The sequence below is a fragment of the Cohnella sp. 56 genome, assembly GCF_037963805.1.
GTDB lineage: Bacteria > Bacillota > Bacilli > Paenibacillales > Paenibacillaceae > Cohnella.
On sequence record NZ_JAZDQE010000001.1, the window covers coordinates 519,043 to 576,713 of the forward strand.

Below are 57,671 nucleotides of genomic sequence, written 5' to 3' on the forward strand. Positions count from 1 at the left end.
ATCTCCTTCGCGCAGACGGAGCTTGCGGCCGACGGCATCGGCAATCTGATCTCGCTGCTGAACGGCAAGGCGACGCTCCCGGCGGGCGCCAAGATCGTACAGGCGACCTACGTATCCTCCGAGCCTGCGGTATTGCCGAACACAGACCGCTTCGTGCCGAAGGGCGACTTCCTGAAGGAAGGGCATACGAACGTCGCATTGAAGCAGGTCAAGCTGTACCTGGATGGCACGACGTTCACGATCGACGTCCATATCGATCTCAGCGTGACAGTCAGTCATCTGCCGCCGGCTGTCGACGTCGTCGATTACCTGAAGCAGCTCACCGGACACGGCATGCTGTCCGCGATGCACCACGACCAGTCGTACGCGAATCCGGCGACGAACGACGTGCTGCATCAGCGCGTGGCCAATGAGTTCGGCGTCTACCCGGCGCTGTACAGCGCGGACTTCCTGACGGGCGGCACGGTGCCGTACCGGCAGAACATGATCGACGAAGTCAAGCGCCAGTGGGAGAGCGGCAGCCTCGTGCAGATCATGTTCCACGTCTCGCCGCCGCAGTACACGGTCGCCCAGGAAGCCGAAGGCGGTTGGGGAGGAGACACGGCGCCGGAGACGCTGCCGAGCCCGAACCGCATCTTCAGCTACCTTTACAACGATCAATGGAAGGAACTGCTGACGGACGGCTCCGAGCTGAACCGCAACTGGAAGCTGCGCATGGACGAGTACGCGAAGTATCTCCAGCAGCTTGAGGGTGCGGGCGTGACCGTCATGCTGCGGCCGTTCCACGAGATGAACCAGCATGTGTTCTGGTGGGGCGGACGTCCGGGACCGGAGGGCAGCGCGGCGCTGTACCGGATGTTCCACGATTATATGGAAAAGGAAAAAGGACTCACCAACATCATCTGGGTGTGGAACATCCAGGATCTGCCGGACGACTACGGGTATGCGGACGGCGACGCCAAGTTCGACCGCTACGAAGGACTGGACGGCGGTCTGGCGGAGTATGACGCGAACGACTGGAACAGCTTCAACCCCGGCAAGGACTACTACGACATTTTGTCGGTCGACTTCTACGATCCGCTCGGCTATCAGCAGCGGCACTACGAGCAGGCGAGGCGCATCGCGGCGGCCGACGGCAAGCCGATGATCATCGGCGAGACGTTTGTCTTCCCGTCGCAGGACGAGCAGGCGGCGCAGCCGGATTGGACGCTGGCGATGCCGTGGGGCATCCGCACGTGGAACTACAACACGAAGGAAGCGATGGCGACCTTCTATCAGCACAGCATCGGCATCGAAGGCATGCCGCGCTTCACGACCCGGGACAACAGCAAGCCGGTGCAGGAAGCGGCAGCGCCGGCGTGGCCGGCGGGCGCCGCGCTGACGGCGAGCGATACGACGCAGACGGGCGTGCGGCTGAGCTGGCCGGGTGCGACGAGCGAATCGCCGCTCGCGGGCTATGCCGTGTACAACGGCCAGACGCTGCTCGGCGAGACGAGCGTCGGCGCTGCAGTGTACGACGTGTCGGGTCTCGCGGCAGGCACGGCCTACACGTTCACGGTCAAGGCCAAGAATGAGGCGGGCAAGTGGAGCGAAGGTCTCAGCGTCAATGTGACGACGCTGTCCGACACGACGACCCCGCCGGTCGATCCGGGACCGGGCACGGTGACACCGCCTGCGGGTAATGAAGGCACGACGGTCACGGGCGGCACGATCGCCGTGACGGCGAAGCCGGATGCGCAGGGCAATGTGGCGATAACCTTGAACGCGGGCGACGTGAAGAAGGCAGTCGATGGCGCGAAGGGCGGCAGGCTGCAGATCGCGATCGATACGGGAGCGGCATCCATCGCAGGCACGGCAACGGTCAAGCTGCCGCTGCCGGACATCCTGAACGCGGCGAATGGCATTGGCGAGATCGCGGTATCCGCGAACGGCGCGACGATTGTCGTGCGGACGGACGCGGGGCTGCTCGGCGCGAACGCGCAGCAGTTGACGCTGACGATCGCCAAGGCCGACTCGTCGGCGCTGCCGGCGGACGCGAAGGGCGTCATCGGCGGACGTCCAGCGTACGAGCTGGGCCTGACGGTCGACGGCGTGAAGCCGATGTCGTTCGGCACAGGCGGCGCGGTCAGCGTGACGCTGGACTACAAGCCGCAGGCTGGCGAGCAAGCGCACAAGCTCGTCGTGTACAACATCGCGGACGACGGCACGCTGCACCCGGTCAAGCGGACGAAGGCCGATGCTTCGGCGGGCAAGATCACGTTTGCGCCGCAGCACTTCAGCCGCTATGCGGTCGGCTACGCGGACGTCTCCTTCGCCGATCTGTCGAAGGCGGCATGGGCGCAGGAAGCGATCGAAGCGCTGGCGGCGCGGCAGATCGCCAAGGGTACGGGCGCAGACAAGTTCGAGCCGGCACGTGCGGTGACGCGGGCAGAGTTCTTGCAACTGCTGCTCGAAGCGCTCGACCTGAAGGATGCGTCGGCGACGGCATCGTTCGATGATGTCGCAGCGGACGCGTGGTACTACGGCGCGGTCGCGACAGGTGCGAAGCTCGGCATCGTGAAGGGGCGTGCGGACGGCACCTTCGGCGCGAGCGACACGATCACGCGCGAAGATATGGCGGTCATGCTGTCCCGAGCATTCGCGCAGGTCGGCACGAAGCAGGGCGCGGGCAGCGCGACCGGCAAGGCATTCGCGGATCAGTCGGCCATCGCGGGCTATGCCCTTAATGCGGTGAACGAGCTGTCGCAGGCCGGCCTGATCAACGGCTTCACGGACGGCACGTTCGCGCCGAAGGGTCAGGCGACCCGGGCGCAGGCGGCGCAGGTCATCTACAAGCTGCTTCAGCAGTAACGGGCAAGCAGGCTTGCTCCCGTATCTCAAGCGGGCCCTTCGCCGGCATGATCGGACTTCCTCGCAAGCTCGATTACCGTCGGAGGGCCCTTCTTCTTGCAACACGTACTGCATCTGCATACCAAGGAGAGGATTCATTTGAATCATCGGAAAAAGAGCGCCTGGCGCGTCCTGTCCATGCTGCTCGTCCTGTCGCTCACGGCCGGGCTGTGGGCGTCGTTCGGACCGGGTGGCGGCAAGGCCCGCGCGGCGGACGGCAATCTGCTCGCGAATGCGGACTTCGAGACGGGCGCGCTGGCGCCGTGGGAAGTGTCGGACGCGACGAAGCTGTCGGTCACGAACGCGGTCTACCATGCGGGCAGCTATTCGCTGCAAATTAAAGGAGACGGCAGCTTCCCGTACGCCAGGCAACTGCCGATCGCAGTCGATGCGAACACGGATTATGTGCTGTCGTTCTATGTGAAGGCCGACGCGGCATCGACGTCGATCGAATACCGGACGGCGACGGCGGATGCCGGCAATACGGCGATCAAGGTCGCGACGGCCGACAACGTCAAGACGGACTGGACGAAGTACGAGCTGGCCTTCAACAGCGGCAGCGCGACGCAGATCCGCGTCGTCGTCAAGGCGACGAAGCTTGCCTGGTTCGACGACTTCCGGCTCGCCAAGGCGGGCTCAGGCACCGTCGAGATTCCGGCCGGCGCGAACGTGATCGCGCCGACGGATGCGCATATCAAGTACTTCGGCAGATGGGACAAGAGCAATGCCGAACAATATACGACCTCCTGGGGCGGCACATACTTCAAGGTCAACTTCACCGGCACGACGGCCAAGCTGGTCGTGCAGGGCGCGGTTAACCTGTACGCGCGGGTGGACGGGCAGGAGACGTATTATCCCGGCGCTTCGGGCATCGTCGATCTGACGCCGACGCCGCTCGCGGACGGCGAGCATACGCTCATGGTCGCGACGCCGTACACGAGCGATGCGCTGAACTTCCGCGGCCTCATCCTGGGCAGCGGCGCGACGGCCAAGGACCCGCAGGTCGGCGCCAAGACGATCGAGTTCGCGGGCGGCTCCATCCTCGCGGGCTACCTGCTGCCGAAGCAGGCGCTGTCCGACTTCGCGTGGCTCGCGCCGGAGATGCTCGGCTACGAGCATACGCAGATCGCCTTTACCGGCATCAATCTGGTGGATCAATGGTCGGGCGGCAGCTACGTTGCGAGCAAGGTCGGCCTCAGCAAGCAGTTTTTCAAGCTGAAAAACGCGGACTCGGCCGTGACGACGGACTGGGACTTCTCGTCTCAACCCGACGCGGTCGTCATCAATGTCGGCACGAACGACAGCAGCTTCAAGGTGCCGGGCGACACGTACCAGGCGGCGTACGAGAAGTTCCTCGCCGATATTCGCGCCAAGTACCCAAGCGCCGTGCTGTACGCGCAGCGGCTGTTCAACGGCGCCTACGCGCAGGAGACGCTGAACGCCGTCAACGCGCGTATCGCGGCAGGCGACGCCAACGTGCAATATATCGACACGACCGGCTGGCTCACGTCGTCGGACTTCATCGACGGCACCCATCCGAACGAGGCGGCGCATCAGAAGCTGGCGCTCAGGTTCGCGGCCATCCTCGGCCACGACGCGGGCATCAAGGCGGATAACGTCTCGGTGTCGGGCGGCACGGGTACGGCCGGCGCAGCCAAGGCAGGCGATACGCTGACGGGCGCCTTCGACTTCAAGAGCGACTACGGCACCGCGGCCGGGACTTCCCGCTACCGCTGGCTGCTGGCGGACAGCGAGAGCGGCACCTACGCACCGCTCGACGGCGCGACGGGCCTGCAGCTCGTTGTCACCCGCGCGCAGTCGAACAGCTACGTCAAGTTCGAGGTGACGCCGGTCGATGCGACGGGCAAGTTCGGCGACGCCGTCCTGAGCGCGCCGATCCATGTCGAAGCGGCAGCGGCAGCGCCTTCCGTATTCGCCAACTTCATCACCGCGAGCGGCGACAAGCTGATGGACGGGACGAAGGTATTCCGCTTCGGCTCGCTGAACTATCCGGGCGGCATGCGCGATTCGGAGTTCTCGCAGGAGGACGCGCTGCGCACGATCTCGGCGATGGGCGGACAGGTCACGCGCACCTACGTGCCGCCGGTCAAGCGTTACGACAATGCGAACGCCAGCTACGCGCTCGTGCTCGGTCCGGACGCCGGCGGCGTCATGCAGTTCAACGAGGCAGGCTTCCGCAAGCTCGACAATCTGCTGGCGCTCGCCAACCAGTACGGCGTGCGGCTCATCATCCCGTTCGTCGACCAGTGGCAGTGGGAGGGCGGCATCGAGAGCTACGTCAACTTCCGTTACCCCGGCACCATCTCGAACGATGCGGCCAACGATGAGGACGCATGGAAGTTTTACACCGACCCGCTGGTCATCTCGGACTTCAAGCAGGTCATTCACTACATGATGAATCGCGTCAACACGATTACCGGCGTTAAATACAAGGAAGACAAGGCGATCATGGCCTGGGAGACGGGCAACGAGCTGGGCGGCTACAACCAGGACAAGTTCCCGCAGTCTTGGACGACCGAGATCGCGAAGTACATCAAGGAGCAGGAGCAGCCGCAGCAGCTCGTGATGGACGGGCGGTTCGCGATCGATCCGGCTTCCCTGACGGACAGCAACATCGATATCGTCAACAATCACTTCTACACCGGCAACTTCATCGACAAGGTCAATGCAGACGCGGCACTGGCTGCGGGCAAGAAGCCTTATATACTGGGCGAATTCGGTCTGTACACGACGGCCGCGCCGGTCGACGCGCTGTACAAGGCGGCGCTGCAAAACGGCACGGACGGCATCATGCTCTGGTCGCTGCGTCCGCACAAGGACGACGGCGGGTTCTACTGGCACGACGAGAATCCGGGCAACTGGGCGTCGTACCACTGGCCGGGGTTCTCCTCGGGCGATTATTACGGAGAGACGGGCATTATTCGTACAGTGTTCAAGTACGCGCATTATATGAAAGAAAACGATGCCGCCATGTCGTCGGCCGTACCGGCGATTCCGAAGCCGGACAATGCGCCGAAGCTGTTCCCGATCTCGTCGGTCGCGGACATCCGCTGGCAGGGCTCGGTCGGCGCGGCGGGCTATGAGGTGCAGCGCAGCGCGGACGGCGGAGCGAACTGGGAGACCGTCGCGGCCAGCTTCTCCGACGGCGGGCGCGCAGGCACGCCGTCGTTCCACGACGAGAAGGCGATCAGCGGCACGGCGTATCAGTACCGCGTCCGCGGCGTCAACGAGTCCGGGGCGTCGAGCTGGTCCAACATTCAGACGACGACGGCCGCGCATGTGGTCACCGACGAATTGAGTTTGCTTTACAACGATAATGAGCGGCGGCAGGTGTACGCATACGACCATTCGTCGAACTTGCTGACCAGCTCGCCGGACGGCAATGAGCTTGGGCTCGGCTACAAGGCTTACGTATCGACGGCGGCCAGCGGCTACCTGACCTACGCTTCGCCGGTGCCGCTGTCCCAGATCAGCCTGACGCAGAACGGCAGCGGGCAGATTCGCTGGTTCGTATCCGCGACCAACGGACACTTCACGGAGATAACGCCGACCGGCACGGGCGCCGTCAAGACGGCGACGAATCTGCCGGCAGGCACGCGCTACGTGAAGTTCAGCATCCCGGGCAACAACAGCGTGCAGATCGACAAGGTGCAACTGACGTACGAATACGACGGCACGGGTTATCAGGCGATTCCGGCGCTCGTGCGCAACGGCTTCATTGTGGACCGCGAGTTCGAGGCGAAGGCCGATTCAAAGAGCGCCAATCTGCAGCTGCAGGACGGCAGACTCGTCCGCGCGGACGGCGCGGAGGCATCGCTCGTCTACCGCGTCGACGGCGACGTGAATTCGTACCGCTTCACGACCTATGCGAACACCGACGACGCGCTGACGTTTTACGTATCCGCAGACGGCGATACGTTTGCGAAGGTGAATCCGGCGGTGTCCCGCACGCCTGATGCGGGCGGCTGGACGAAGGTCATCTACTCCGACTTCGCGGTGCCGGCCTCCACGCGGTACGTGAAGGCGGTCTATCCCGCCTCGGCTGGCGGCGCTTCGCCTGCGATCGCCCAGGCCGAGCTCGGCTTCGGCGCGAATATGATCCCGCTGACGGACAAGCCGCCGGCGAGCGTCATGGAGGACGGCGAGTACGACTACGGCGTCGACGCCAACATCGCGGCGCGTTATGTGCGCAATCCGAACGGCGACGACATCTCGATCAAGCTCGATGCGGCGAACAAGAGCCGCGGCGGCTTCGGCGTCAGGCTGGATTACAAGTTTACCGGCCAATACTACGCAGGATTGACCCGTGCGCTCGAAGGCGCGAACCTGTCGCAGTTCGACGTGCTGCACGCCTGGGTCAAGCCGGACGGCAGCGGCAACAAGCTCGCCTTCCAGCTCAAGACGGGCGACGGCCGCTTCTGGGAAGCGCCGGTCGTGCTGACCGATACGACGGCCCGCACGATCGAGATCAAGCTGTCCGACTTCGTGCAGCCGCAGTGGAATATCGAGGCGGTGGGCGCAGGTCCGATCAATCTGGCGAAGGTCGATGAGTTTGCGGTCGTCGTGAGCAGCGGCGGCGGCTCCGCGCCGACCGAGGGCACGGTGTACCTCGACGACGTCAAGCTGGCCAATGCGTCCAAGCTGGACAACTTCGAGGGCTACGGCGGCTACAATGCGCTGCTGCAAAAGGCGTTCGGGCGCAATGCGGGCGGCGGCTCGTTCGACGTGTCGCTTGATGCGACGCACAAGTCCGAAGGCGGCTACGGCATGCGGATCGACTACAACTACGCAGGCCCCGGCTATGCGGGCGGCAGTCTGAATCCGGAGTTCCTGAATCTGAAGGGCTATGACGGCTTCACGTTCTGGTTCCAGCCGGACGGCTCGAACAACTCGCTGGCCATCCAGTTCACGGATGCGGCGGGCAAGTACTGGGAGACGAGCGTCAACTTCAAGGGCTCGGAGCCGAGACTGATGTACGTGCCGTTCGATTCGTTCCGCTATCCGAGCTGGTACGGCTCCGATCCGGCGGCGCGTCCGGACCCGAGCGTCAACATTACGGCGTTCTCGCTGTACGTCGGCAGCACGCCGCAGTCGACGGCGACCTCCGGGACGCTGTACATCGACGACATTAACGGCGCGAAGTTCAAGGCCGCGATGGAAGCGGGCAGCGTCACGATTGACAATACCGAGACGAGCGTGAAAAGTCTGCCGCTGACGCTGCGCGGCACGGCGCAGGGCGCGGCCTATGTCGAGCTGAAGGCCGGCAAGCAGACGTTCTACGCGCCGGTCGGCGCTGACGGCAAGTGGACGTACACGACGTCCAAGATCGCCAACGGCACGAAGGAAGTGACCGCGGCGCTGGCGCTGTTCGACGGCACGGCCGTGAAGTCGGCCAAGCGCACGTTCGAGGTCGACGTGGCGAACAATCCGTTCGACGACGGCGATCCGAAGCCGCAGACGAACTATATGCCGAACGGCGGCTTCGAGGACGTCGTGGACGCATCGGCATGGCCGATCCTGCCGAAGGGCTGGACGCACAAGGACGCGTCCGGCGCCGAAGTGGGAGACGGCACGGTCAAGCTGGAGACGACGGACGTCCGTACGGGCACGTACCGTCTCGTTCACTGGAGCGCCGCCGCGTTCGAGGTGACCTCTGCGCAGGAAGTGACGGGCCTGAAGGACGGTATCTACGAGCTGCGCGCCTGGACCAAGTCCAAGGGCGGCCAGCAGGTCGCGGAGATGACGGCGACGACGGCGGCCGGCACGCAGCGCGTCAATCTGCCGACGGGCACGAGCACCTGGTCGTACGTTAAGTTGTCCGATCTGGAAGTGCGCGACGGCAAGCTGACGGCGGGCTTCCACTCCAAGGATCTCGGCGGCGACTGGATCGCCGTCGACGATGTGGAGCTGGTCATGACGCAGGATCTGTCGCAGCCGGAGGAAGTTGCGGTGACGGGCATCGCGCTGGACCGTACGGCGCTTGGCCTGAAGGCGGGCGAGACGGCGCAGCTCACGGCGACGGTCGCGCCTGCGGATGCCGCGGATAAGACGGTAAGCTGGCATTCGAGCGACGAAGGCGTGGCGACGGTGTCTGCGGATGGTCTGGTGACCGCAGTCGCGGCGGGCACGGCAACCGTCACGGTGACGACGTCGGACGGCGGATTTACGGCCGCAGCCATGGTGACGGTGACGGCTGTGCCGGGCGGCGGCGAAGAGGCCGCAGCGCCGGCATGGCCGGCGGGCGCGGCGCTGACGGCGAGCGATGTTAAGCAGACGGGCTTGCGGCTGAGCTGGCCGGCTGCGACGAGCGAATCGCCGCTCGCGGGTTATGCCGTGTACAGCGGTGTGACGCTGCTCGGCGAGACGAGCGTCGGTGCTACAGTGTACGACGTGTCGGGTCTCGCGGCGGGCACGGCCTACACGTTCACGGTCAAGGCGAAAAATGAGGCGGGCAAGTGGAGCGAAGGTCTCAGCGTCAATGTGACGACGCTGTCCGACACGACGACCCCGCCGGTCGATCCGGGTCCGGGCAGCAATCCGGGCACGGTGACGCCGCCTGCGGGCAATGAAGGCACGACGGTCACGGGCGGCACGATTGCCGTGACGGCGAAGCCGGATGCGCAGGGCAATGTGGCGGTAGCCTTGAGCGCGGTTGATGTGAAGAAGGCAGTCGACGGCGCCAAGGGCGGCAGGCTGCAGATCGCGATCGATACGGGCGCGGCTGCTGCCATTGTTGGCACGGCGACGATCAAACTGCCGCTGCAAGATATCATGAGCGCGGCCGCAGCGGGCGGCGTTGGCGAGATCGCGGTATCCGCGAACGGCGCGACGATTGTCGTGCGGACGGACGCGGGGCTGCTCGGCGCGAACGCGCAGCAGTTGACGCTGACGATCGCGAAGCTGGATGCCTCGGCGCTGTCGGCGGACGCGAAGGGCGTCATCGGCGGGCGTCCGGCGTACGAGCTGAGCCTGACGGTCGACGGCGCGAAGCCGGTGTCGTTCGGCACGGGCGGCGCGGTTAGTGTGACGCTGGATTACAAGCCGCAGGCTGGCGAGCAAGCGCACAAGCTCGTCGTGTACAACATCGCGGACGACGGCACGCTGCAGCCGGTCAAGCGGACGAAGGCCGATGCTTCGGCGGGCAAGATCACGTTCGCGCCGCAGCACTTTAGCCGCTATGCAGTCGGCTACGCGGATGTCTCCTTCGCCGATCTGTCGAAGGCGGCATGGGCGCAGGAAGCGATCGAGGCGCTGGCGGCGCGGCAGATTGCCAAGGGCACGGGCGCAGACAAGTTCGAGCCGGCACGCGCGGTGACGCGGGCAGAGTTCTTGCAACTGCTGCTTGAAGCGCTCGATCTGAAGGACGCGTCGGCGAAGGCGTCATTCAATGACGTGAAGGCGGACGCGTGGTACTACGGCGCGGTCGCGACAGGTGCGAAGCTCGGCATCGTGAAGGGCCGCGCGGACGGCACCTTCGGCGCGAGCGACACGATCACGCGTGAAGATATGGCAGTCATGCTGTCCCGCGCATTTGCGCTGGTCGGCACGAAGCAGGGCGCGGGCAGCGCGACCGGCAAGGCATTCGCCGATCAGGGGGACATCGCGGGCTATGCCCTTGATGCGGTGAACGAGCTGTCGCAGGCTGGTTTGATCAACGGCTTCACGGACGGCAAGTTCGCGCCGAAGGGTCAAGCGACCCGGGCGCAAGCGGCGCAGGTCATTTACAAGCTGCTGCAGCAGTAAATAAAGCAAGCCGCCGCCGGTTCGAATGAATCGGCGGTCGGCGGCAAGCGCCAAAGGGGCGAAGCGGGGCCAAATCCCGCTTCGCCCCTTTTATCCCATCCTGGTGCGAAATAGCGATGTGCGGCATCCTTATTTGCTGGAAAATCGCCCCATGGCTCGGAATAGCGATGTGCGACATCCTTATTTGCTGGAAATTCGGCCCACGGTGCGGAATAGCGATGTGCGACATCCTTATTTGCTGGAAATTCGGCCCACGGTACGAAATAGCGATGTGCGACACCCTTATTTACTCGAAAACCGGTCCACGGTACGAAACAGCGATGTGCGACAACCATATTTACTCGAAAACCAGTCCACGGTGCGAAATAGCGATGTGCGACACCCTTATTTACTCGAAAACCGGTCCACGGTACGAAATAGCGATACGCGGCATCTTTATTTGCTGAAGGGAGAGCACAATAATCGCAATTAATTTTCAATAAAAAATTGAATTATATTGAATTGTCATACACTCTTCCCATACTATTAAGTCAGGTACTGATGAGAGTGGGGAGACGTATGAAAAAGGTAACGCTCCAGACGATCGCCGACAGGCTCGGTGTCTCGGCGGCGCTCGTGTCCAAGGCGTTGGCAGGCGATCCCGCCGTGAGCGACGTGACCAAGGAAGTCATATGGAAGACGGCCGAGGAGATGGGCTACCGGATCAAGTCTTCGAAAAAGGCGGGCGCCGCCCAGGAAGCGGGAAGTGTGCTCGTGCTGCTGCCGAGCGCGTACTTGGAGGATCTGGAGTATTGGGGCAGGGTCGTCCAGGGCATTCACAACGAGCTGACGGCGGTCAATTGCAGCATGATTCTGACCGGCGTCGATGTCTCGCTGCCCGCGGAGGAAGGGCTGCCTCAGTCCGCCCGCGACCAGAAGGTCGAAGGTGCGATTCTGCTCGGTCATATGCCGGCCTCGTATGTTCAACTGCTGAAAAACCGGGGCACACCTCTCGTCCTGATCGACAGCCATGTGAACGATCTGAGCGTCGATCACGTGCTCGCCAACAATTACGCGGGGGCCTACGAGGCAGGAGCCCTTTTGCTCCGCGCCGGACACCGCCGCCTCGCATTCGTCGGCGACCCGGAGTCGGCGCTGAGCTTCTCGGAGCGCAGAAGGGGCTTCGCGCAGGCGGCCGAAGACTACAACAGAGCGCGCGACGAAGGCGAGGCCGCGGCCAATGTCGCCTATATCGGCGGCATCGGCGTCAGCGGCAAAGGCGACTACGCCTCCGAATCCTACGCCGCCTCCGTCACGGCCTGCCTGCGGGCGGACGAGCCGGTCACGGCTTTCTTCTGCGCCAACGACATCATCGCGATCGACCTGCTGGGCGTGCTGGGCTCGCTTGATGTCCGGTGCCCGGCGGATGTGTCGGTGTGCGGCTTCGACGATCTGCCTTGGGGCGAGCATATCACCCCCCGCCTGACGACCGTGAAGGTGCCGCAGCTCGAGCTCGGCAAGAAAGCCGTGCAGCTGTTGCGGCGCCGAATCGACAGTCCTGGCGCGATCGCCGAGATGGTGCTGCTGCCGACACAGCTGATCGAGCGGCAGTCCGTACGCGAATATGAATGAGGCAAGCCGCAGTCAGCCGCTGTAAGCAGGGAGAGCGACGTTGCAGGCGCGGCCAGGGCAACGAACCGAACTGCAAGCGAGAAAAACGCGGCTACAGAAGGTTGGCAGGGCGCAGAGTGTGCTGCAAACGAGAAACGCGCGGTTACAGGAGAGGCGCGTCGTTGTAAGCGAGAAAAACGCGGCTACAGAAGGACGACGGGGCGCAGAGTGTGCTGTAAGCGAGAAAAGCGCGGTTACAGGAGAGGCGCGTCGCTGCAAGCGAGAAAAACGCGGCTACAGAGGGACGACGGGGCGCAGAGTGTGCTGTAAGCGAGAAAAGCGAGGTTACAGGAGAGGCGCGTCGCTGTAAGCGAGAAAAGCGAGGTTACAGGAGAGGCGCGTCGTTGTAAGCGAGAAAAACGCGGCTACAGAGGGACGGCGGGGCGCAGAGTGTGCTGTAAGCGAGAAACGCGCGGTTACAGGAGAGGCGCGTCGTTGCAAGCGAGAAAAGCGCGGCTACAGAGGGACGACGGGGCGCAGAGTGTGCTGCAAGCGATAAAACGCGGTTACTGGAGAGGCGCGTCGCTGCAAGCGAGAAAAACGCGGCTACAGAGGGACGGCGGGGCGCAGAGTGTGCTGTAAGCGAGAAAAGCGCGGTTACAGGAGAGGCGCGTCGCTGTAAGCGAGAAAAACGCGGCTGCAGAGGGACGACGGGGCGCAGAGTGTGCTGCAAGCGAGAAAAGCGCGGTTACAGGAGAGGCGCGTCGCTGTAAGCGAGAAAAGCGCGGCTACAGAGGGACGGCGGGGCGCAGAGTGTGCTGCAAGCGAGAAAAACGCGGCTGCAGAGGAACGGCGAGGCGCAGAGCGTGGTGCGCTGCGAGCGGAACGAAAAAAACGTCAGGGAACAATGTTCCTCTGACGTTTTTTTTCGTTCAAAAATTCATTCACGCAATTGCCGTTCTTTTTTAATTTTATTTGAAATATTTATAATAAAATATTGAAAAAAATAAAATAAAAAAGTATAATTTATTTGAAGATGAAAGCACTTTCAATGGAGGGGTTGCTTATCCGAACAAACAGAGAAGCGACGGCGGCGACCGGGCGACACGCGGCACCCGTACGGGCGGAACGCGGACAGCTGCTGCGGGAGATCAAGAAAAACCGGTTCGTGTATTTGCTGCTGCTGCCGGGCATTACGTTTTACGTCATTTTCAACTACATTCCGATGTACGGCGTCACGCTCGCGTTCAAGTCCTTCATGTTCAACAAGGGTATTCTGGGCAGTCCGTGGAGCGGGCTGGACAACTTCCGCTACGTCTTCGTAGAAGCCGACTTCTGGCGGGCGGTGCGAAATACGCTCATCATCAGCTTCGGCAAGATCATCATCGGGTTCCCGGCTCCGATCCTGCTGGCGCTGCTGATCAACGAAGTGTGGGACGGCAAGTTCAAACGCATCCTGCAGACGATCTTCACCTTCCCGAACTTCCTGTCCTGGATTATCGTGTCCGGCTTCATCGTCAATCTGGCTTCGGATACGGGCATGATCAACAATCTGCTCGGCGTGCTCGGCTTCGAGCGGCATGCCTTCCTCGGCGAAGCGGGCCTGTTCAGGCCGCTGCTCATCCTGTCGGATATATGGAAAAGCGCGGGCTGGTCGTGCATCATCTACCTGGCCGCGATCACCGGCATCGACGCTTCGCTGTACGAGGCGGGAGAGATCGACGGGGCCGGACGGCTGCAGCGCATGTGGCATATCACGCTGCCGGGCATTCGCTCGACCGCGGTGCTGCTCCTGCTCCTCAGCGTCGGCAACGTCATGAACGCCGGATTCGACCAGGTGTTCAACCTGTACAACGCCATGGTCTACAACGTAGGCGACATCATCGATACTTACCTGTACCGCATCACGTTCCAGGCGCCGCCCGAATTCGGGGTCAGCGTCGCCGTCGGACTTTTCAAGTCCGTCATTAATTTCCTGCTGCTGGTGGCGGCCGACCGCATGGCCAAGGCGCTGGGCTCGAGGGGGATATTCTGATGGCCGGTTCCCGTACCGCCGCGGCTCAGCCGCAACCGCAACCGCGCGGCGCACGCCCGCGCAGAAGGCTGGCGCCGTTCGATTGGATCGTGCTGCTCATTCTGTGCATCTGGGCGCTCGTCATTATTTATCCGTTTTACAACTCCGTGCTCGTCTCGCTCGTGACGCAGAGCGAATATACGCGCTCGCCGTTCATGCTGTTTCCCAAGCACTTCACGAGCGTCAACTACCGCTTCGTCTTTGAGACCGACGCGATCTGGAAAGGGTTCCGCGTGACGCTGATCACCGCCTCTCTCGGTCTCATCTACAGCATGTTCCTGACGGTCACGCTCGCCTATCCGCTGTCCAAGAAGAGCTTCCCCGGCAAGGCGCTGTTCCTCAATATGGTCATCCTGACCATGTTTTTCGGCGGCGGGCTCATTCCCTACTATCTGCTCGTCAAAAACCTCGGCCTCGTGAACAGTCTGTCGTCGCTCATCCTGACGGCCGGCGTCAATACATTCTATCTGCTCATCGTCCGCAACTACTTCCAGAGCCTGCCCGAGGAGCTGGAGGAGTCGGCGAAGATCGACGGTGCCAGCGAACCCGTCATTTTGTGGCGGATCATCCTGCCGCTGTCGCTGCCGGTCATCGTGACGGTCGGACTGTTCTACGCGGTGGACAAATGGAACGACTGGTTCACGGCGGTACTGTTCATCAGGGACCCGAACCACTTCCCGGTCCAGACGGTGCTGCGCAACATCATCGCCAATACGCAGGTGAAAAACGCCGCGTCCGGCGTGCCGCCCGCCATGCAGAAGGAAGCGTTCGACGACGGGGTCAAGATGGCGAGCATTCTGATCACGATGCTGCCGATCATGTGCGCGTATCCGTTCATTCAGAAGTACTTCATGAAGGGTATCATGCTGGGCGCTTTAAAAGGTTGAACCGGATGTCTCCCATAGATGGACGGCTCAAAAATCAAATCGAGGGGTGTAAAAATGAAAAAAAGCAAAGCAATGGCGATGACCCTGCTGGGGACTGCGCTGCTCGCCTCGGCGCTGTCGGGCTGCAGTAAAAACAGCAACGCCGACAACAAACCGGCGGAGAGCAAGTCGGCGGAGGCGAGTGTACAGGCTTCCCAATCCGCACAGGCTGCCGGAGATACCGGCGCCAAGTCGTACGACAAGAAGCTGACGCTCAACCTCGGCATTTTCGACGCGACGGACTTCAATGACGACCTGTCCAAGTACATCGAGCAGCAGTTCAACGTGGACCTGAAGCTGACGCAGATCGTATGGGACTCGTGGTCGGAGCAGGTCAACCTGCTGACGGCTTCGGGCGACATGCCGGACGTGCTCGTGTTCGACCTGAAGCCGGAGACGTTCGGCCAGTACAAGAAGCTCGTGCAGCAGGGCGTTCTCCGCGACATCCCGGTGCTGGACGACAGCCGCCCGAATCTGGCGAAGCTGCGCGATTCGATGCCGGTCGTCGACCAGTGGAAGATCGACGGCAAGCTGTACGCCTGGCCCAAGGCGCGCGGCGACAATCCGTACAACATGAACAGCACGATGTTCGTGGCGTACCGCCAGGACTGGGCCAAGAAGCTGGGCATGGACAAGGACCAGTACACGGCGCAGGACGTGTACGAGCTGGCCAAGGCGATGAAGGAGCAGGACCCGGGCGGCAACGGCGCGGGCAAGACGATCGGCTACGGCGACGTAGGCTGGGGCTTCGGCTACCTGGCGGGCGCATTCTCCAATACGCCGGATTATATGAAGCAGGACGGCAAGTACGTGTGGACGCAGACCGACCCGGCCAAGGCGGAGGGCGTCGCGTTCATGCAGAAGATGTACCAGGACGGCGTCTACTGGAAAGACTTCTTCACGGCCAAGGACAACGATTCGCGCAGCCAGTTCGTATCCGGGCTGATGGGCGTGTACGCGGACAATCTCGGCGTAGCGGCTTACAATCAGCTTAAAAAGGACTTCGCGACGGCCAATCCGAACGTCAATCCCGACGAGGCGATCAAGCTGATGAAGGTCGTCGGCAGCGACGGCAAAATGTTCAGCGAGCAGTGGGACAATTATTGGTCGGCCTCGATCTTCAGCGCCAATGTGAGCGACGAGAAGATGGACCGCCTGCTCGACATCATGGACTGGTCGGCGAGCGAAGAGGGCAGCAAATACTTTTTCTACGGCATGAAGGGCAAGGACTGGGACGAAGCGGGCGGGCAGATCGAGCTGAAGTGGGGCAAGGACGACAACGGCAAGCTCGCGCCGCCGAAGTATAACGGTGCGTTCCTGCGCACGCTGGCGCTGCTGAACGGCGACTTCCAGGCCGTCAATCCGGACGTCTCCGAGACGACCAGGAACGAAGTGCTGGATATGCTCAAAAATCAAACGGAAGAAAACACGAACCTGCGCAAGCTGGACTACTCCTACCAATACTTCAGCGCGCCGAACAAAGACAAGTACGGCAGCTTCGCGGACGACAAGCAGACCGCCATCAAGCAGATCGTCGTCTCCAAGAAGGACGCCGTGCAGGAATGGACGGCCTGGACCAAGTCGATGCAGCCGAAGGTCGACAAGGTGCTGGAAGAGATGAACAACGGTATCAAATAATACGCGACGGCCCGCCTCCTCCTGGAGCGCGGGCTTTTTTCACCTGCGGGGCTCCATCCAATGGATAAATCATCCTTGTGGGGGACAATCTAGAAGTTGCGGTTTCAGGTCGCAGGATGACAATCGGGGACGGCATGATCCGCTGCGAGCTACCGGATGAGGAGATCGATACGGAGCTGTACTTGCGCCGGCAACTGAGCGATATACGCAGATCGGCGAGCGGTCAGTGACGAACCTAGAGAAGGCGAGAGGACGGCAGCATGAAAAAAAACGAGCGGTTCGGGCTGATGCCGGCCGTCATGATCCAGATATTGTCCGTAGGGCTGGTCAATCACGTGCTTATCGTGCCGCTGCTGCTGCATGTTGCCAAGCGGGACAGCTGGATGTGCCCGGTCATCGCCTTGGCGTTCGGCATCCTCTGGGTCAGCTTTCCGATCCTGGGGACGATCAAGCGATTGAACGAGCCGCTGATGTCCATGCTGGAGCGAACGATTGGCAAGGCCGGCGCATGGATATTCAAGGTGCCGCTGTGCCTTGTCCTGTTCTGCGTCGCCCTCAATACGCTTATCGACACCACCTCGTGGTCCAAGACGACTTATTTGCCGGAGACGCCGACCTTGGTCATCACATCGTTTACTGCGCTTATCGTGCTGTTTGCGGCGGCGAGCGGCTTGCGGACGATCGCGTATGCCTCGGCCGTGCTGCTTCCCTTTGTCGTCATACTGGGAGATTTCGTGCTGACAGCCAATTTGCCGCACAAGGAATATGTCTATCTGAAGCCGTTTCTCGAGCATGGCTGGGCGCCCGTATGGCAGGGCAGCCTCCTGTCGGCATGCGTGCTCACGGAGATGTACGGACTCGTCCTTTACCAGCATTATTTGAAGCGCAAATTCAAGTGGATTCATTTGGCGATTCTGGTGGTCATCCTGTCGCTGCTGACGATCGGACCGCTCACGGGGGCGATCACGCAATTCGGACCGGACGAAGCCGAGCGGATGAGATACCCCGCTTTTTCGCAGTGGAGACTTGTGCAGGTGGGCAAATATATCGAGCATCTCGATTTTTTCGCCATCTATCAATGGATATCGGGCTCCATGATCCGCATGGCCCTCGGGGTGTTTTTAATAACCGATATTTTGTCCTTGCGTACGGGGTGGAGAAAAAAAGGCGCATTCGCCGTGCAGATGCTGCTGATCGTGTCGCTGGCCGAGATTGCCTGCAACCATATGGTGCAGTACAGGAAATTGTTGAACTACTTCTTCCCGCTGACGGGGGCGATCGTCGTGACGATCGGCGTCGTCGTGTGGCTGATCGCGATGGTCGGTTCACGTACGCAGGGCCGCAGGGCCGTCGCTGAAGGAGGGGACGCGGGATGACGCAGCAGGGGCAGAGTCAGACGGGATCTGCGGGAGGCTCGTCTATATCCGCGCATGACGGCAACGGGCCGGCCGGCGGTCGCAAGTGGACGCCCGAACAGCTTGAGGAGCAGCTCCGGGGCTGCCAGGATGTCGTGATCGTGAAGTCGGATCTGATCCTGGCGGGCGGCGAGCGCCGTGAGGTCGCGATGTTCTACTGCCCGAACATGGTCGATACCACGCTGCTGCATCAGTCGTTGCTGCCGGGGATGCGGGAGGATGGAGACAGACTGGTGTCGGCGGCAGACTTGAACATGCTGCTCATTCAGGATGAATCCGGTGCGGGGGAGCAGCTGTTCGAGGAGCTGTTCAGCGGCGCCGTCATCTTGGCCGTTCGGGAGAGCGGGCAGATCTATGTCAGCCATATCGGCAACATGACCGAGCGTCAGCCGGACGAATCGGTCATGGAGGTATCGATCAAGGGACCCCGCGACGGATTCGTGGAGAGCCTCGATCTGAATGTCAGTCTGATCCGCCGCAGACACCGGAGGCCGGATTTGCAATGCGAGATCTTGTCGGCGGGTTCCCAGTCCCCGACGCGGATCGCGTTCATGTATGTGGAGAGCCTCGCGGACAGCGACATGGTCGCCCAAGTCCGCCGCAGACTGCACGAGATTCAGAAAAACGTCGTGTCGGTCGACAGCAGCACGCAGATCGAGTCGCTAATCTCGGACAAGCGATTTACGCTTTTTCCGCTGGTCAACTACACCGGCAGGCCCGATTATGTCGCGTCGGCGCTTATGTCGGGACGATTTTGCCTCATCGTGAACGGCAACCCGAGCGTCATCATCGGGCCCTCGGACATCGCCTTTCTGATCAAGTCTCCGGAAGACTTGCACATGCCCTGGTTTTACGTCTCGCTGGAACGGCTGCTGCGGTTCGCCGGCCTGTTCCTGAGCATCTTTCTGCCGGGCTTCTGGATCGCGCTGTGCGCCTTCAACACCGACCAGATTCCGTTCAGCCTGCTGGCGACGGTCTCGACCTCGCGCAACGGACTGCCGCTGTCCACGACGATGGAGATGTATCTGATGCTGCTGATGTTCGAGCTGTTCCGCGAGGCCGGCGTTCGTCTGCCGCGGGCGGTCGGTCAGACGGTATCGGTCGTCGGCGGACTGATCGTCGGCAATGCGGCCATCGACGCCGGCCTGACTTCCCCGACGATGCTCGTCGCTGCGGCCGTCACGGCGGTGTCGACGTTCGCGCTGGTTAACCAGACGCTGACCGGCACGGTTACGGTGCTTCGCTTTGTTGTGCTTGTGTTCGCTTCCTTTCTCGGAATGCTCGGATTTTTCCTGTCCCTGGTCGCCATCGTGGTCCACGTCTGCTCGCTCGAGACGTTCGGCCGCTCGTACATGGCTCCGCTGGCCACGATGAGATTCAGAGAGATGCCGCAGGCTTTCTTGCAGCTGCCCTGGGTGATGCGCCGAAGAAAGGGGAAAGCGTACCGGAAATGAGGACGATACGAAAAGCGGTGCTGCTCCTGTCCATGCTGGCAGCCGGATGCACGACGCTGACGGGCTGCTGGGACGAGGTGGACCTGTCCGATCAAGGCTACGTGTCGGCGCTGGGCATCGACCTGGTGGAGGGGCAGTACGTCATCTACGCGCAGCTGATTCAATTCAGCGCGGTCGCCAAGACGCGGGAGCCGGGCACAAGCACAGATAGCATCTGGGTCGGCCAAGGGAAGGGCAGAACGCTGATTTACGCGCTCGGCAATCTGCAGCAGACTTCGCAGTTCAGCATCAATCTGGAGCATATGAAAGTACTGATCATCCATAAGCGGGCGCTCGGCCGGATCGAAGACATCCTGGACGCCAACAACCGGCAGCGGGCCTCGCGGTACACGTCCCTCGTGTTCGCGACGGGGGAGCCGCTGCTGGCCCTGTTCAACACCGGCACCTTTTTCGGCCGCTCGCCGCTGCTCAGCATTATGTACAATCCCGGCATCCAGTATGAGCAGAGCAGCTTGGTCCGGCCCATGACGATGCAGCAGTTCGTCCAGAAGATCTTCGAGCCCGCCTCGACCGCGCTGCTTCCTTCCCTCAAGATCGACAGCGCCAGCTGGCACGTATCCAAGTCGCCGATGGATGTGCAGACATACGAGGGCGTCGTTCCCTATTACAACAAAAAGCCGGGCTCGTTCATGAGCGTGCAGGAGCTGGACGGCTATCGGTGGATCGATCCGAAGTTCAACCAGTATTATGTGTACGCCGGCGACGAGGAGAGCGGAGGCGACGGGAAGGGGAATGGGCTGGCGACGGTCAACATCAAGGACAGCAAGCCGCGGGTCCGGCTGCTGCGGGGCGGAGCTAGACCCAAGTTCCGTCTGGAGGTCAAGCTGCGGGGACATCTGGTCGAGCTGGCGGGTCAGATGACCGAGACAGAGATCCAACGCGATATCGAGAGGAAGATCAAGGCGAATATCGAGCAGACTTACCGGATCGGGTGCGAGAAAAAGGTGGACATCATGGAGCTCGAGGAGCATTTGTACCGGGACCACAACCGGCTGTGGAAGCGGATCCGCGCGAACGGGGGGCTGTCTCTCGAGCCCGATCAGCTGGAGGTGAAGGTCGAATTCAATCTTGCGCATTCCGGCAAGTTCGACTTGTCCTGACCGCGCGGGGGCGCGAAGGGCGAGGGGATGAGGAGCCGGCAGGGATTCGTTGCTGGAGTGGCGAGGGCGGCGGATCGCGCTGCAAGCGAGAAAAACGCGGTTACAGGAGCGGGCGCTCGCTGTAAGCGAGGAAAGCAACGTTACAGAGGTGGCGGGTGCGGCGAATCGTGCTGCAAGCGAGAAAAGCGCGGTTACTGGAGCGGGCGCCCGCTGTAAGCGAGGAAAGCAACGTTGCAGGGGGAGCGGGTGCGGCGAATCGTGCTGCAAGCGAGAAAAACGCGGTTACAGAAGCGGGCAGCCAAACTGTAAGCGCAACGAAACAACCGTCAGGCCGAGTTGCCCTGACGGTTGTTTTTAAGGCACGATCCCAAGGAAGGATCAGTTGTTCGCCTTCAGCGCCACGGCGATGTCGGCCGCGACCTTGGCGTTGTGATACACGAGCTGGATGTTCGTGTCCAGGCTGCTGCCGCCGGTCAACTCCTTGATCCGGCCGAGCAGGAACGGCGTCACGCGCTTGCCGGTGATGTGCTGGTCCTGGGCTTCGCCGAGTGCCTGGCGGATGACGGCTTCCATCTTGTCGGCGGGCTGGGCGTATTCGGCCGGCACCGGGTTGGCGATGATCGAGCCGCCCTTGAGGCCCAGCTCCCACTTCGTGCGCAGCATGGCCGCGACCTGCTCCGGCGTATCGAGCCGGAAGTCGACGCCGAAGCCGCTCTCGCGGGCATAGAAGGAGGGGAACTCGTCCGTCTTGTAGCCGACGACGGGCACGCCCTGCGTCTCCAGGTATTCGAGCGTACGGCCGATGTCGAGGATGGACTTGGCGCCCGCGCAGACGACGGCGACATTGGTCTGGGCGAGCTCCGTCAGGTCGGCGGAGACGTCCATGCTGTTCTCGCCGTCGCGGTGGACGCCGCCGATGCCGCCGGTGGCGAACACTTCGATGCCGGCCATGGCGGCGCCGATCATCGTGGCCGACACGGTCGTCGCGCCGATCTTGCCGGAGGCGAGGATGTGCGCGAAGTCGCGGCGGCTGACCTTCTCCACCTGCGGCGAATTGGCGAACGCTTCGAGCCCTTCGGCGTCCAGGCCGATCATGATGCGGCCGTTCATGAGGCCGATCGTCGCCGGAACGGCGCCGTTGTCGCGGATGATGTCTTCGACCTTGCGGGCCATCTCGATGTTCTGCGGATACGGCATGCCGTGGGAGATGATCGTCGTCTCCAGCGCGACGATCGGCTTGCCTTCGTTGAGGGCGTCCTGGACTTCCTTGGTGAATTGCAGATAGCGGTTGATGGGGATCGCTTCCTTCCGTCAGTTGGATTTGTGTAAGTGTGGATTATTCTTCCCGGCTGGCTTCGGCCAGCCGCTCTTCGTTCAGATAGCCGGAGGAGGAGTCGGCTGTCTCCAATGCGATGCGGGCGGCGGCCAGTCCGGACCGGCAGGCATCGTCGTAGCTCTCGCCGCGCAGCACGCCGTAGGCGACGCCCGCCAGGAACGCATCTCCTGCACCCGTGACGTCGACGACCCGGACCGGCAGCGCAGGCAGATGGCGGCCGCCTCCCGGTCCGGCGCAATAAGCGCCATGCTTGCCGAGCGTGATCAGCACATGGCCCGCGCCGCGCGCCAGGATGAGGCGCGCGAGCTCGGCCCACTCCGCCTCGCCCTCGGCCGGCGGCGGTTCTTCGCCGAAGCCGGCCAGTTGACGGGCCTCGGCGAGATTGGGGAAGATCGCGGCGATGCCGTCCAGCCGCTCCGGCAGCTTCTTGGTCTTCTCCGGGGAGATTGGATCGACGAACAGCGCGATCGCTTCCTCGCCGCAGCGGCGCGCCAGCCAGGCCAGGCTGTCCGCAGGCAGGTTCGCGTCGGCGACGACGAGCTTGGAGGCCGCGATATGCGGCCACTTTTCCTGGAGCATGGCGGGCGTGATCCGCTCGTAGATGTCCATATCCGCATAAGCGACGAACATCTCGCCGTCCTCGTTCAGGAGCGCGGTGTAGCTGCCCGTCTTCTCGCCGTTCAGGAAGACGGAGGGGCCGATGTCCACGCCCTGGCTCGCCGTTCGCTCCAGCAGCCAGTGCCCGGCCTTGTCGTCGCCGACGGCCGTCAACAGCGATACATGCGCGGACAGCGCCGCCAGATTGGCCGCAATATTGCGTGCGACGCCGCCGCAGCTCTCGGTGACCGACACCGGATTGGAGGCGCCGAGCCGCAGCGGCTGCTTGCCCCGGGCTTTGCTGTCCAGGTTGGCGCCGCCGATGCAGATCACCGAGCCCTCCTCGGCCAGCACATAGGCGCGTCCGCGGATGCTGCCCTTGCGGGTCAGCGCGGCGACATAACCCGCCACGGCGCTGCGCGAGATGCCGATCGCGTCCGCGAGCTCCTGCTGGGAGACGAAGGGGTTGCGCCGGATGAACGACAGAATCTGTTGCTCGCGGTCCATAGGCAGCTCCTTTCAATGATTCATAAACTTATGTCTGTATTATAAACATATGTCCAAATGGCGTCAACTCCGGTTGGGCTGCCGCCGATCGCAACGATTCATACCCCGGAAACGTATAAGAAGTACCATACACGGGGAGGAATCGGCATGAAAAGCGTCAAGCCGGGCAGAGGCCCGTCAGCTATGGGAGCGGCAGGAAGCGTCGTATCGGTCGTATTCGGCATCATCTGGACGATCTTGGCCTTTAACCTGACCAAGAATGCGCCGTTTCCGCTGATCAGCATCGTCTTCCCGCTGTTCGGCGTCGTCTTCGTCGTCATGGGCATCGTACAGGCAGTGATGCATTACAAGAACGCCACCGGGCGCAACCGGATGTCGCTCTTCGATATTGTGGATTCGGACGAAGAGCCGGACCCTTACGGACGCCGCGGACGGGATCTGAGACAGGGAGGCGGCTCCCGCGAACCCGCGGGGATACGCACGGATGCGAGCGAGCACGCGCAGCAGCCGCAAGGCTATTGTCCTTACTGCGGCACGGCGCTCCGCTCCGCCGACTACGCCTATTGCCCCAAGTGCGGCAAGGAACTGGAGATGAAGCCATGATCGAGTCGACTGCCCGTGACATGACCGGGACGGCTGCCGATGAAGAAGCCTTGGCCGGTTCTGCCAAGCCTGCGGATGCGCGCTTGAGGCGACGTCTCTCCCGCATTGCTTATGTTGTCCTATTCGCTGTCATCGCCATCGATCAGCTGTCCAAGATCGCGGTGCGCCGGCTGCTGCCGATCGGCGACAGCGAGGCCTTCTGGCCGGGCGTGCTGCAATTCACGCACATCGAGAACACGGGCGCCGCCGGCGGCTCGTTCGAAGGGCTGGGCCGGATATTCATCCCGATCGCGATCGCGGTCGTCGTCTGGATGATCTACGCGCTGCGGCGGGGCAAGCTCGACAACGCCTGGCTGGCAGCCGGGGCCGGCTTCTTCGCCGGCGGCGCCGTCGGCAATGCGATCGACCGCCTGCTGTTCGCGCAGGTGACGGACTTCCTCGACTGGTCGGGCAGCCGGGGCATCATGAACCTGGCCGATCTCGCGATCAATATCGGCGTGCTGTTGGGCGTGGCCGGGCTGCTGATGGCCGGCCGCCGCAAGCCTTGACGCCGGGCGGAATTAACGCTATTGTAGACTCATAAAGTCTGTAATTGAGGCCGGTGATCGCACGATGAGATATTCCAAGGCAACCGATTATGCGCTCCATACGATGATGTTTCTCGCGGCGGCGACACCCCGCACCACGATCGGGGTGCAGCAGCTGGCGGAGCGGCAGCATGTCTCGCCGACCTATCTGTCCAAAATATTGACCAAGCTGGTCAAGGCGGGCATGATCGAATCGACGACCGGGGTCAACGGCGGCTACCGGCTCAAGCGGGATTGGGAGAACATCTCGTTCCTCGATATTATTCATGCGATCGAAGGCTCCGCCTCCTTGTTCGACTGCAGTCTGGACCACGGACCGGAATGTCTGATTCAAAGGGTGGTCACGGCCGCGGAAGAGAAAATGGAGACGTATCTGCGGGAGCAGAAACTGGCGGATCTGGCGAAGGAGTTGAATTTGATGCATTAAGCGTTTTTTTGGCTTTATTATAGATAACTAGTATCCTTAAAGTCTTTTAAAGCCGTGCAGGCGGCCAAACTAATTCAGGCGACGAAAAGGAGAGCTGTGCGATGACCAATCCATTATTTGAGACCGCATTGTGGGAAAAGGCGTGGGAGGAGGACCGGGAAACCGGCGTCAACAAGATGAAGCGGGCCGGCATTGACCCGGCGCGTTCGTTCGATGCGAAGGCCGAGACGTTTAATGCGGAGGTGTTCAGCGAGCAGGGCAGACGGAGAGCCAGGCGGATTATGGACTGGCTGGAGGATCAGGGCGTCAAGTTCGCCGGATCGTCCATACTGGACATCGGGGCGGCCTCCGGCGGCTTCTCCGTACCGTTCGCCGAGCGGGGGGCGGCGGTCACGGCAATCGAGACTTCGCCTCCGCAGGTCGAGCTGCTGTATAAAAACAGCGCAAACCTGACTGGCGGCAGCGTCGAAGTGGTGCACCAACCGTTCGAGGATATCGATCTGAACGCAATGGGCTGGAACGAAGCGTTCGATCTTGTCTTCGTCTCGATGTGTCCGGTGCTGGTCGACTGGGCCAGCGTCGAGCGGGTGCTCGGCTGCGCGAAGCAATACTGCTACATGAGCCTGCCGGTAGGCTCCCAGGAGCATAGCCTGGTGGACGAAGTGTGGCCGCTCGTCGCCGATCGTCCCCGCAAGGTATCGCATATGGAGATGGTGTATCTGACCCAACTGCTGCTGCTCAAGGGATATGCCTATCAATCGCTCGTCACCCGGGAGATGAAGACGACGACGCTCACCAGGGAAGAGGCGTTCGAGGATACGGTCAAATGGCTCGGCATCTACGGCCTGTCCGTCGACGACCGGGTGCGTGCTGCCGTGTCGGCGCATCTGGACAGCAATTACCCGTCGGACAACGTGACGATCCGCCAGGGGGGCCGCTTCGGCAAGGTACTCGTCCGGCTGCAAAGCCAGCATATGTACAGCAGAGAGGAACGGCTGCAGGCCGGAAATCCGAGTGAAGGAGGAACAGGCGCATGAGCAAGCTGGATGTAGCGATTGTCGGCGGCGGGCCGGCCGGCCTGAGCGCCGCGCTGACGCTGGGTCGCGCGAGGAAGCAAGTCATCGTCATCGACGAGGGCCGCCCCCGCAACGCGGTGACCCGCGAGGCGCACGGATTCCTCACGCGCGACGGAATCCCGCCGGGCGAGCTGCGCCGTATTGCGCAGGAAGAGATCGGCGCCTATCCGTCCGTGCAGCTGACGGAGGATACGGTGGTGTCGATTGCGGGCGAGGACGGCGACTTCAGGCTGGAGACGGAGCGGGGGAGGAAGCTCGCGGCCCGCAAGCTGCTGTTCGCCGTCGGCCTGAAGGACCGGCCGCTGGGCATTCCCGGCCTGGCCGAGGTATACGGCAAGAGTGCGTTCGTCTGTCCGTATTGCGACGGCTGGGAGCTGAGGGACCAGCCGCTGGCCGTCATCAGCAGCGGGGCGGCGCTGATGCATTTCGCGCCGCTGCTGTCGGGCTGGACCCGCCGGTTCGTCGTCTGCACGAACGGCCCGGACGAGCTGGGCGAGAGCCAGCGGGAGGACCTGCGCCGTCACGGTATACCGCTGTACGACACGCCTATCCGCCGCATCGATTCCAGCGACGGCCGGGTGCGGCAGATCGTGCTGGAGGACGGCACGGCGCTGCCGTGTACGGGCATCTTCTTCAAGCCCGAGCTGGTGCCGGGCTCGGGCCTGCCGCAGGCGCTCGGCTGCGCCGTCTCGGATATGGGCGGCGTCGCAGTCGACGAGATGGGCCGTTCCGGCGTAGCCGGCATCTATGCCGCCGGGGACGGGGCGGCGAAGACGCCCCAGGCGATCGTGGCCGCCGCCTCGGGCACGATGTGCGCCGCGGCGATCAACATCGAGCTGAACCAGGAGGCCTGGCAGCGCGATTGGCAATAAAAAAACAGCAGCAGCCCGGGACGTCAGGTCCCGAGCTGCTGTGCGTATTGGGGCAAGTCATAGGCGAGGGCTATTTGGCTATTTGACCAATGCCGCTCTGAGTCCCGAGATGCCGAATTCCAGATAAGCCTTCAGGCAGGTCAGCATGTAGACCCAGCCCTCCTTGTTGTCGACGAGCAGCGCCAGCCAGCCTTCGCCGCTGTCCTTGAAGCCGTCCTCGACGATCTCGACGACGGTGCTTCCTGTCTCCGGCACGGTCAGGATGATCGCGACAGTGTGCTTATCCTCGCCGTAATGCCATGCGAATACGATCTTTTCATTTTCGACGATCTCGATGACCTCAATCTCGCCGTCCGCATCGTATTCCTCGTAACGAAGCTTGATCGTCCTGCCCGCCTCCCAGCGCGCGTCGCCCGACGAGAACCAGAAATGGCCGATCTGCGCGGGGTCGACGAACGCTTCGAACACGTCGCAGGCAGGCTTGTTAATCCTCATCTTCGATACGTTGTGCATGACAGGCGCCTCCCATGGGTCATTCATCCTGCCTTCATATTACGACTGCTGCTTCGGCTTGGCAAACGCATGCGTCTTGGTCCAGTGCGCGCCGCTGTCCTGCGACGTGTACATGACGGCCGGCTGCTCGTTGCCCGTCAGAATCCACCATACCTGCTTCGCGTCCGCCGCGGCGATAAGCTGCGTGCCGTAGCCCGGCAGCTCCGGCTTGGCATTCACCCAAGTCTTGCCGCCGTCGGTCGTATGCCCGAGCGTATTGGGATTGTCGCAGGCTTGGCACTGGCCGCCGAGGAACGCGGTCTTCGTGTCCACGACGTACAAGGTGCCGGGCGAGTTGCCGGTGTTGGTGTGCAGGTTTTTGTCGTTCATCTTGAAGCCGGGGGCAGGACCTGCGCCGGCCGTGTTGTTGGCGACGACGGGCAGCCAGCTCTTGCCGCCGTCCGACGTGTGGAACAGCGAATAAGACGTCTGCGTCATGCCGGAATCGCCGATCAGCTCGATCCAGGCGTCGTTTTTGCCTGCGGAGCGGATCACCGCGCCGTTGATCGGGCCTTCGAGCGCCCTGGAGTAGACGGGCTTCCAGTTCTTGCCGCCGTCCGTCGTGCGCAGGAAGGTGAACTTCTTGCCCGCCGTCTGGGTGACTGCCCAGCCGTTGCTGCGGTCATGATAGTACACATCTCCGACCACGTCCTTCGGTACGGACAGCTGCGTCCACTTGGCGCCGCCGTCGCTGGTCATCCATTCGCCGCTGAAGGCCTCGGTATCGCTGACGAAGTGAAGGAACGCATGGCTCGGTACCTTCCCGGCGTCGCTCCAGGATTTGCCGCCGTTCGTTGTTTTGACGAGCTGCAGCGACTTGGAATCGCCGGTGTCCAGCGTGGCCCATGCTTTTTGTTCGTTCAGGGCGAAGATTTGAACGACGGCGTGGTTGGACGTGTACTGCGTCTGCCAGGTCTTGCCGCTGTCGTCGGTTCTGGCGATCCAGCCTTCCCCGCCGACCCAGCCGCTCTTGAAGCTGGCCATCCGGAGCGCGGACGGCGTGCCGAGGGAGACGGTCTGCGGGTTCGACGATGCCTGGGCGGTAGGGGCGGAGCTTGGTTCCGCCGAGGCAGTCTGCGTGCTGGCGGATGCGGTTGCGGACGATGCGCCGGGGGCGGTGGCATCCGCCGTCGGCGCGGCAGAAGCCGAGGCCGTGTCGGTAGCTGCAGCGGAAGTCGTGGCCGAAGCCGGCGCCGGCGCCGTCCCGCCGGATGTTTGCGCGTTGCCGCTCTGGCTGCATCCGGCCAGCGCGGCCGCGAATAGGGAAGAGGCCAACGTCAGCGTTAGCCACTTTTTGTTCATCATTCTGTTCATCATAAGGTTGTCCTCCGTTTCCTCTGGCTGTCGTATTAGTTTAACCTTCATGAAGTTAGACGAACCGCGTCGCGAAGAGGTTGACATTTGCGGAGGTAACGGATGTGTTTTCCGTCGACAGTAGTTGGCTTGGGGAGTCCCGTGATGGCGCGGATGTGCTTCCAATCGACAGTATTTGGCTGGAGGGAGTCGTTTCCGGCTGTGAAGTGTGGACGTACGTCAACAGTTGGGCTTGAGAGAGGCACCGTGGCTGTGAAGTGTGGACGTACGTCGACAGTTGGGCTCGAGAGAGGCACTGTGGATGTAAAGTGTGGACGTACGTCAACAGTTGGGCTCAAGAGAGGCACCGTGGCTGCGAAGTGTGGACGTACGTCGACAGTTGGGCTCAAGAGAGGCACCGTGGCTGCGAAGTGTGGACGTACGTCGACAGTTGGGCCCGAGAGAGGTACTGTGGCTGTGAAATGTGGACGTACGTCGACAGTTGGGCTCGAGAGAAGTACTGTGGCTGTGAAGTGTGGACGTCAATCGAGCAAACCCAGCTCGCGCGCTCTGCTCAGCGCCTGTGTGCGCGAGGATACGCCCAGCTTGGCGTATACGCGGCTGAGATACACCTTGACCGTGCCTTCGGTCAGTTGGAGCTTGGCCGCCAGCTCGCGGTTGGGCGCGCCTCGTTCGAGCTCCTGGAGCAGGGCCAGCTCCTTGTCCGTGAGCGGCTCGATCAGCCGTTCGCGATCGGGATCAGCTTCACCGGAGTTCGTCGCGTCCGCCGCGTGCAGCTCCGACTCCAGCCTCGCGATCAGGCCGTCCACGTAGGCTGCCGGCACCGCGCCTCCGGGTCCGCCGTCCGCGAGCGTCTCGCCGCTCGGACCGTCATCGGCCCCGCCGCCTGCCCGCCGCTGCACGCCCTCCGGCACCGCGCCTCCCGGTCCGCCGCCAGCGAGCGCTTCGCCGCCTGGCACGACATCATCGCGTCCGGCGCTACCGCCACCCAGCCGCTGAACGCGATATTCCCGCAGCAGCGCGAGCATCGGCTTGCCTTCGTCCGCGAAGCTGCGCACGTAGCCGCTGCCCGCTCCGGCGGCGAGCGCCCGGTGCAGCCGGTCCAGCGCTGCGGACTTTCTGCCGCGCTGCTTCTCGAGCAGCGCGCCGAGGACTGCGGTGTCGACCGCCGTGATGAGGCTCCGCTCCCGCTCGCCCAGCGCGGCGAGCCCTTCCAGCAGCTTCAGCGCTTCCTTTTCTTTGCGCCGGGCGCCCAGCAGCCGGACCAGCGTCATGTACTCCGTCTCCCGGTACAGCGAGGGCGCATCGGAAGCCGCGACACCGGTCCCCTTCAGCAGCCGCTCGGCGCCGCTCAGATTGCCCTCTGCCAGCGCGAAGCGGGCTTCGTACGCCGCGAGCGGCGCGGACCAGTGCGGCTCCCCCCACGAGACGGCGGTCTCCGACGCCGCCTGGAGCACGGCGCGAGCTTCGGCGCCTCGCCCGCGGGCTTGCAGCACACGAGCCAACGTGATTCTGTTGGGCACGTACAATCCGGCGCAGCGCTTCTGGTAGGCGATAGCCTCGATCTCCCGGAGCAGCGCCTCCGCCTCGGCCAGCCGGTCCCATTCGTAATATCCTTCTGCTACGGACTGCAGCACATACTGCGTGAACAGCGATTGCTTCCAGCCGTGCGCATTCATGATATCGACCATGCGCAGCGCGATGACGTTCGTATTCGGCGGGATCGCGCCGTGCAGGCCGAACGGCGTGCGCCTGACCAGCGGCTCGCTGCGGTTGTAATTCAAATTGTAGAAAAGCGGGCTCTCCGGCAGCATATCGGGTATGCGGTCCGCATATTGCAGCCACTGCTCGTAGTTGCCGGTCGAGAAGGCATAGTTTACTTTTACGAAAAACAGTCCGCTCTGCAGCGCCTCGCGCCTGTCGTCCGCAGGGAGCGCCTGAATGTCCTGCTCGAGTGACACCAGCGCCTCTTCGGCCGCCGGATACTGACCGGTGACGACGAGAGCGAACGCGCGCAGCAGATGAAGCTCGGCAGGCAGCGCAGCCGGGGAGATCGCCTGCATCCAGCGCAGCAGCGTGGCGAACTCGCCGCGACCGAGCGCCTTGAACAGATGACGCTGCAGCAGGTCGCACGCCAGCTCGTCATTGCCGCTCCGAATGATCTGCTCCATCGCCTCGTCCTGCAGCCCCAGCTCGTCCAGGCGCAGCGCCGCGGTCCGCGCGAGCAGCCGTGCGCGCTCGGGATCGTGACGCAGCAGATGGCGCCTGAGGAAGTCCCGGAATATATGATGGTACCTGTACCAGGTGCCCGTATCGTCCAGCGGGATCAAGAACAGATTGCGCCTGCGCAATTCATCCAGCACGAGACCGCCGTCGGAGCGGCCCGTCAGCGCATTGCAGATGTCCGTATTGAACCGGTCGGGCACGCATGTATCGAGCAGAAACCGGCGGAGTTCGTCCGGCAGCTGCGTGAGCACCTCCTCCGACAAATACGCCATAATATCGTCCTGACCGCCCATCGCCTCTCCCGGCAGCCGGTCCAGCGCGCGGGGATCGCGGCCGCCCAGCGATACGGACAATATCTGCACGATCGCCGCCCAGCCCTCCGTCCAAGCCATGATCCGGTCGATCTGCTCGGGCGTCAGGCTGAGCTGGGCCGTATTTTCGCAAAATCTGCGCGTCTCATCCGCCGTGAAGGTCAATTCCCCGCCTGTAATCTCGCTGCTCTGTCCGCGCGCGCGCCACTTCGCCACCTTCAGAGGGGCTGTCCCGCGGCTCGCGATCAACAGATGTGCGCCCTCGGGCAGATAATCGACGACATAGCTCAGACTGTCGTGGATATCCTCGTCACGGATGGCGTGATAGTCGTCAAGCACGATCAACAGCGGCCGGCCGGTGCCGGAGGCATAAGCTTCGATCTCGTGAAGGAGCATGTCGAGCAGCGTCTTGCGGGACACGTTGGGATATGCGGTCAGCAGCGGCAGCGCCCGCTCCGGGAGCGAGGGGATCGCGGCGGACAGCGAGTGGATGAAGTAGCGCCAGAACTTGGCCGGATCGTTGTCCGTATCGTCGAGCGACAGCCAGGCCGCCGGTTCGGTCCGGTCCGTCAGGAATTGGGCGAGCAAGGTTGTCTTGCCGAAGCCGGCGGGCGCCGAGAGCTGCGTCAGCCTGCCTTGGACGGCCCGCTCCAGCCGGTCCAGCAGCCGCTCGCGCACGATGCCGCCGGGACGGACGGGCGGGACACGTATTTTCGTTCGCAGGATGATATCCGCAGGCAAGTTCATTCCTCGATTCGACATTTTTTTATACTTATAAAAAAAGATTCGGCGTCTGCGCGCATTATCCCTCCAGGAAGAAATTGTCGAAAGTTAACGAAAGTAAATCGAATCGTCCGTCCTGTCCTGATAGGATGAGCATCTAAGCAGGCCGAAGGCCAGGGAGGATGAACATCATTGACGTGGGGAAAAGGAGTTAAAGTCGGAGCTGCGGCCATCGTCATGTCTATGCTCGGCACAGGGTTGGCGAGCGCTGCGCCGGCGGCGGGACCGCAAGCGCATTGGGCGCAGGAAACGCTGAATGCGTGGGTGAGCAAAGGCTGGCTCGCGGGCGGAACGGGCGGCCGGCTGCTGCCCGATCAGCCGATCACGCGGGCGGAGTTCGCCGCGCTGGCCGTGCGGTCTTTCGGTCTGAAGCCCGGAGCGACGGGAAGCTATGGGGACGTGCCTTCGGCAAGCTGGTATGCCGGAGCGATCTACGCGGCAGCCGGCAGCGGCATGCTGACGGGTTATCCGGACGGCACGATCCGCCCGGCTCGCACGGTCACGCGCCAGGAAGCCGCAGTCATGCTGGCCAAGCTGAACGGCTTGACGGCAAGCGCCGGAGAAGAGGCGGCGTTCACGGATGCTGCGGAGGTCGCTCCGTGGAGCAAGCCATCCGTAGGTGCGGCCGTCTATTCGAAGCTGCTGGGCGGCTATCCGGACGGCGCCTTCCGGCCTGCGCGGGCGATGACGCGCGCCGAAGCCGTCGTGGCGCTGGACAAGGCCTGGGCGCTGCGCGAACGGACGCGCACGGCCGTGTATGACAAGGCCGGCATCTACGGACCGGCTGAGGGCACGCAGGAGATCGCTGGCAATGTCGCGATCGCGGCGCCGGGCGTGACGCTGCGCAATACGCTCGTCCGCGGCGATCTGACGATCGGCGCCGAGGTCGGCGAAGGCGATGCGCAGCTCGATCGCGTGACCGTCGGCGGCACGCTTAACGTCGCGGGAGGCGGCGAACATAGCGTGCATCTGACGGACGCGATACTGAGCAGCGTCATCGTGAACAAGCTGGTCGGCAAGCTGCGTCTCGTGCTCGCGGGCGGGACATCGATCGCGCAGCTTGAGTTCCGGACGGAAGGCTTGCTGATCGTGCCGGAGGGGGCGAACGTAGGCAGCTTGACCGCCTACGCGGTTATCTCCGTCAGCGGGCCGGGCAAGATCGGCGCTGCGCGCCTGCTCGTATCGGGCTCGTCGTTCGAGCATGCGCCGGCCAAGCTGGAGCGTGCGGACGGCATCCTGCTGGCCGGCGAGCCGGCAGCGGGCTCAAGCGGCGGCTCCTCGTCGAGCGGCCCGGCGCCTACGCCTGCCCCGAGCGCGACGCCGAGTCCGAGTGCGACACCTTCGGGTACGCCGGCGCCAAGCGAGGAGCCAGGCGCGTCGCCAAGCGCGTCGCCGACACCGACGCCAAGCGCGTCGCCAAGCGCGTCGCCGACACCGACGCCAAGCGCCTCGCCGACACCGACGCCGAGCGCGTCGCCAAGCGTCTCGCCGACACCGACGCCAAGCGCGTCGCCGACACCGACGCCAAGCGCGTCGCCGAGCCCGACGCCGAGCGCGTCGCCGACACCGACGCCAAGCGCATCGCCGAGCCCGACGCCAAGCGTCTCGCCGACACCGACGCCAAGCGCGTCGCCGACACCGACGCCAAGCGCATCGCCGAGCCCGACGCCAAGCGCGTCGCCAAGCCCGACGCCAAGCGCCTCGCCGACACCGACGCCAAGCGCGTCGCCGAGCCCGACGCCAAGCGTCTCGCCGACACCGACGCCAAGCGTCTCGCCGACACCGACGCCAAGCGCGTCGCCGACACCGACGCCAAGCGCGTCGCCGAGCCCGACGCCAAGCGCGTCGCCGACACCGACGCCAAGCGTCTCGCCGAGCCCGACGCCAAGCGCGGAGCCGAGCCCGACGCCAAGCGCGTCGCCGAGTCCGACGCCAAGCGTCTCGCCGACACCGACGCCAAGCGCGTCGCCGACACCGACGCCAAGCGCGGAGCCAACTCCGACGCCCGGACCCGTCATTAACGGTGTCAAAGATAACGAAACTTACACGGCAGCCGTGACGCCTCTAAGCGAGGCGGAGGATATCGAATCCGTCGTCCTGACGAAGGATGGCGAACCGATCGACAACTACGTGCTTGGAACCGAGCTGAGCGAGATCGGCTTCTACGTGCTCACGGCGACGAACGCGGCCGGAGGCAAGACCGTTATTCATTTCAGCCTGTCGGCGGATGTGCGGCTGAAGGTGCTACGGGCCGATTATGGCAGCAGTTATCTTGAGGTGGAGGTCCGCATACAAAATCTGGGCCTCAAATTGACTAATGCGGTGAACGGCATCGAGCTGACGCTGCCGGGGTACGATGAAGACGAGCTGGGTGTCGAGTATTGGTATCCCGGCGTCGATGACTGGTTCACGATGTACCGGATAGAAGGGACGGACCGCTTCGTCGGTTATTATCCGGAGCTGCCGTATTCGCTGGAAGACGGCGTCGACTTTTCGATTAACTATGGCGTATATATCGGCAGATCGACCGTGGATCGAGCGCTTGAGCTTAAGGCTTGGATCGCCGACGCCGACGCGCCGGAGGAGCAGGACGCATTGTTCAAAATGGACGCCGAGCCCATCGACCTGCCATTCGATTATATCGGCCCGATCGACGATCTCGCCGTCGATCCGTCAGGAACCGGCGACCCTACGAGCGTCCGGCTCGTCTTCACGGAGCCGCGAGGCAGCTTCTTAACTTCCGTGCAATATTTCGAAGAATTTTACTTCACTTATTGGCCGATGCAGAACGTGGAGTGGTCGACGGACAGCGTCACGATCAGCGGCTTGGAGCCGGGCAAGCAATATCGCTTCAGGCTTCAGGTGAACGGCGGCTATTACAGCGGCGAATCCAACGAAATCACATATCAAGCGCCTCTGGAGGAGTCGTCAAGCTCGGAGCAATAGTCCCAGTAGGGGAGAGATGCACCGAAAAGGTGCATGAGGAGTCGCTCCTGAGCACGCGGCCTCGGGCGGACGGGAGAGATGCACTGAAAAGGTGCATGAGGAGTCGCTCCTGAGCACGCGGCCTCGGCCGGACGGGAGAGATGCACCGAAAAGGTGCATGAGGAGTCGATCCTGAGCACGCGGCCTCGGCCGGAGGGGAGAGATGCACTGAAAAGGTGCATGAGGAGTCGCTCCTGAGCACGCAGCCTCGGCCGGAGGGGAGAGATGCACTGAAAAGGTGCATGAGGAGTTGCTCCTGAGCACGCGGCCTCAGGCGGATGGGAGAGATGCACCGAAATGGTGCATGAGGAGGAGGGGCCGGCGCTCGAGCGCATGCCTCGCTCAACTTCCTGTGCGCATCGGCGGTTGAACGAACCGGGCTGTTCCTCCGTCATTGCATGGCGGACGGGGACGGCCCTTTTTTTAATGCTTCCGCCTCCGCAACCCTGTGCTATAATGTTACACATTGCCCCGGGACACGGGGCCGCGGTTCGGAAACTCCCGCGTTATCAAAACTAGGAGGCTTCATATGTTCAATCTGCTCTGGGGCGTGGGATTCGTCGCGGTCAACTTCGCGCTGTTCCTCGTCTGCTACCGCCTGCTCGGCAAGAACGGACTGTACGCCTGGATCGGCGCGGCGACGCTGCTCGCCAACATCCAGGTCGTCAAGACGATCGAGATCTTCGGCATCGTCATGACGCTCGGCAACACGATCTACGCCACGATCTACCTCACGACCGACCTGCTGAACGAGAAGTACGGGGAAAAGGAAGCGAGGAAGGCGGTCTGGTTCGGCTTCTTCACGATGATCATGTCGCTCATCATCATGCAGATGGTGCTCGTATTTAAGCCGGCGGGCGACGACTTTTCTCAAGAAGCGCAAGCGGCCCTGCACACGATCTTCGGCCTGACGCCGCGTATCGCGCTCGGCAGTCTGTGCGCCTACTTTATCAGCCAATTCCTGGACGTCCGCATCTTCAGCCGCCTCAAGGTCGCGTACCCGAACCGCTCGCAGCTGTGGATTCGCAACAACGGCAGCACGGGACTCAGCCAGCTGATCGACACGCTTGTATTCTGCTCGATTGCGTTCATCGGCATTTATCCGTGGGACGTATGGTGGGAGATTGCGATCACGACCTATGTGCTCAAGTTCGTCATCTCCGCGGCTTCCACGCCGGTCATCTATCTGGCGCGCAGCTTCAAGTTCGCGGACGAACGATAAATATAGACGAAGCGCCCCGCTCCGGCACACAAGCCGAAGGCGGGGCGCTTCGTCGTTAGAGGCGGCAGGCGGACTCCCGCCTCGGGCTCGCGGCTACAGCGTCACGATGACGCGCCCGCGCATCTCGCCGCGCGCGATCGCCGCGAGCGCGCCCGGCAGCTCCGCCAGCGTCGTCTCGGACGCGATCGCGTCAAGCAGGCCGGCGGGCTTCAGATCGCCGGCCATCCGCTGCCAGACGCGCAGGCGCTCCGGCATCGGGCAGAGCACCGAGTCGATGCCGAGCAGCCGCACGCCCCGCAGGATGAACGGGTACACGTTGGCGGCGAAGTCCGCGCCGCCCGTGAACCCGCTCAGCGCGACGCCGCCGCCGTAGCGGACCGCGCCGAGCACGTCGCGCAGCAGCGGGCCGCCCACCGGGTCGACGGCACCCGCCCAGCGCTCGCGGGCGATCGCCTTGCCCTCCGGCATGCGCAGCGCCTCGGGCGCGAGCACTTCGCGCGCGCCGAGTCCGCGCAGGAGCGCCTGCGCATCCGCGTCGCTCTGGCGCGTGCTGGCCGCCACCTCGTACCCGAGGCCGGCCAGCATCGATACCGCCACGCTGCCGACGCCGCCGGTCGCGCCGGTGACGAGCACGGGACCCTGATCCGGCGCGAGGCCGGCCTCCTCGAGCCGCAGCACGGACAGCGCGGACGTGAAGCCCGCCGTACCGAACGCCATCGCCTCCCGCGCCGACAATCCCCCGGGCAGCGGCACGACCCAGTCGGCCGGCACCGTCGCCAGCTCGGCGTAGCCGCCGTGAACGGACACCCCGAGGCCGTAGCCGGTCACGAGCACGCGATCGCCTTCCTTGAAGCGGGCGTCCTTCGATGCCGCCACGCTGCCGGCCAGATCGATGCCCGGCACATGCGGGTAATGCTTGACGACATGGCCGCGCGGATCGACGGCCAGGGCATCCTTGAAGTTGACGCTCGAACAAGCGACGCGAATCCGAACCTGGCCGTCCTGCAGCGGCGGCGCCTCCAGCGTCTCGACCGCCGTCCGCACCTCTGCGCCTTCCTGCCTTGCGACGAGAGCAAGGTACTTTTCCATTCTCGCTTCCTCCTCTGCGGCATACGCCCGCCTTTATGTCTTCATATTAAACAATGGCAGGCGCGATGCAAGAGAGGCGGTAAAAAAACGGCGGGAGGGAGAAGAGAAAGCGGCGAATTTGAGGCGATATAGCGGCGGGGAACGGTCTAATCGGCGGTCGGCAGGAGCGCTTCGATCCGCTGCCGGAATTCCTGCTCGCCGAGGGAGCCGAGCGCCTCCCCGGCGATGACGCCGCGGGCATCGATGAAGTAGGTCGTCGGGATCGGGCGTATGCGGTACAGCTCGCCTACGGTGCCCAGCCGGTCCAGCAGGACGGGGAATTCGAAGCGCTGCCTGGCCGCGAAGGCGCGTGCCGACGACTCGTCGTCGGAGGCGGTCAGATTGACGGCCAGCACGACGATGCGATCCCCGTAATCGGCCGCGGTCTTGACGAGGGCGGGCGCTTCCTGGCGGCACGGGCCGCACCAGGACGCCCAGAAGTTCAGGACGACGGGCTTGCCGCGGAATTGGGCGAGCGAGTACGAAGTCCCGTCGAGCGCCTCGAGCGTGAAGTCCGGGGCCGGGACAGCGGCCCGGGACGCGGCCGCTTGCGCGATGCCGCCGGTCTGCCGGCCGGCGGCGGCTTCGATCTGTACGGTGTGGCCGGACGAGGCGGCTTGGCCGGGCGCGCGATGGAAGAGCAGCAGGGCGACCGCCGCAGTCACGAAGACGGCCAGCACGATCCAATCCCGCATCAATTGCTTGGTCACGTTCGGGCTCCTTTGCAAGTCGGATAGACATCTCTACTCTCTATAGTCAATATGTCCGCTTGTGCCGCCGCCAATCCCTGCCAATCGGCAGCCGAGCGGGGGCGATAGCTTTTTCCGATAGGGCCGATCGATATTCTCTGCTTGACTTGCCGGTCATCCGCTTCTAAACTTTAATGTCATCATCGGATCATGCGAAAGAAGGAATTGTTCATGGCATCAAGCGCCTCCAACCGGGCCGGGCCGATCAGCGCCAAGGACGCGTCGCTCGCCGTCATGCCCGTGCTGCTCTGCATCAGCTTCGTTCATATGATGAACGACTCGATGCAGGCCGTCGTCCCGGCGATGTTCACCGTGCTCGAGAAGTCGCTCAGTCTCTCGTTCGCGCAGGTCGGCTGGATTACGTTCGCGCTCAATATGACTTCCTCCGTCATGCAGCCGGTCGTCGGCTCCTATACGGACAAGACCGCACGGCCGTATCTTCTGCCGCTCGGCATGTGCCTCAGCCTGATCGGGATGGTGGGCATCGCCTTCGCGCCCGCGTTCTGGAGCGTGCTGGTCGCGGTCATGTTCATCGGTCTCGGCTCCTCCATCTTCCATCCGGAAGGCTCGCGCGTCGTCTACTTCGCGGCCGGCGGCAAGCGGGGGCTCGCCCAGTCGATCTACCAGGTCGGCGGCAATGCCGGCAGCTCGCTCGCGCCGCTCATGGCCGCGGCGATCTTCATCCCGTTCGGCCAGCACGGCGCGATCTGGGGCGTCCTGTTCGCGGGGCTGGCCATCGCGGCTCTCATGTGGCTGATACCGTGGTACAAAGGGCAGCTGGCCGCATGGCGGGAAAAAAGCGAGGCGGCGAGCGCGAGGCGCAAAGCGGGCGGGGGAGCGGTCGCGGAGCTGACGAATCATCCGAGGGCGCTGTTCGCGATGACCCTGCTCGTCTTCATCGTCTTCGGCCGCTCGTGGTATCATTCGGGCATCAGCGGCTTCTATCAGTTCTACCTGATCGACCATTACCATCTGCCCAAGGAATCGGCCCAGATCCCGATCTTCCTGTTCCTGGCCGCAGGCGTGGCGGGCACCTTCTTCGGCGGGGTGATGGCGGACCGGATCGGGCTGAAAAAAATGATCGTGCTGTCGATCGTCGGCGCGCTTCCATTCTCGCTGGCGCTGCCTTATCTGCCGCTCTGGGCCGTCTATCCGGTCATCGCGATCATGGGCTTCATCCTGCTGTCCGGCTTCTCCGTCGCCGTCGTCTACGCGCAGCATCTGCTGCCGACGAAGGTCGGCATGGCCTCCGGCCTCACGACAGGCCTTGCCTTCGGCATGGGCGCCATCGGCGCCGTCGTGCTCGGCAAGGCCGCGGACGTGTTCGGCATGTCCGAGGTGATGCGGACGATCGGCATCTTGCCGGTCGTCGGCTTCCTCGCCCTGCTGCTGCCGTCCGATCGCAGGCGCCCGGCCTGACGGCTGCGGCCGGCCGCCTGCGCAGGCTTGGCGGTGCCGCATCTTGGCCGAACGCAAGAGCACCCTCGCATCCGCATGCTGCGGATCGAGGGTGCTCTTTGTTTATATGGCGCTCAGGCGGATTCGCCTCAGGCCGACGCCTCGACCGGCGAGGCCGCGGCGCTCCAGGCGGCGCCTACTTGCTCGGCGCTCAGCACCGAGCCGAAGACGTTCGCGATGTTGGCGAGCGTGCCGGCATGCGCTTCGGGGCTCGAGCCCGCGCAGGCGTCGGACACGAGGGTGACGTTGTAGTCGAGCATGAAGCCGTCCCGTGCCGTCGACTCTACGCACACATTGGTGAGCACGCCGGTCAGTACGATGGATTTGCAGCCCATGGAGCGCAGGATCAGGTTCAGGTTTGTGCCGATGAAGCCGCTGTACCGGTGTTTCTCGACGACGGCGTCGCCGGGCTGCGGGTACAGCTTGTAGAAGTCGGCGCCCCAGCTGCCCTTGATCACGATGGACATCCCGGTGCCGTGCTTGTTCGTCCAGGCTTCGGATATCGTCGTGTCGTCCAATGTCATATAAACGAACACGACGGGCACGCCGACCGCGCGTGCCTGGCCGATCAGGCCGTCGATTTTCGGCACGCAAGCCTGGAAGGCGGTGATATCGGCGAGTCCGCGCTTGGCGGAGGCGCCGTCCTCGTGGCAAAAATCGTTTTGCATATCGATGACGATAAGGACGGTATCTTGCGGATTCAGCTGGTTGCTCATGAATATAACCTCCGTTATATGGGTTTGGTGGGGCTAACTGGCGGATATCGGACCGGAAAAAGTCAGGTGTGATGAGGCTGGCATGAATTGAAGCTACTATCTGCTCGAATGATGTTATAGAATATTACATAACGACAGACAGACGGAGCTGGAGGTGCGGACGCGATGGATATGGAAGGCTTGCACTCCTTTATCGCCGTTGCCAGGGAGAAAAGCATATCCAAGGCCGCCCAGGCGCTACATGTGACGCAGCCGACGCTAAGCGCCCGTCTCCGCAAGCTGGAGGAGGGCCTGGGCGTCACGCTGCTGGCGCGCAGCTGGGACGGCATACGATTGACGAAGGAGGGGCGGTTTTTCCTGTCCTACTCCGTCGATCTGTTCCAGCAGGTCGAGGAGGCCGCGGCCATTCTGAACCAGGACGGCGGCGGCGGCATTCTGGAGCGTCCGCTGGAGGCGATCGCCAACGAGCGGAGGCTGCGGATCGGGATCGAATCGTTCTATTACCCGGCCTTCCTGCCTGCGATCATCGCGGGCGTCCGGTCCGTCGTGCCGGATGCGGAGTGCCGGTTCGTGAACAAGACGTCCGACCTGCTGACAGGCATGGTCGACTGCGACAGTCTGGATCTGTGTCTGAACTTCAACTACGTCGGCGATCTGCACCCGCATTCGCGGCTCGTTCAGTTCGACAGGGCGGTGCTGCTCGTTCCTTCGGAAGGCTACCCGCATATCGAGGACGATCTCTCCAATGCGCCGCTGCTGGCGGACCGCCCGTTCATTCTTTTCGACAATTCGCCTCTGCGCCAGTACAGCGAGGTGACCGAGCGGGTGTTCCATCATCTGCTCGGCCGGGTGCCGGAGCGCTTCCACATCGTGAACGACGTGACGGTGATGGCGGATATGCTGAGCTGCGGGTTCGGCTATACGTTCATCCCCAGGTCGAGCCTGCTGCACCTGATGGGCGGCCCGCTGCCCTTCCGGGCGATCGAGCTGGAGGCCGACTTCCTCATCTCCCCGGTGTTCATCACGCTCTCGCAGACGGCGGCCGGCCGTCATCCGATCGAGGAGATCGGCAGGGCGATCACGGATCGGCTGAAGGCGTCCATGGAAGAGGCGTTCGTCGGCAAGGAAGCGTACGGCTACAGACGGAAAGGGGGCTGAAGCAGCCATGGACATGGAAGGTCTGCATTCCTTCGTCGCCGTCGCGCGGGAGAAGAGCATCTCCCGTGCGGCGCAGGCGCTGCATGTGACACAGCCGACGCTGAGCGCCCGGCTCAAGAAGCTGGAGCGGGACCTGGGCGTCAGCCTGCTGGACCGGAGCTGGGACGGCATCCGGCTCACGAAGCACGGCCGATTTTTCCTGACGTACTCGATCGGCATGTTCGAGGCGCTCGAGGAGGCGGCGACGCTGCTGCGCCGGCGCGGAGAGCGCACGGCGGGCGGTCCTATCGACGCGATCACCGATGCGCTGCGGCTGCGCGTCGGCGTGGAGTCGTTCTTTTTCCCCGCGTTCATGAAGCCGCTCGTTCGCGGCATCCAGGCGGCGGTGCCCGACGCCGAGTGCAAGTTCGTCACCAAAACCTCGGAGCTGCTGCTCAGTCTCGCCGATTGCGACAGTCTCGATCTGTGCCTTCACTATACGACGGGGCCTCGGCCGAATCTCGTGTCGCATCATCTGGCGAATGACCGCTTTGTGCTGCTCTACCCCAAGACGGGCTACCCGGACATCCGGCCCGACATGAGCAATGCGCATCTGCTGAAGGACAAGCGCTTCGTGCTGTTCGAGAGCGCGCCGCTGCTGTCGTTCCCGAAGGTGACGAGCCAGGCGTTCCTCAAGCTGTTCGGCGACATTCCGGACCGGTTCCACATCGTGCAGGATATCGAGGCTGCGCTCGATATCGTGGCCGGCGGGTTCGGCTACACGTTCGTGCCGGTCACCTCGATCTATCAGCTGCTCGGCGGTCCGCTGCCCTTCCATGCGCGCCTCATGCCGGAGGCGTATCTCAGCCTCCCGATTCTGTTGAGCCATGCCAGCGCGCCCGCCTCGCCGCAGCCGGTCGCGGAGCTGTCGGCGGTCATTCTGTCCGCGCTGCAGGCATATGTGCAGCAGATCGATCCGGCTTACCGGCTGGCCTGACAGGGACGCCCGATGCCGCCCCCGCGCCGGTCCGCGCTGCCGGATCGCAGCCGCGGGCGGACCGTCAGGTGCGGTACCGCGCCGCTTTGTACGTCGGGGGCAGGGTCGGTTCGATGCCCGTCAGATCGAGCCCTTTCAGACTGCCGAGCGCCGCGGAGAAGCGGGCGAAGGCCAGCTTATCCCGCTCCGTCAACTCCTTGCCGGGACTGCCTGCGCCTGCACCGGCACCGTTCGCAGCGGGGGCAGCCGAATTGTCCGTTCGTTTTTCCTCGTATTCTCCCATTCCAATCTCTCCTCTTTTCTAATCGTTTCCGTTCACAGCGAAGGGTGGCGGGTATGCCATTCGGTGCTGCGCTCGTAGACATGGCCGATCCCGAGCACGGCGGCCTCCTCGAACGGCCGCCCGATGAGCTGCATGTTGACCGGCAGACCGGCCGGGGAGAAGCCGCACGGCATCGAGAGGCTCGGCAGACCGGTCAGATTGGTCGGCATCGTCAGGCGCGCGAGCTGGAGCGAGGCGTCGAAGTCGCCGAGCGCCGGCGCAGTGGTCGGTGTGACCGGGGTAAGCAGCGCGTCGACGCCCGACAGTGCGTCCAGGAAGTCCTGCACGACGAGGTGGCGCGCACGCTGCGCCTGCAAGTAAGCCGAGGCGGGCAGATCCTTGCCGCTCTCGATCATCATGCGGACGTCCGGACCGTAATCCTCTGGGCGGGTCGAGATCCATTCCTCGTGGATGGCGGACAGCTCGCCCAGACAGATCGCCATGGCGATGCCCTGCGCACGGTGGATCATCGGCAGCTTCACCTCGACGATCTCCGCGCCGAGCTCCCTGAACTTGGCGATCGCCGCATGCAGGGCGGCTTCTACGTCGGCGCTTATGTTCTCATAGTAGAAGTCCGTCGGGATGCCCAGCTTCACGCCCTTCAGGCTGTCGCCATAATCCCGCATGCCGGGCGCCGGCAGGTCGACCGTCGATTCGTCGAGCGAATCGTAGCCGGACATGATGTCCAGGCAGATCGAAGCGTCCTTCACGCAGCGCGTGAGCGGACCGGCATGATCGAGCGACCATACCATCGGGAACACGCCGTGCTTGCTCACACGTCCGTAGGTCGGCTTGATGCCGACGACGCCGCAGCAGGCGGCCGGGATGCGGATCGAGCCGCCTGTATCCGAGCCCGTACCCATGTAGGCGATGCCCGCGGCGACTGCGGCGCCGGAGCCGCCGCTCGAGCCGCCCGGTACATGACCGGTGTCCCACGGATTCAGGCAGGGGCCGAAGTGCGGGCTGCCCGTCGTCGCGCCGCATGCGAACTCATGCGTCTGCACCTTGCCGAGCAGTACCGAGCCTGCCGCATGGAGCTTGGCGACGGTCGTCGCGTCGTAGTCAGGCACGAAGTCCGACATTATTTTGGAGCTGCATGTCGTCAGGATGCCTTTGGTGTAGTAGAGATCCTTGTGCGCGATCGGGATGCCGTGCAGCGGGCCGCGGTAGCCGCCGCCCATAATCTCCGCCTCGGCCTGCCGGGCCTGCGCGAGCGCGAGCTCCGCCGTCAGCGTGACGAAGGCGTTGAGCTTCGGATTCAGGTCCGCGGCGCGCGCGATCGACGCCTCGGCGAGCTCTACCGGCGAGATTCGGCGTGTCTCGATCTGCGCTGCCAGTTCATGGATGGGGGCGTACGACAGCTGGGGGTTGATCGTTTTCAAAAGCGGAAGCCTCCTTGTCAAGATAGATGAATAAGCGGGCGAAGTTCGCTGTGTATAAGCAGAAAATCCGAACATTCACAGCTTCGCTCGCTTATTTGTGAGGTAATATAACATGAAAATCGGCTTTGAAACGTATCTGGAGGGTATAGAATGTTTCGATATCCTGGTTCGGTAATGTTTGTGTTAGTATTGGTGACACAAGGGCTTTCCCAATCCGAACGAGGAGGGTGACAACATGACGGAACTGCTGCAGATCGATCGTCTGGTGACGGAATTCAGGATCGGAGGCGCGATGGTGCCGGCCGTGAGAGAGGTGTCGCTGCAGGTGCGCAAGGGACGGACGCTGGTCGTGCTGGGGGAATCCGGTTCGGGCAAGAGCGTCATGCTTCGATCTATATTGAATCTCAAGCCTGCCGGCGCGAGGCTCGGAGGCTCGATCCGGCTGGAGGGCGAAGAGCTGCTCGCGCATTCTGACAAGGAGATGGCGGAAATACGGGGCAACCGGATCTCGATGATCTTCCAGGATGCGCTGTCGGCGCTCGATCCGCTCTACCGGGTGGGCGATCAGATTGTAGAGACGATCCGGGCGCATCGCAAGACGAGCAAGGCAGAAGCGCGGCGGCGGGCGGCGGAGCTGCTCGGCAAGGTCGGCATCCCGGCGCCGGAGGAGCGGATGCGCGCCTTCCCGCACGAGATGAGCGGCGGGATGCGGCAGCGGGCCGTCATCGCGATGGCGCTGGCCTGCGACCCGGATCTGCTGCTCGCAGACGAGCCGACGACAGCGCTGGACGTGACGATTCAGGCGCAGATTCTCCGGCTGTTCAAGGAGCTGCAGCGCGACCTCGGGATGTCGATCGTGCTCGTCACGCACGATATCGGCGTCGCGGCGGAGATGGCCGACGATATAGCGGTCATGTACGCGGGCAAGATCGTCGAGTACGGCAGAGCGCGCCAGATATTGTCCGCGCCGTCGCATCCGTATACGGTAGGCCTCATTGAGGCGACGCCCAAGCGCGGCCAGCGCGGCCGGCTGCCGGCCATTCCCGGACAGCCGCCGCTCATCACGGCGATGCCCGGAGGCTGCGCCTTCGCCGACCGCTGCAACCATGCGCAGGAGGCGTGCCGGACCTCCCAGCCGTCGTTCACGACGTACGGCGAATCGCACGGCGCGGCCTGTCACTTGCTGGCCGGCGCGCAGCCGATAGCGCAGTGACGGCACCCGGAGAGACCGCTTTTCAAGCTAAAAAGACAGAATAATCAGACAAAAAGAGGCGCAAATGCCGCCAACCGGAGGGGTACGATGAGAACCATACACAAGCCGACGACTGTATACCGCCAGCACCGCGAGAACCGCCAGCCACACAAGCTTTGGAAGCCGCTGTTCGCCGCCCTGACCGCAGCCATGCTGCTGCTGCTCGCCGCTTGCGGCGGCAACGACAAAGCCGCGAGCGGCGGCGCGTCCTCCGCCGGCAGCGGCGGCTCCGCCAAGGCGCAGACGCTCGTCATCGGCATGTCGGCGGCCAATCTGCCGGTCCCGGACACGTATCCGACCGAGGGCTACGAGGGCTTCCGCTTTGTCGGCTTTCAAATCTACGACGCGCTGGTCAACTGGGATCTGTCGAAGTCCGACGCTCCCGCCGCCTTGAAGCCCGGTCTGGCCGAATCGTGGGAGACGTCGGACAGCGACAATACGATGTGGACGTTCCATCTGCGCCAGGGTGTCAGCTTCACGGACGGCACGCCGTTCGACGCCGACGCCGTCATCTTCGCCCTCGACCGGATCCGCAATCCCAAGAGCGAGTTCTATGACGCCCAGCTCGCGGGCAACAGCGCCAGCGGCTTGCGCTACATCGCTTCGTATGCCAAGGTCGACGACGCTACGGTTACGTTCAAGACGACCGTCCCGTACAGCTTCCTGCCCTACGACCTGACCAACATCCTGATCGGCAGCCCGGACGCGATCAAGAAGAGCGGCAAGAGCTTCTCTTCCCAGCCGGTCGGCACGGGGCCGTTCAAGTTCGTGAGCATGAAGCAGGGTCAGGAGATGGTGCTCGCCAAAAACGAAAGCTACTGGGGCGGCGCGCCCAAGCTGGACAAAATCGTGCTGCGCCCGATCAGCGATCCATCCGCGCGTCTGGCCGCGATCCAGTCGGGCGAGGTGGACTGGGCGGAGGTGCCGCCGACGGAGTCGATCGAGCTGCTGAAGTCGGCCGGCTATCAGATTCTCACCAACCCTTATCCGCATGTGTGGCCGTATGTACTGAACCTGCAGGATGGTCCGTGGAAGGATGTGCGCGTCCGCCAGGCCGCCAACTACGCCATCGACCGCGAGGGCATGAGCACGGCACTGCTCGGCGGCGCGGCCAAGCCGGCCACCCAGCCGATGTACCAAGGCCATGCCTGGTTCAACGACGCGGCGGAGCCGTACAGCTACGATCCGGAGAAGGCGAAGCGGCTGCTCGCCGAAGCGGGCTATCCGAACGGCTTCCAGACGACGTTCGTCGTCCCGACGAGCGGCTCGGGCAACATGTGGCCGATTCAGATGAACGAGTATGTACAGAAGAACCTCAAGGCCGTGGGCATCGACGTGAAGATCGAGTCGATCGAGTGGCAGTCGCTGCTTACCTCATACATTCAGGGCTTCCCGAAGGACAAGGAAGTGGGCGCCTACAACATCTCGCTGCCGACGATCTCGCCATCCTTTTATGCGACCTTCTTCGCATCGTCGGCGATCTTCCCGAACGGCATCAACATCGGCGGCTATTCGAACAAGGACTACGACGCGCTGCTTGACAAGGCGATGGGCGAGTTCGACAAGTCCAAGCAGGACGAGTACCTGAGGCAAGCGTCCAAAATATTGGCGGATGACGCCCCGTGGATCTACGTCGTGCACGATCTCAATCTCCGTGCGCTGTCGCCCAAGGTCAAGGGCTTCGTGCAGCCGCAATCCTGGTTCGCGGATCTGAAGACGATCTCGATCGAATAAACCGGGCAGTGCCAACAACTTAACGGGAGGAGCTGTGTCTATGGCCTCATTCGTCTGGAAACGAATATTGCTCATGATCCCGACGCTGCTGGGCGTGTCGGTCATCGTATTCCTCATGCTGAAGATCGTGCCCGGCGATCCGGTCAATGCGATCGTGCCGCCGGACGCTTCCGAAGCCGAGCGCGCGCTCGTGCGGACCCAGCTCGGTCTCGACAAGCCGGTCGCCGTGCAGTACTTCTACTGGCTCGGCAGCGTCATGCAGGGCGATCTCGGTGACTCGGTGGCGCGCCGGCTGCCCGTGACCGAGATGCTGCTGCCCGCCTTCAAGAACACACTGCTGCTGACCGCCGCCGCAGCGCTCGCCTCGTTCGTCGTCGCGCTGATCGTCGGCGTGTACAGCGCGTATCGGCCCAAGTCGCCGCTCGCCTCGCTGTTCAACGGCCTCAGCCTCGCGAGCATCGGCCTGCCGAACTTCTGGGCCGCGCTCATCCTGATCGGCATCTTCTCCGTCACGCTCGGCTGGCTGCCCTCGTCGGGCATGTCCAAGGTCGGCGGCGGCGGATTCGGCGACACGGTCGATCATCTGATCCTCCCGGCGGCTGCGACCGCGCTTGCCAGCGTCGGCGTACTGACCCGCATGGTGCGCTCCACGGTATCGGGCGTACTGCAGCAGGACTATATCTTCGCGCTGAAGGCGAAGGGCGTCCGGCCCTTCACGATCCTGCGGCATGTGCTGCGCGGAGGGATGCCGACGATTCTGAACGTCACCGGCCTCCAGTTCGGCGCGCTGCTCGCCAGCTCCGTGCTCGTCGAGACGGTATTCGCCTGGCCGGGCGTCGGCCAGGTCATCTACCAGGCGATCGGCCAGCGCGACTTCCCGGTCGTGCAGGCCGGCGTCCTGTTCATCGCCGTCGCCTTCGTGCTGCTCAATCTGATCGTCGACGCCGTGCACGCGGCGATGGACCCGCGGGTGCGGCAAGCTTAACCTACCAACTGCTTAAGGAGGAGCGCCTATGTCGATTCAAGCCACCGCAGCCGGAGACCCGCAGGCACTCGCCTCCGCGAGGCGCGAGCCCTCCCGGGCCGCCCTCGTCTTCGCCGCCTTCGCCAGGCGCAAGGTCGCGCTGGCCGCGCTGCTCGTCCTGCTCGTCATCGTGCTTGCCTGCCTGCTCGCGCCGTGGGTCGCGCCTTACGACCCGAGCGCCGGCGAGGTGACCGACCGCCTGCTGAAGCTGGGCGCGCCGGGCCATATCCTCGGTACGGACGAACAGGGCCGCGATATTCTGTCCCGCGTCCTGTACGGCGGCCGCCTGAGCCTGCTGTCCGGCGTGCTGCCCGTACTGCTCGCCGGCATTATCGGCGGCGGCCTGGGCATCGCCGCCGGCTACTTCGGCGGCTGGACCAACACGATCATCATGCGGGCGCTGGACATCGTATTTTCGTTTCCCGCCATCCTGCTCGCGATCGGCATCTCGGCCGCGCTCGGTCCCGGCATCACGAACATCATCATCTCCGCGACGGTCGTCTTCATCCCGCCGATCGCCCGCATCGCCGAGAGCGCAGTCAAGGAGGTGCGCAAGGAGGAGTTCATCGAGGCCGCGCGCTCGAGCGGGGCCGGGGCGCTGCTCATCATCCGGGCGCATGTGCTGCGCAATATTTTCGCCAAAGTCTTCGTCTTCGCCACCTCGCTCATCGGCGTCTGCCTCATGGTCGCCTCTGGCCTCAGCTTCCTCGGCCTCGGAGTGTCGCCGCCGACGCCCGAATGGGGCTTCATGCTCAACAACCTGAAGCAGCTCATCTTCATCAATCCGGCGGTCACGATCGTGCCGGGCGCATTCATCTTCCTGACGTCGCTGTCGCTCAATCTCGTATCCGACGCCTTGAGCGACGCGCTCGAACTCAAACGATAGGAGGGACCGGCATGGCGATTCAACAAGCAACGGCGGTTACCGGGCGCAGGACCGCGCTTCAGGGCGTTTTCGGCCAGGCCGACATCCTGCAGGTGAACGGCATCGGCAAGACCTTCCCCATCCGCGACATGCTGGGCCGGCGCAAGGGCGGCGTGTCCGCCGTCGACGGCGTCTCGTTCGCGCTGCCCAAGCAGGGGACGCTCGGCATCGTGGGCGAGTCGGGCTGCGGCAAGTCCACGCTCGCACGGCTGCTGATGCGGCTCATCGAGCCGGACCGGGGAGAGGTCAACTATGAAGGGACGAACCTGCTCTCGTTAAAGGGTACGGCAATGAAGAAGGCGCGCACCAAGATGCAGATGGTATTCCAAAATCCGTACTCGTCGCTCGATCCGCAAATGTCCGTGCTCGACAACGTCGCCTTCCCGCTGCTGGCGAACGGTGCAGGCAAGACGCAGGCGAGGGAGCGTGCGCACCATTACCTCGATGCCGTCGGACTGTCCCGTGCGCATGCGGACCGGCTGCCCGGCAGTCTGAGCGGCGGGCAGCGGCAGCGGGTCGCGATCGCCCGGGCGCTCATCCTCGAGCCGGACATCGTCATCGCCGACGAAGCCGTGTCCGCGCTCGACAAGTCGGTGCAGGCCCAGGTGCTCAACCTGTTCCAGGAGCTCAAGCGCGAGCTGTCGCTGTCGCTCATCTTCATCTCCCACGACCTGCATGTGGTGGAGTATATGAGCGACGAGGTGATGGTCATGTACCTGGGCCGGGTCGTGGAGAAAGGGCCGACCGCCCGCGTCTTCGGCGCCGCCGCCCATCCGTACACGAAGGCGCTGCTCGCCTCCGCGCCTTCGGTCGATATTGCGGAGCGGGCGACGGCGGTCAGCGAGGAAGAGGGAGCGCTCAAGGGCGATCTGCCGAGTCCGCTCAATCCGCCGTCCGGCTGCCGCTTCCGCACGCGCTGCCCGCATGCGATGGCGCGCTGCGCCGAGGAGGCGCCGGCGCTGCGGGAGCTGGCGCCCGGCCATACGGCGGCCTGCTTCCTGCTCGTAGGGGATACGCCCGCGCTGTCGGGCACGCCGGCCATTTAAAGGCCGGCATTCAAACCATATATATAATGAAGGGAAGAGATCGAACATGGCATACGAAAATATCGTAACGGTAGCGACGGTTAACTTTAACGCGGAGTGGGGCAACAAGGCGGGCAATCTGAAGCGCATCAAGGAGTATATCAAAGCGGCTGCCGAACGCGGGGCGAAAATCGTCCTGTTCCCGGAGATGGCGCTGACCGGCTACAACGTGGACAATGACGGCATCGCGATGCAGCAGCGGGACGCCGAGACGGTGCCGGGGCCGGCAGCGGAGTCGCTCGCCGAGACGGCGAAGCGGCACGGCGTCTACGCGATCGTCGGCCTGCCCGAGCGGGACGCGCCGACCGGCACGCTGTACAACTCCGCGCTCGTCGTCGGGCCCGAGGGCATCGTCGGCTGCTACCGCAAGATCCATCCGGCCGGCAAGGAGTCGCTCTGGGCGAAAAAGGGCAGCGAGCCGCTGCTGTTCGATACGCCGTGGGGACCGGTCGGCGTGGGCATCTGCTACGATACGTACAGCTTCCCGGAACTGTTCCGCTATTACGCCGCGCTCGGCTCCCGTCTGTACCTGAATCCGACGGCCGTGCACAACATCGACGGCTGGCAGGATTTCTACTATACGCTGCTCAAGGCGCGCGCCATCGAGAACGGCCAGTTCCTCGTCAGCTCCAATCTCGCCGGGCCCGACAAGGATATGCTGTTCCCGGGCGGCAGCCTCGTCGCCGGTCCGAAGGTATCCGGCATCGGCTCCTCGTATTATGCGGAGCCGGTGGAGAACGACGAGGCGCTGCTGCTCGCCACGATCGACCTCTCGCTCTCCGACAAGGCGCGCAAGCTGCTGACGCTGTACAACGACAACCCGATCACGGGCGTGCCGGACTGGCGTCCCGACATTTATGCCGACCTGCTGGAGCGGCTGAAGACGAACGAGAAGTGGAGCGGCCGCAAGGCGGCGGGGATCGCGGCGGTTAGCTGAGGTTGGGGGCAAGCTGAGGCTGATATAGGCATGCAGATAAGCAACTTGCGTCGCGGAGCATCTCCGCGGCGCTTTTTAAGCTGAACGCCGCCCCCGCCACACTCCAAGCGCAAAAAATGCGCCTACGCCTCCAACCCGCCGCGCCTGCCACACCATAAGCGCAAAAATTGCGCTCCTTGCGGAGGTGGGAATTTTGTGCGCTTGAGGTAGATCGCCGTTCGCTGACTCGCGACGGCTGTCACAAAGGCAGAACCGTTTTGTATCCCCTTACATTCCATCGTCCCGCTACAATGGAGAAGCAAAAGAGAGCGCATACAGCAGATCGCCAGTTTGTTGGAAAACGATTTCCGAGAATGGACGGACTCGCCGCAACATGGGGAATTCGCATCGTCCCGCCGCAACATGGGGAATTCGCATCCGTCCCGCAGCATCATGGAGCATTCGCATCATTCCGAAGGAGGAATTTTATGAGCTCGGCCGCCGGCACTTCGCCGCCACCTCAGACCGCTGCCGTCAATCGGCCGTCCGTCGGAAGACGAGGCATATCGGAGCGTTATCGCTTGTTTTTGTATGCGTTTCCGTTTCTGGTGCTCGTCTTTTTGTTCAGCTACCTGCCGTTGTACGGCTGGATTTATTCGCTCTACAACTATCGCCCCGGCTTCAAGCTGAGCGACACGCCGTTCGTCGGGCTGCAGTGGTTCCGCTCGATCTTCGCGAATCCGACGCAGACGCAGGAGGTGCTGCGCGTGATGAAGAACACCGTCGCGATGAGCACGCTCGGCATCCTGACCTCGGTGTTCCCGGTAGCCTTCGCCATTCTGCTCACGGAGCTCCGGTCGGCGCGGTTCAAGAAGGGAGTGCAGATTCTGACGACGCTGCCGAACTTCATCAGCTGGGTGCTCGTCTACGCGATCGCCTTCATGCTGTTCAACGTCGACAACGGGCTGATCAACCGCCTCATGATCGATTTCGGCCTGCAGGAGCGCGGCTTCAACTACTTGGCCAGCGACAGCCACACCTGGCTCTCGATGATATTGTGGTCGACGTGGAAAGGGCTCGGCTGGGGCGCGATCATGTACATCGCCGCGATCTCCTCGATCGACCAGGAGCTGTACGACGCCGCCAAGGTCGACGGCGCAGGCCGGTTCCGCCAGATGTGGAATATCACGGTGCCGGGCATCATGCCGACCTTTTTCGTCCTGCTGCTGCTCTCGATCGCGAACTTCATCAACAACGGCATGGAGCAGTACTTCGTGTTCCAGAATCCGATCAACAAGGACCATATCGAGGTGCTCGACCTCTACGTATATAACACCGGCATGCTCGGCACCAACTTCTCGTTTGCGACGGCCGTCAGCATGCTCAAGTCGATCATCAGCATCGGGCTGCTGTTCTTCGCCAACCGGCTGTCCAAGTGGGTCCGCGGTGAATCGATCATCTAAGCAAAGGAGGAGCCGAACTTGAAGATCCGCAGCTCGACCGGAGACAAAGTGTTCCACACGTTCAACTATCTGTTTTTCGCACTCTTCACGCTGCTGTGCGTGTTCCCGTTCTACTATCTGTTCATCAACACGATCAGCAGCAACGATCTGAGCTCCCGCGGCCTGGTTACCTGGTATCCGAAGGAGATCCACTTCAACAACTACGTTCAGGTGCTGAAGCTCAAAGGGCTGTCCCAGGCGACGCTGATCTCGGTCGGGAGGACGGCGATCGGGACGTTGGCGACGGTCGCGGGTTCGGCGTTTCTCGGCTACATTTTCACCAAGCGCAAGATGTGGGGCCGCACGTTCTGGTACCGGTTCATCATGATCACGATGTACTTCAACGCGGGCATCATCCCGTGGTACGTCATCATGATGAAGCTGCATATGACCAACAACTTCCTCGCCTACATTTTGCCGATGATCGTGTCGCCGTTCTACGTGATTCTGGTCAAAACGTTCATCGAGTCGCTGCCCGAGGTGCTGCAGGAATCGGCGGAGATCGACGGTGCGGGGACGATGACGCTGTTCTTCCGCATCATCCTGCCGCTCGTCAAGCCGATCGCCGCCACGATCGCCATCTTCGCGGCGGTGACGCAGTGGAATTCATTCATCGATACCGTCTTCCTGATGACGGACCAGACCTATTACACGCTGCAGTTCGTGCTCTACAAGTATCTCAACGAGTCCAACTCGCTCGCCGCAATCATCCGCAGCAGCGGCGGCCAGGCCAACATCGACCTGTCCAAGATGCAGACGGCCACCTCGATCCGCACGACCGTCTCCATGATCGTCGTCATCCCGATTTTGTTCGTGTATCCGTTTTTCCAGCGTTACTTCGTCAAGGGTATCATGATCGGCGCCGTCAAGGGATGACGGGATGGAACGGCCTATTTACGGCCTATTTAAGGAGGTGAGCCCGGAGGCCGCAATCTGAACGGCAGTGCCCGACGCTCCAAGCTATTTCCGCTTCGCCGACAGCCAACATATAAAGGGAGGACTACCCGTGCCGCAATTGAAAAAGAAAAAGGCGCTAACCGCATCCGTCGCCGTCCTGCTCGCCGCGAGTCTCGCAGCCTGCTCCGGCGGCAACAATAACAACAACGCTTCGCCGTCCGCCGCGCCGTCCGGTTCGGCCTCGTCCGGCGCATCCGCAGACGCCTCCGCCTCCGCCGCGCCGCAGCGCGACGCCTACAAGATCGACGTGTTCTCGATGCTGTCGAACTTCTCCGGCGAGCAGCAGGGCTGGTTCGCGAAGATCGTCAAGGACAAGTTCAACCTCGATCTCAACATCATCTCCTCGAATCTCGAGGGCGGCGGCGACGTCAAGTTCTCCGCGATGATGTCGGCAGGCAATCTGGGCGACCTCGTCGTATTCGGCGACGACGGGCAGAAGTATCAGGACGCGATCAAGGCGGGCATGCTGCTCGACTGGACGCAGGACGGCATGCTGGACAAGTATGGCCAGAATATTCTCAAGTACGCGCCGAAGGCGATCGAGAAAAACAAGGTGAACTTCGGAGGCGGCTCCAAAGTGTACGGCATCGGCTTCGATGTTGGCGAAGGCGACGGCCCGTCCGAGGGCAAGGATATGACCTACAATCCGAATCTTCGCTACGATCTCTACGTGAAGGCCGGCAGCCCGAAGATCACAAAGATGGAAGACTATCTCCCGGTGCTCAAAAAGATGCAGGAGCTGGAGCCCAAGAGCGATTCCGGGCGTCCGACCTATGCATTCTCGATGTGGCAGGACTGGGACGGCAACATGATGATGAATACGAAGGCTTGGGCGGGCCTGAACGGCTTCGACGAGACGGACGGCTTCAACAACGGCGGGTTCACGCTCATCTCCGCGGACAAGAACGAAGTACAGGGCGTGCTCGACGAGGGCGGCTACTATATGCGCGGCCTCAAGCTGTACTTTGACGCGAACCAGATGGGCCTCGTCGATCCCGACTCGCTCACGCAGAAGTTCGACGATGTCGTCAACAAGATGACGGACGGCCAGCTGCTGTTCACCTGGTTCCCGTGGCTCAACACGTACAATACGCCGGAGCGTCTCGCCGCGGGCAAGGGCTTTGCGCTTGTGCCGTTCGAGGAGGAGCGCACGTTCTCCTACGGCTACAATCCGTACGGCGGCAACCGCGTCTGGGCGATCGGCGCCAAGGCGAAGCATCCGGAGCGGGTGCTCGAATTCCTCGACTGGCTGTACAGCCCGGAAGGCACGATGGCCGCGAACTACGGTCCGGAAGGGCTCGCCTGGAAGCTCGAAGGCGGCAAGCCCGTGCTGACGGACTTCGGCCAGCAGGCGCTCCCGTCCAATCCGACGGCGGTGCCCGACGAGTTCGGCGGCGGCACGTGGAAGGACGGCATGAATCAAATCAACAACACGACGTTCAAGCTGACGAGCATTAACCCCGAGACGGGCGATCCGTACGACTATACGCTGTGGACGTCGACGCTCGCACAGGCGCCGAACAAGCTGGAGGAGACGTGGCGGGCCGCGATGGGCGGCGCGACGAGCGCCAAGGACTACCTGCTGAAGAACAGCAAGATCGCGATCAACAAGCAGATTTTCACCGGCACCGCGCCGGAGGTGATCTCCGACGCGCTGTCACAGAAGCAGGGTCAGGTCGCGCAGGTCATCAAGCAGTACTCCTGGAAGATGGTATTTGCGAAGAACGAAGCCGAATTCGACAAGCTCAAAAAGGAAATGATCACGAAGGCGAAGGGGCTCGGCTACGACGACGTCTTCAACTGGAACAAGCAGCAGAACGAGAAGGTATTCGAATACCGCGCCAAATAACAGATGAAGCCGCAGCTGTCCGGAGCTTATCGCCGCCCTCGTTCGGGGACGGCGGTAAGCTTTTGCGGCATTGCGGCGGGCGCGGAAGGCCGGAGAACCGTCCGGGCGCCCAATAAATGCCTGACGGCGCGCGCAGGACGGCGGCTGTCGGGAACGTGCGTGTAATGCTAAAATAGTAAGCGTATACAGGAGGGGCGAGTCCAACACAACGAGAGGGGATGCAAGCAACTGTTCCTGTCGCGATATTTGAAGATGCCTCATCCCTTCAAGCAGGGTACGCTGAGGCACACGCTCGTCATCTACCTGCTGATCGCCTGCCTGTTCCCGCCGATTCTGTTCTCGGTCTATACGTACTCGTCGCTCCACTCGATCCTGACGGGCAAGATTCGCAGCGGCATCGACGCAAGCCTCAAGCAGGAGGCGACCGGGATGGAGAACATGCTGAACGACCTGGACTTCGTCTCCAAGCAGTTCGCGCTGGACGGCCGGCTGGCGGACCTGATCAACCGTTATCTGAAGACCAACCAGACCTACGACAAGGCGGAGATCAAGCAGGACATCGAGGATAGCCTGAACCTGGTCAACTTCACGAGCCCCAATGTGGGCCTCACCGTTTATTATATGCCGCTCGCCGCCGAGCCTGTGCTGTTCAACAACCTGCCCGTCGTCGACGGCTTCGCGATCGACCGTCTGCCGGCGTTCGTGCAGTACAAGGGCGCCGTGTTCAGCGGACCGCACCGGACGCAGTACAAGAACAGCGAGAACACCGTCATCTCGTCCCTGCGCGTCGTGCGCACCGACCAGAAGAGGACGGTTTACATTTACCTGGAGTCCAACTACAACCTGTTCCGCAAGATTCTGAACAGCGCGCTGTACGGGATGAAGGTGTCGCATTACTTGATCGACGAGAACGGGGAGGCGCTGTTCGCGGACGACGGCGTGCCGCCGCTCGACCCGGCGAAGCTGCGCTACGAGGAAGTGGCGGCCTCCGGCAGCGGGCCCTATCGCGGCTACTATCTGTTCGGCTACGAGAGCCCGCAGGGCTGGAAGCTGGTGACGGCGGTCAGCACGGGGGAGTTCAACCGGGAGATCAACGCCTGGTTCCGCAGGCTCGCGGTGCTGTTCACGTTCGCCGTCGGGTTCGCGATCGTGCTCGCGATGCTGATCTGGCGCAAGGTATACGGCTCGATCCGCAAGGTGAACCGGGAGATTGTCCGCATGACCCGGGACCGGGAGGCGCCCGTCCAGTATATGAAGGTCGAGGAGTTCGACCAGCTGCTCGGCAGCTTCGAGGTGATGAAGACGACGGTGAACGGGCTCATCCGCGAGATCGGCGACAACGAGCGGACCAAGTACCAGCTCGAGACGGAGAAGCTGCTCAGCCAGATCAATCCGCATTTCCTCCACAACACGCTTAATACGGTGCAGTGGGTCGCGCGCGCGGGCGGCCAGGAGGAGATCGACCGGATCGTGACGCTGCTCGTGCAGGTGCTGCAGTATAATATGGGAAAAGGAAGCCTGATCGTCACGGTCGGGCAGGAGCTCGAGGCGCTGCGGCATTATATCGACCTGCAGAGCTGCCGCTACGAGGACGAGCTGCGCTTCGTCATCCGGGTCGAGCCGGGCACGGAGGATATCGCGATGCCGCGGTTCCTGTTGCAGCCGCTCGTGGAGAACGCGATCTATCACGGCCAGCGCGAGGAAGGCGGCGAGATCGCGATCGCGGTGGAGCGGCTACAGGATGCGCCGGGCATGCTGACGCTGCGCGTGACGGACAACGGGCCGGGCATGGACGAGGAGACGCTGGCCGGGCTGCTCGCGGAGGAGCAGGAGCAGGGCGCCTCCAGGCGGGGCATGGGCATCGGGCTCAAGTACGTCAAGCGGCTGCTCGAGAGCTACTACGGCAGCGGCGATCTGCTGCGCATCCGCAGCACGCCGGGGGAAGGGACGACGCTGTCCGTGAACATACCGATTCGAAGCGAGGTGGAGCTCTATGATCAAAGCGCTGGTCGTTGACGACGAGAAGCGGGTGCGCCGCGGCTTCATCGCGCTGGTCGACTGGTCCGCCTACGGGATCGCCATCGTCGGCGAAGCCAAGGACGGCGCGTCGGCGATGGCGCTGCTCGGCGAGCGGGACGTCGATATGATGTTCGTCGATATCGGCATGCCGGGCATGTCGGGCTTCGAACTGATCGAGCAGGCACGCAGCCGGTATCCCCGCACCAAGGCG

40 protein-coding genes (2 of these 40 only partly in view) are annotated in these 57,671 nt (G+C 63.1%); 30 read left to right on the plus strand and 10 right to left on the minus strand.

Going from position 1 to position 57,671, the window contains the following annotated elements; translation table 11 throughout:
* The 9 genes from VQ071_RS02130 to VQ071_RS02170 form a co-directional block, all read left to right on the plus strand.
* Nucleotides 1-2,850: the final stretch of a glycosyl hydrolase gene (locus VQ071_RS02130; protein ID WP_340512189.1), read on the plus strand. Its footprint begins 4,797 nt before the window's first position; 2,850 of the gene's 7,647 nt are visible here — the last part of the coding sequence; its start codon lies beyond the left edge, outside the window; it ends in the stop codon at nucleotides 2,848-2,850.
* Nucleotides 2,851-2,988: 138 nt separating this feature from the next.
* On the plus strand, nucleotides 2,989-10,653 hold the full coding sequence (locus VQ071_RS02135) for an S-layer homology domain-containing protein (RefSeq protein ID WP_340512190.1): 7,665 nt from the start codon (nucleotides 2,989-2,991) through the stop codon (nucleotides 10,651-10,653).
* 558 nt (nucleotides 10,654-11,211) lie between these two features.
* Entirely contained in the window at nucleotides 11,212-12,264 is a 1,053-nt protein-coding gene (locus VQ071_RS02140) for a LacI family DNA-binding transcriptional regulator (RefSeq protein ID WP_340512191.1), read from the plus strand.
* Between the two features lie 1,039 nt (nucleotides 12,265-13,303).
* On the plus strand, nucleotides 13,304-14,278 hold the full coding sequence (locus VQ071_RS02145) for an ABC transporter permease (protein WP_340512192.1): 975 nt from the start codon (nucleotides 13,304-13,306) through the stop codon (nucleotides 14,276-14,278).
* Nucleotides 14,278-15,204 (plus strand): carbohydrate ABC transporter permease, encoded by a 927-nt coding sequence (locus VQ071_RS02150; RefSeq protein WP_340512193.1) that lies wholly within the window; start codon nucleotides 14,278-14,280, stop codon nucleotides 15,202-15,204. The genes VQ071_RS02145 and VQ071_RS02150 overlap by 1 nt, the downstream gene beginning before the upstream one ends.
* Before the next feature lie 54 nt (nucleotides 15,205-15,258).
* Nucleotides 15,259-16,881 (plus strand): hypothetical protein, encoded by a 1,623-nt coding sequence (locus VQ071_RS02155; protein WP_340512194.1) that lies wholly within the window; start codon nucleotides 15,259-15,261, stop codon nucleotides 16,879-16,881.
* Between the two features lie 260 nt (nucleotides 16,882-17,141).
* Nucleotides 17,142-18,257 carry a GerAB/ArcD/ProY family transporter gene (locus VQ071_RS02160; protein WP_340512195.1) on the plus strand — a complete coding sequence of 372 codons (1,116 nt, stop codon included), beginning with the start codon at nucleotides 17,142-17,144 and terminating at the stop codon, nucleotides 18,255-18,257.
* A complete protein-coding gene (locus tag VQ071_RS02165; protein WP_340512196.1) occupies nucleotides 18,254-19,750 on the plus strand; it encodes a spore germination protein in 1,497 nt (498 codons plus the stop codon). The genes VQ071_RS02160 and VQ071_RS02165 overlap by 4 nt, the downstream gene beginning before the upstream one ends.
* A complete protein-coding gene (locus VQ071_RS02170) occupies nucleotides 19,747-20,910 on the plus strand; it encodes a Ger(x)C family spore germination protein (RefSeq protein ID WP_340512197.1) in 1,164 nt (387 codons plus the stop codon). The genes VQ071_RS02165 and VQ071_RS02170 overlap by 4 nt, the downstream gene beginning before the upstream one ends.
* A 378-nt stretch (nucleotides 20,911-21,288) precedes the next feature.
* Here the strand turns inward: VQ071_RS02170 and VQ071_RS02175 are convergent, their stop codons facing one another.
* Both VQ071_RS02175 and VQ071_RS02180 read right to left on the minus strand, forming a co-directional pair.
* Nucleotides 21,289-22,203, minus strand: coding sequence for a pseudouridine-5'-phosphate glycosidase (locus VQ071_RS02175; protein WP_340512378.1), 915 nt, complete (start codon nucleotides 22,201-22,203; stop codon nucleotides 21,289-21,291).
* A 43-nt stretch (nucleotides 22,204-22,246) separates the two neighbouring features.
* Nucleotides 22,247-23,350, minus strand: a complete 1,104-nt coding sequence (locus VQ071_RS02180; protein WP_340512198.1) for a carbohydrate kinase — start codon at nucleotides 23,348-23,350, stop codon at nucleotides 22,247-22,249.
* Nucleotides 23,351-23,497: 147 nt separating this feature from the next.
* On the opposite strand from VQ071_RS02180, the gene VQ071_RS02185 reads away from it, so the two are divergent.
* The 5 genes from VQ071_RS02185 to VQ071_RS02205 all read left to right on the plus strand — a co-directional run bounded on the left by VQ071_RS02185 (nucleotide 23,498) and on the right by VQ071_RS02205 (nucleotide 26,915).
* A complete protein-coding gene (locus VQ071_RS02185) occupies nucleotides 23,498-23,953 on the plus strand; it encodes a zinc-ribbon domain-containing protein (RefSeq protein WP_340512199.1) in 456 nt (151 codons plus the stop codon).
* On the plus strand, nucleotides 23,950-24,501 hold the full coding sequence (gene lspA, locus VQ071_RS02190) for a signal peptidase II (protein ID WP_340512200.1): 552 nt from the start codon (nucleotides 23,950-23,952) through the stop codon (nucleotides 24,499-24,501). Before VQ071_RS02185 ends, lspA begins: the two co-directional genes overlap by 4 nt.
* Nucleotides 24,502-24,565: 64 nt before the next feature.
* Nucleotides 24,566-24,967, plus strand: coding sequence for an Rrf2 family transcriptional regulator (locus VQ071_RS02195; protein ID WP_340512201.1), 402 nt, complete (start codon nucleotides 24,566-24,568; stop codon nucleotides 24,965-24,967).
* Between the two features lie 101 nt (nucleotides 24,968-25,068).
* Complete coding sequence (locus VQ071_RS02200) at nucleotides 25,069-26,004, plus strand: class I SAM-dependent methyltransferase (RefSeq protein WP_340512202.1); 936 nt, start codon at nucleotides 25,069-25,071, stop codon at nucleotides 26,002-26,004.
* Nucleotides 26,001-26,915 carry an NAD(P)/FAD-dependent oxidoreductase gene (locus tag VQ071_RS02205; protein WP_340512203.1) on the plus strand — a complete coding sequence of 305 codons (915 nt, stop codon included), beginning with the start codon at nucleotides 26,001-26,003 and terminating at the stop codon, nucleotides 26,913-26,915. The genes VQ071_RS02200 and VQ071_RS02205 overlap by 4 nt, the downstream gene beginning before the upstream one ends.
* Before the next feature lie 78 nt (nucleotides 26,916-26,993).
* On the opposite strand, the gene VQ071_RS02210 is transcribed toward VQ071_RS02205, so the two are convergent.
* The 3 genes from VQ071_RS02210 to VQ071_RS02220 form a co-directional block, all read right to left on the minus strand.
* Nucleotides 26,994-27,428: an SRPBCC domain-containing protein gene (locus tag VQ071_RS02210; RefSeq protein WP_340512204.1), complete on the minus strand. Its 435-nt coding sequence runs from the start codon at nucleotides 27,426-27,428 to the stop codon at nucleotides 26,994-26,996.
* Between the two features lie 39 nt (nucleotides 27,429-27,467).
* Complete coding sequence (locus VQ071_RS02215) at nucleotides 27,468-28,784, minus strand: WD40/YVTN/BNR-like repeat-containing protein (protein ID WP_340512205.1); 1,317 nt, start codon at nucleotides 28,782-28,784, stop codon at nucleotides 27,468-27,470.
* Between the two features lie 518 nt (nucleotides 28,785-29,302).
* On the minus strand, nucleotides 29,303-32,080 hold the full coding sequence (locus VQ071_RS02220) for a LuxR C-terminal-related transcriptional regulator (protein WP_340512206.1): 2,778 nt from the start codon (nucleotides 32,078-32,080) through the stop codon (nucleotides 29,303-29,305).
* A 153-nt stretch (nucleotides 32,081-32,233) separates the two neighbouring features.
* On the opposite strand from VQ071_RS02220, the gene VQ071_RS02225 reads away from it, so the two are divergent.
* Together VQ071_RS02225 and VQ071_RS02230 are read left to right on the plus strand one after the other, a co-directional pair.
* The gene (locus tag VQ071_RS02225) at nucleotides 32,234-35,047 is read left to right on the plus strand and encodes an S-layer homology domain-containing protein (RefSeq protein ID WP_340512207.1); all 2,814 of its coding nucleotides are present in this window, start codon (nucleotides 32,234-32,236) and stop codon (nucleotides 35,045-35,047) included.
* Between the two features lie 568 nt (nucleotides 35,048-35,615).
* Nucleotides 35,616-36,308, plus strand: coding sequence for a queuosine precursor transporter (locus tag VQ071_RS02230; RefSeq protein ID WP_340512208.1), 693 nt, complete (start codon nucleotides 35,616-35,618; stop codon nucleotides 36,306-36,308).
* 93 nt (nucleotides 36,309-36,401) lie between these two features.
* Here the strand turns inward: VQ071_RS02230 and VQ071_RS02235 are convergent, their stop codons facing one another.
* Nucleotides 36,402-37,397, minus strand: coding sequence for an acrylyl-CoA reductase family protein (locus VQ071_RS02235; RefSeq protein WP_340512209.1), 996 nt, complete (start codon nucleotides 37,395-37,397; stop codon nucleotides 36,402-36,404).
* Nucleotides 37,398-37,543: 146 nt separating this feature from the next.
* Nucleotides 37,544-38,146: a TlpA family protein disulfide reductase gene (locus VQ071_RS02240; RefSeq protein WP_340512210.1), complete on the minus strand. Its 603-nt coding sequence runs from the start codon at nucleotides 38,144-38,146 to the stop codon at nucleotides 37,544-37,546.
* Between the two features lie 210 nt (nucleotides 38,147-38,356).
* Between VQ071_RS02240 and VQ071_RS02245 the strand changes: the two genes are divergently transcribed.
* On the plus strand, nucleotides 38,357-39,604 hold the full coding sequence (locus VQ071_RS02245) for an MFS transporter (protein WP_340512211.1): 1,248 nt from the start codon (nucleotides 38,357-38,359) through the stop codon (nucleotides 39,602-39,604).
* A 128-nt stretch (nucleotides 39,605-39,732) separates the two neighbouring features.
* Here VQ071_RS02245 and VQ071_RS02250 read toward each other — a convergent pair whose 3' ends face one another.
* Nucleotides 39,733-40,359, minus strand: a complete 627-nt coding sequence (locus VQ071_RS02250; protein WP_340512212.1) for a cysteine hydrolase family protein — start codon at nucleotides 40,357-40,359, stop codon at nucleotides 39,733-39,735.
* Between the two features lie 165 nt (nucleotides 40,360-40,524).
* Here VQ071_RS02250 and VQ071_RS02255 point away from each other — a divergent pair, with 165 nt between their 5' ends.
* A complete protein-coding gene (locus VQ071_RS02255; protein ID WP_340512213.1) occupies nucleotides 40,525-41,517 on the plus strand; it encodes a LysR family transcriptional regulator in 993 nt (330 codons plus the stop codon).
* 7 nt (nucleotides 41,518-41,524) lie between these two features.
* Nucleotides 41,525-42,493, plus strand: a complete 969-nt coding sequence (locus VQ071_RS02260; RefSeq protein WP_340512214.1) for a LysR family transcriptional regulator — start codon at nucleotides 41,525-41,527, stop codon at nucleotides 42,491-42,493.
* 64 nt (nucleotides 42,494-42,557) lie between these two features.
* Here the strand turns inward: VQ071_RS02260 and VQ071_RS02265 are convergent, their stop codons facing one another.
* Both VQ071_RS02265 and VQ071_RS02270 read right to left on the minus strand, forming a co-directional pair.
* Nucleotides 42,558-42,776: a hypothetical protein gene (locus VQ071_RS02265; protein WP_340512215.1), complete on the minus strand. Its 219-nt coding sequence runs from the start codon at nucleotides 42,774-42,776 to the stop codon at nucleotides 42,558-42,560.
* Between the two features lie 32 nt (nucleotides 42,777-42,808).
* Nucleotides 42,809-44,197, minus strand: coding sequence for an amidase (locus tag VQ071_RS02270; protein WP_340512216.1), 1,389 nt, complete (start codon nucleotides 44,195-44,197; stop codon nucleotides 42,809-42,811).
* A gap of 235 nt (nucleotides 44,198-44,432) precedes the next feature.
* Between VQ071_RS02270 and VQ071_RS02275 the strand changes: the two genes are divergently transcribed.
* The 11 genes from VQ071_RS02275 to VQ071_RS02325 all read left to right on the plus strand — a co-directional run.
* Nucleotides 44,433-45,410, plus strand: a complete 978-nt coding sequence (locus VQ071_RS02275) for an ABC transporter ATP-binding protein (protein WP_340512217.1) — start codon at nucleotides 44,433-44,435, stop codon at nucleotides 45,408-45,410.
* Between the two features lie 87 nt (nucleotides 45,411-45,497).
* Nucleotides 45,498-47,183: an ABC transporter substrate-binding protein gene (locus tag VQ071_RS02280; RefSeq protein WP_340512218.1), complete on the plus strand. Its 1,686-nt coding sequence runs from the start codon at nucleotides 45,498-45,500 to the stop codon at nucleotides 47,181-47,183.
* 40 nt (nucleotides 47,184-47,223) lie between these two features.
* The gene (locus VQ071_RS02285; protein WP_340512219.1) at nucleotides 47,224-48,168 is read left to right on the plus strand and encodes an ABC transporter permease; all 945 of its coding nucleotides are present in this window, start codon (nucleotides 47,224-47,226) and stop codon (nucleotides 48,166-48,168) included.
* Nucleotides 48,169-48,196: 28 nt separating this feature from the next.
* The gene (locus VQ071_RS02290; RefSeq protein WP_340512220.1) at nucleotides 48,197-49,093 is read left to right on the plus strand and encodes an ABC transporter permease; all 897 of its coding nucleotides are present in this window, start codon (nucleotides 48,197-48,199) and stop codon (nucleotides 49,091-49,093) included.
* 11 nt (nucleotides 49,094-49,104) lie between these two features.
* Nucleotides 49,105-50,178, plus strand: coding sequence for an ABC transporter ATP-binding protein (locus VQ071_RS02295; RefSeq protein WP_340512221.1), 1,074 nt, complete (start codon nucleotides 49,105-49,107; stop codon nucleotides 50,176-50,178).
* 46 nt (nucleotides 50,179-50,224) lie between these two features.
* Nucleotides 50,225-51,154, plus strand: a complete 930-nt coding sequence (locus tag VQ071_RS02300) for a carbon-nitrogen hydrolase family protein (RefSeq protein ID WP_340512222.1) — start codon at nucleotides 50,225-50,227, stop codon at nucleotides 51,152-51,154.
* A gap of 467 nt (nucleotides 51,155-51,621) precedes the next feature.
* Nucleotides 51,622-52,596 (plus strand): ABC transporter permease, encoded by a 975-nt coding sequence (locus VQ071_RS02305; RefSeq protein WP_340512223.1) that lies wholly within the window; start codon nucleotides 51,622-51,624, stop codon nucleotides 52,594-52,596.
* A gap of 18 nt (nucleotides 52,597-52,614) precedes the next feature.
* Nucleotides 52,615-53,511: a carbohydrate ABC transporter permease gene (locus tag VQ071_RS02310; RefSeq protein WP_340512224.1), complete on the plus strand. Its 897-nt coding sequence runs from the start codon at nucleotides 52,615-52,617 to the stop codon at nucleotides 53,509-53,511.
* 130 nt (nucleotides 53,512-53,641) lie between these two features.
* Nucleotides 53,642-55,441, plus strand: a complete 1,800-nt coding sequence (locus VQ071_RS02315) for an ABC transporter substrate-binding protein (protein ID WP_340512225.1) — start codon at nucleotides 53,642-53,644, stop codon at nucleotides 55,439-55,441.
* A gap of 252 nt (nucleotides 55,442-55,693) precedes the next feature.
* On the plus strand, nucleotides 55,694-57,457 hold the full coding sequence (locus tag VQ071_RS02320) for a sensor histidine kinase (protein ID WP_340512226.1): 1,764 nt from the start codon (nucleotides 55,694-55,696) through the stop codon (nucleotides 57,455-57,457).
* Nucleotides 57,435-57,671 carry the 5' end (the start) of a response regulator transcription factor gene (locus tag VQ071_RS02325; RefSeq protein ID WP_340512227.1) on the plus strand. The gene runs 1,203 nt beyond the window's last position, so only the first 237 of its 1,440 coding nucleotides appear in the window; it begins with the start codon at nucleotides 57,435-57,437; the stop codon falls past the right edge of the window. Before VQ071_RS02320 ends, VQ071_RS02325 begins: the two co-directional genes overlap by 23 nt.

Excerpts from the sequence above, each read along its gene's own strand:
- VQ071_RS02140 (WP_340512191.1), top strand. The coding sequence starts at position 11,212 with ATGAAAAAGGTAACGCTCCAGACGATCGCCGACAGGCTCGGTGTCTCG.
- VQ071_RS02150 (WP_340512193.1), top strand. The coding sequence starts at position 14,278 with ATGGCCGGTTCCCGTACCGCCGCGGCTCAGCCGCAACCGCAACCGCGC.
- VQ071_RS02155 (WP_340512194.1), top strand. The coding sequence starts at position 15,259 with ATGAAAAAAAGCAAAGCAATGGCGATGACCCTGCTGGGGACTGCGCTG.
- VQ071_RS02160 (WP_340512195.1), top strand. The coding sequence starts at position 17,142 with ATGAAAAAAAACGAGCGGTTCGGGCTGATGCCGGCCGTCATGATCCAG.
- VQ071_RS02165 (WP_340512196.1), top strand. The coding sequence starts at position 18,254 with ATGACGCAGCAGGGGCAGAGTCAGACGGGATCTGCGGGAGGCTCGTCT.
- VQ071_RS02170 (WP_340512197.1), top strand. The coding sequence starts at position 19,747 with ATGAGGACGATACGAAAAGCGGTGCTGCTCCTGTCCATGCTGGCAGCC.
- VQ071_RS02180 (WP_340512198.1), bottom strand. The coding sequence starts at position 23,350 with ATGGACCGCGAGCAACAGATTCTGTCGTTCATCCGGCGCAACCCCTTC.
- VQ071_RS02185 (WP_340512199.1), top strand. The coding sequence starts at position 23,498 with ATGAAAAGCGTCAAGCCGGGCAGAGGCCCGTCAGCTATGGGAGCGGCA.
- lspA (WP_340512200.1), top strand. The coding sequence starts at position 23,950 with ATGATCGAGTCGACTGCCCGTGACATGACCGGGACGGCTGCCGATGAA.
- VQ071_RS02195 (WP_340512201.1), top strand. The coding sequence starts at position 24,566 with ATGAGATATTCCAAGGCAACCGATTATGCGCTCCATACGATGATGTTT.
- VQ071_RS02200 (WP_340512202.1), top strand. The coding sequence starts at position 25,069 with ATGACCAATCCATTATTTGAGACCGCATTGTGGGAAAAGGCGTGGGAG.
- VQ071_RS02205 (WP_340512203.1), top strand. The coding sequence starts at position 26,001 with ATGAGCAAGCTGGATGTAGCGATTGTCGGCGGCGGGCCGGCCGGCCTG.
- VQ071_RS02210 (WP_340512204.1), bottom strand. The coding sequence starts at position 27,428 with ATGCACAACGTATCGAAGATGAGGATTAACAAGCCTGCCTGCGACGTG.
- VQ071_RS02215 (WP_340512205.1), bottom strand. The coding sequence starts at position 28,784 with ATGATGAACAGAATGATGAACAAAAAGTGGCTAACGCTGACGTTGGCC.
- VQ071_RS02220 (WP_340512206.1), bottom strand. The coding sequence starts at position 32,080 with ATGTCGAATCGAGGAATGAACTTGCCTGCGGATATCATCCTGCGAACG.
- VQ071_RS02230 (WP_340512208.1), top strand. The coding sequence starts at position 35,616 with ATGTTCAATCTGCTCTGGGGCGTGGGATTCGTCGCGGTCAACTTCGCG.
- VQ071_RS02235 (WP_340512209.1), bottom strand. The coding sequence starts at position 37,397 with ATGGAAAAGTACCTTGCTCTCGTCGCAAGGCAGGAAGGCGCAGAGGTG.
- VQ071_RS02245 (WP_340512211.1), top strand. The coding sequence starts at position 38,357 with ATGGCATCAAGCGCCTCCAACCGGGCCGGGCCGATCAGCGCCAAGGAC.
- VQ071_RS02250 (WP_340512212.1), bottom strand. The coding sequence starts at position 40,359 with ATGAGCAACCAGCTGAATCCGCAAGATACCGTCCTTATCGTCATCGAT.
- VQ071_RS02255 (WP_340512213.1), top strand. The coding sequence starts at position 40,525 with ATGGATATGGAAGGCTTGCACTCCTTTATCGCCGTTGCCAGGGAGAAA.
- VQ071_RS02260 (WP_340512214.1), top strand. The coding sequence starts at position 41,525 with ATGGACATGGAAGGTCTGCATTCCTTCGTCGCCGTCGCGCGGGAGAAG.
- VQ071_RS02265 (WP_340512215.1), bottom strand. The coding sequence starts at position 42,776 with ATGGGAGAATACGAGGAAAAACGAACGGACAATTCGGCTGCCCCCGCT.
- VQ071_RS02275 (WP_340512217.1), top strand. The coding sequence starts at position 44,433 with ATGACGGAACTGCTGCAGATCGATCGTCTGGTGACGGAATTCAGGATC.
- VQ071_RS02280 (WP_340512218.1), top strand. The coding sequence starts at position 45,498 with ATGAGAACCATACACAAGCCGACGACTGTATACCGCCAGCACCGCGAG.
- VQ071_RS02285 (WP_340512219.1), top strand. The coding sequence starts at position 47,224 with ATGGCCTCATTCGTCTGGAAACGAATATTGCTCATGATCCCGACGCTG.
- VQ071_RS02290 (WP_340512220.1), top strand. The coding sequence starts at position 48,197 with ATGTCGATTCAAGCCACCGCAGCCGGAGACCCGCAGGCACTCGCCTCC.
- VQ071_RS02295 (WP_340512221.1), top strand. The coding sequence starts at position 49,105 with ATGGCGATTCAACAAGCAACGGCGGTTACCGGGCGCAGGACCGCGCTT.
- VQ071_RS02300 (WP_340512222.1), top strand. The coding sequence starts at position 50,225 with ATGGCATACGAAAATATCGTAACGGTAGCGACGGTTAACTTTAACGCG.
- VQ071_RS02305 (WP_340512223.1), top strand. The coding sequence starts at position 51,622 with ATGAGCTCGGCCGCCGGCACTTCGCCGCCACCTCAGACCGCTGCCGTC.
- VQ071_RS02320 (WP_340512226.1), top strand. The coding sequence starts at position 55,694 with ATGCCTCATCCCTTCAAGCAGGGTACGCTGAGGCACACGCTCGTCATC.